The sequence below is a fragment of the Variovorax sp. 10N420 genome (genome assembly GCF_056394705.1).
On record NZ_JBFTIJ010000003.1, the window covers coordinates 503,653 to 559,454 of the forward strand.

Sequence of the window (55,802 nt, forward strand, 5' to 3'; positions counted from 1 at the left end):
CTGTCGTGGCGGCCCGCGGTCGATTGTTTCACCTCGATGGATTTCGCGCAGGACGATGACCGGCGTGCGGTCGAGAAGGTCAAGGAAGGCATCGAGCGCCTGATCCGCGCAACGGTTTCGCACCACCCCTGCGCCTTCTTTGCCTACAAGGAGCCGCAGGTCTATCGGCCCGAGTACCTCGCCGCACAGAAGAAGCTGGCGCATCACTTCTACGACCAGCTGTTTCCGCTGCTGGAGCAGGCACGCGCCGATGGCGACCTCGACTTCGGCGAGACCAAGATCACCGCCTTCGCTGCGCTGAGCCTCCCCGGCTTCCTCTACAGCTGGTACCGGCCCGACGGCCGCCTGTCGCCCGAGGAAGTCGCGGCGGAGCTGTCGAAGCTGGCGTGGCGAGTGCTCGGTGTGCGCCGGCGCGACAGCTGAACGCGCTGCGTTCTCCCTTGCCTCGCCGAGAAGGCACGATCGATGGGCGGGAGGCAGTCTCTCAGGCGCCCTTGAACCTGGCGGGCCGCTTTTCGAGAAATGCGGCGCAGCCCTCGTGCGCGTCGTCACTGTCGAAGACCAGGCTGATCATCGCCCGCTCGTACTGCAGCGCGTTGCCGAGCGGCATGTCGGCCCCCATGTGCATCGCGCTTTTCAGCATCTTCAGCGCCAGGGGAGCCCTCGCGGCGAGCTTGTGCGCGAGCGTCATGGCCGCGTGCATGAGGTCCTCGCGCGGTACCGATTCATTGACCAGGCCCAGCGACACTGCCTCCCGCGCCGACACCGGATCGCCGAGAAACATCAGCCGCTTGGCCTGGCACAGGGGCAACTGGCGCATCAAGCGCTGCGAACCGCCGCCGCCCGGAAAGAGACCCAGCTTGATCTCGGGCAAGCCGATCTGCGCGTCCTCGGCGATGAGGCGGATGTCCGTGCACAACAGCAACTCCATGCCACCGCCGAGCGCCCATCCGTTGACCGCGGCCACGGTGGGCTTCGGGCACGCCTCGAATCGCTGGAACACCCGCGCCACGATGTCGCCGAACTCCTGGTAGTGCTGCAGGCCGCGCCGGCTGTCGAGATCGGCAATGTTGCCGCCCGCGACGAATGCACGCTCATCCGCGCCGGTCAGCACGACGACGCGCACCGCATCGTTCGTCTCGAACTCGCCGAGTGCGGCTTCCATGGCCAGCAGCATCGGGATGTCGAGTGTGTTGAGCGTGGCGCCGCGATTGAAGCGCATGACGCCGACCGCGCCCTCGACATGGACCAGCACATGCGCATCTGAAGACGATTGGTTCATAGAGTCCCCGCAAGACAGGCTTCGATCTGCGGAAGGCGATCGACGCCGAAAAAGCGCTCGCCGTCGATCACGACCGTTGGCGAGCCGAACACCTGTTCCCGCACTGCTTCATCGACGGCCGATGCCAGCATCGCCCGCGCGTCGTCGGCCCGCATGCGCAGCACGAAATCCGCCGGAGCGCCGAGCGCCGGATGCGCTTCGCATGCCCATCGCGCGACCTGCATGGCATCGCCCAGGTCCGCGCCCTGGACGAAGTAGGACCGCAACGCCACACGCGCGAAGTTGATGGCCAGGGAAGGTTCCAGGCGCTCCAGAAGATAGAAGGCACGTGCCGCGTGCTGGGTGACCGCCGGGAACCCCGCCGGGATGCGGAACGGCACATCGAGGAAACGGGCGGAGCGCTCGAAGTCGAGCTGCATGTACGCGCGCTTGACCTCGTGGCCCATCGGCGGCGGCAGGTCCAGTGCACGCAGCACGGCGAACAGAATGACGGGCCGCCATCGCACGCGGCGGCCATGGCGGCCCGCGACCATGTCGATCTTCTCGGCCATGAAATAGCCGTAGGGCGACGCGAAGTCGAACCAGAAATCGATCGGCGGCGGCATCATCGCGCCGGTGGTGCCAACGCCGCGCTCGGCGGCAACGCGCAGGCCGCACGGTACTCGGCCGAGATGCGTTCGACGAGCTGCGCCACCGTGGGAATGTCGTGGATGGTCGCAACGCCCTGCCCTGCGCTCCACAGGTCCTTCCAGAGCCGTGCTTCCGTATTGGTCAGGGCGCTCATGTCGGGCGCCTTGGGCGGCAGATTCTCGACCTCGATCCCGAAACGCTCGATCGAGGGACGGAGGTAGTTGGCGTGCACGCCCGACAAGCGGTCGGTGTAGACGAGGTCGCTCACCTTGGAATCGACCACCATCTGCTTGTACGCGTCCTGTGCCTGCGACTCCTTTGTCGCGAGGAAGCGCGTGCCCATGTAGACCAGGTCGGCTCCGAGCGCCTCGGCGGCGCGGATCTGCCAGCCATCGTTGATCGCCCCGCCCAGCACCAGACAGCCGTCCCAGAACTCGCGGATCTCCCGCACCAGCGAGAACCCGCTCTGGCTCGACGCATGCCCGCCAGCGCCCGCGCCGACGCAGATGAGGCCGTCGACCCCTGCGTGCACCGATTTGCGCGCGTGGTCGGCGCTGGTGACATCGCAGAAGACCGTGCCGCCATAGGCATGCACCGCCTTCACCACCGGCGCCGGATTGCCCAGGCATGTGATGACGAAGGGCACGCGGTGCTGCACCACGACTTCGAGATCGGGCTCGAACCGGGCGTTCGTGCGATGCACGATCAGGTTGATGCCATGCGGTGCGACGACTGCATCGGGGTTCGACGCTCGACAGGCCGCGAGGTCGCGCTCGATTTCCCCCAGCCACGCATCCAGTTGCGGCTGCGGCCTGGCATTGACATGCGGGAATGTGCCGACCACGCCCGCCTTGCACAGCGCAGTGACGAGGGGCGGAAAGGACACGAGGAACATCGGCGAGCCGATCGCGGGAAGCGACAGCGCGCGCTGGAAGAGCAGAGGCATCGGCATGGAGAATCCTTCGGTCAGCGCCGCTTCTTCCAACTGCGCAGATCGCGCATGCCGGCCAGCCCGCGGGGGTCGACACCCTTTGGAAATATCTGGTGCTTCTGGATCTTCTGCGTGGCGGTGGTCGGGATCTGGTCGGTGATCCAGACCCAACCCGGCGCCTTGTAGTACGCCAGCCGCGCATTGCAGTGGTCGAAGAGCGTCTTCACGGCCGCGTCGACGTCCGCCATGGCGCTCTCGCGCAGGACGATGCAGGCCAGCACTTCTTCTTCGCGTATCTCGTCGGGTGCGCCCAGCACAGCGACCTGCTCCACCAGCGGATGCGTCTGCAGCAAGGCCTCGACCTCGGCGGCCGCGATGTTTTCGCCCGAGCGGCGGATGATGTTCTTGCGCCGGTCGACAAAGTGAAGCATGCCGTCGGAGGAGCGGTTGACGATATCGCCAGTGTGGAACCAGCCGCCTCGCCATGCCGCCTCGGTGGCGGCCGGATCGTCCAGGTAGCCGCTGAAGAAGTCCTTGCGCGGCGTGGCGGCCGAGTGGCGCACGATCATCTCGCCGTCGGTGCCGTCCGGCACATTGACGTCGGCGTCGTCAACCACACGAACCTCCACCCCGGGCTGTGCCCGGCCGAAGGCGCGCGTGCCGACCTGGCGCGGCGCGGTGTTGTCGATCAGCGCCCGGACCATTTCCGTCATGCCCCAGATCTCGATCAGCGGAAAGCCGAAGCGCGCCTCGAAGGCGGCGTGCCGCTGCGGCTCGACACCGGCACCGATCGCGAAACGAACCTGATGGTCGCGGTCCTGCGGAGAAGCGGGCTGCCCCAGCAGCATCGGCACGACCACGCCCAGGTAGTGCACGACGGTTGCCCGCGACTCACGCACCTCGGTCCACCACCGCGAGGTCTGGAACCGGTCGGTCTGGATCTGGCAATTGCCTTTCACCATCGCGCAGAAGAACGAGAAGATCGACGCGTTGACGTGGAACAGCGGCAGGGGGTTGTAGATCCTTTCGCAGCCTTCACCGAAGCTGGCCAGTCCGCCGCGTGTTGCATACCAGGCGCCGGCCGCCAGTTCGTAGCGGTGCGAGAGCACGCAACCCTTGGGCCGGCCGGTGGTGCCGCTCGTGTAGAGCACGCTCGCGGGCGTATCCGGCCCAGGGGTTGTGGAAGCGGCGCGAACGCCCGGCGAAGGGATCGCGGCGTTGCCACCGTCGAAGGCGCCCAGGCGGACCGCCAGGGGCTGCCGCGCCGATTCGCCCATTGCACCGCGCAGCAACGGCTCGAGCGCCGGAATGACCACCACCACGTCGACGCGCGCATGCTCGATGACGAAGGCCATTTCGCCGGCACGGTGGTCCGGGTTCAGCGGCACGCAGCAGATGCCCAGCGCATTCATCGCCAGCTTGTGCAACAGGTGTTCGGGCCGGTTCTCCAGCAGCAGGCCGACCCGATGGCCGACGCCGTAGCCCGCTTCCGTGTACACGCGCATCAGCCGCTCGACCTCCGCCGCCGCGTCGGCATAGCTGATCTCGCTGCCTTCTGCCGCATAGCTGCGCGCAAGATTCGCCGGCACCGCAAGGAAGGCATTGCCGCCGTAGCTGTGGGCGGCGCTGAAGAAGGCGCTGCCGATGGTCGTGTCTTCGTCGATCGTGATCATGGATACGGATCTCCTGCGCTGCGGGATCGTCGGTCAGAGCCGCAGCACGCCGTAGCCGATGTCTTCGCTGAACGGCGCGTTGAGCGAAGCGACGATCGCCATGCCCAGCGCGTTGCGCGTATCGACGGGGTCGAGGATGCCGTCGTCCCACAGCTCCGACGTCGAGTGGTAGGCATCGCTTTCCTCTTCGAAGCTCTTGAGCACCGGATCGCGGATGGCCGCGATTTCCCCGGCCGACAGTTCATGGCCCTTGCGCTGGAGCTGCCGGACCTTGACCTCGGCCAGCGTGTTGGCGGCCTGCTCGGCGCCCATCACCGCGATCTGCGACTGTGGCCACATCCAGAGGAATCGGCCGTCGAAGGCGCGGCCGCACATGCCGTAGTTGCCGGCACCGAACGAGCCGCCGACGATCACCGTGAACTTGGGCACCGTACAGCCGACCTGCGTCATGATCATCTTGGCCCCGTCCTTCGTGATGCCGCGCTCCTCGTATTCGCGCCCCACCATGTAGCCGGTGATGTTCTGCAGGAAGACCAGCGGCGTGCGGTCGCGGTCGCACAGCCGCATGAAGTGCGCGGCCTTGAGCGAGCTGTCGTTGAACAGCACGCCGTTGTTGGCCAGGATGCCGACCTTGCATCCCCAGATGCGCGCAAAGCCGCAGACCATCGTGGTGCCGTAGCCCGGCTGGTACTCGTGGAACTCGCTGCCGTCGACGATGCGCGCGATCACCTCGCGCATGTCGAAGCCGGTCTTCCAATCGGTCGGGATGATGCCGTACAGCTCGGCGGGGTCGTAGTGCGGCGGCTGGGCATCGACGCGGTCGATCTGCTGCTTGCGGATGGGCGTGGTCTGGGCGAGGATGTCCCGCGCAATGGCCATGGCGTGCGGCTCGTCGTCGGCGGCGTAGTCGCAAGTGCCCGAAACCGTCGTGTGCATCTGCGCACCGCCCAGGGCCTCGGCCGAGACGACCTCCCCGGTCGCGGCCTTCACCAGCGGCGGACCGCCGAGGAAGACGCCGCCGTTGCCGCGCACGATCACGCTGTAGTCGCACAGGGCAGGGATGTAGGCACCGCCGGCAGTGCAGTGACCGAGCACCACGGCGATCTGCGGCACGCCCATCTTCGACAGCGTGCACTGGTTGCGGAAGATGCGCCCGGCCGCATGCCGGTCGGGAAAAAGGTCGGACTGCAGCGGCAGGAATCCACCGGCGCTGTCGCACAGGTGCACGACAGGAAGGCGGTTCTCGATCGCGATATCGAGCGTGCGCACGATCTTCTTGACCGAAAGCGGATACCAGGCGCCGCCCTTGATGCTCGGATCGTCGGCATGAATGACGACCTCGCGCCCCGCGATGATCCCGATGCCCGACACCTGCCCTGCCCCATGAACCTCACCCTCGTAGGCGCGGTTCGCCGCCAGGGCGCCAATCTCGAGAAAGGGCGTGCCCGGATCCAGCAACAGGTCGAGCCGCTCGCGCACCGTGAGCTTGTTCTGGCGGTGCAGTCGCTCGATGTCGCGCTCCGGCCGCTCGAAGCGCGCCTTGTGCAAGCGGGTGCGCAGGCCTTCGACGTGCGCCAGCATGGCCTTGCGGTTCTGCTTGAAGCTTTCGCTTGCAGTGTCGATACGGCTTTCGATGCGGCTCATGCGGTGGCCTCCGCTGCGGCAATGCGCACCAGCGTCGCGCCGCGCTGGAAGGTCTGGCCGACGCCGAAGGGCAGCTCGGCCACGACACCGTCCGCGGCGGCGCCGATGGTCATCTGCAGCTTCATGCTTTCGATGACCAGCAGGGGATCGCCCTGCCGTACGGCCTCTCCCGCGCCGGTGTGCACGGACACGACGACGCCGGGCATCGGCGCGATCGACGCGCCCGCGGCTTCCGTTGCGCTGCCGCCGCGCGAGCGCGTGGCGTCCACGCGATCGAGTCGCCAGGCCCGTCCCTTGAGCTGCACATAGATCGCATCCCCATGCGCCACCGCGCACAGACGCTCACCGCGGCCGTCGATGCTGGCGACGAAGTCGCCCCGGCCGAGGCTCCTGACCGGGAGGCGGACATCGTCGACCTGCACACCATCGACATGCCGGTGCACCTGATGCCGCTCGCCCGGCGCATTGCTGAAAAGTAGGGTCGTCATGAAGGTCGCTTCGAGTGATTCAGTTGCGCCACGCGCCCATGGAGGCATACGGCTCGGGCGCCGGATACGCAGCGCGGTCGGGTGCGGCGCTGGCGGCCACGGCGAGCACCGCGCGGCGCTCGCCATCGGTGAGCGGCGCCGGTCGCAGCGCGTCCCGATGCCGTTCAAGGAAGCCCGTGTCGGTCTCGCCCCGCCCGAAGTCCGGATGACCGAGCACCCGCGCGAGGTAGTCGTTGTTGAGGGTGACGCCAAGCATCGTGGTCTCGGCCAGTGCGGTGCGCATGCGCGAGATCGCGAGCCGGCGGTCCGCGCCATGGACGACCAGCTTTGCCAGCATGGAGTCGAAGTCGGCCGTTACCGCCGCGCCCTCGGTCACGCCGCTGTCGAAGCGCACGCCGGGCCCCTGCGGCGTGCGCAGCAGCAGCACGCGCCCGGTGTCGGGCACGAAGCCCGCGTCCGCATCTTCCGCCAGGATGCGACATTCGATCGCATGGCCGGACGCGCGCACATCGTCCTGGGAGATGCCCAGCGGCTCGCCTTGCGCAACCCTCAACTGCAGTTCGACCAGGTCGAGCCCGGTGACCATCTCGGTGACCGGGTGCTCCACCTGCAGCCGGGTGTTCATCTCCAGGAAGAAGAACTCGCCCTCGGGCGACACGATGCATTCGACAGTGCCGGCATTCACATAGCCCGCCGCAGACGCCAGACGCACTGCCGCGCTGCAGATGCGCTCGCGCAATGCAGGTGCGAGCCCGGGTGCTGGCGATTCTTCGATGAGCTTCTGGAAACGGCGCTGGATCGAGCACTCGCGCTCGCCCAGGTGGATGACCTTGCCATACACGTCGCCGAACACCTGGACTTCGATGTGCCGCGGCCGCTCGACGAAGCGCTCGGCTAACAGGCGACCGTCGCCGAAGTAGCGCTGGCTCTCGCCGCGCGCGATGTCGATCGCGGCCGCAAGGTCCTCTTCCCGACGGACGATCTGCATGCCCTTGCCGCCGCCGCCGGCAGCGCCCTTGATGAGCAGCGGAAAACCGATGCCCCGCGCCCGCTGGGCGAAGCTCGCCGGATCGTCCGCCTCGTCGGCCGAAGGCGTCACCGGCACGTCGTGGCTGATCGCGAAGCGGCGTGCGCTGATCTTGTCGCCCATCAGCTCGATCGCGGCAGCCGTGGGGCCGACGAAGACCAGTCCGGCGTCCGCCACGGCCTGCGCGAACGCTGCGTTCTCCGACAGGAAGCCGTAGCCCGGGTGGATGGCGTCGCAGCCGGTGTCTCGCGCGGCGCGGATCATCGCCTCTGCGTCGAGCCACGCGGCCACTGGCGGTTCGCCGAAGAGTTCGACCGTCTCCGTCGCCGCGGCAAGCGCCGGACCCGCCCGGTCTTTGTCGTGCCACGGCACCACCGTCTCGATGCCCATGCGCGTGGCCGTGCGCACGATGCGCAGCGCGATCTCCGCGCGGTTGGCGATGAAGAGCTTGCGGATCGCGGTCATGTCGACTTCCTGCGCCGCTTGGCGGCGGCGGATGGGGCGGATGGGGCGGTTGCGGCAGGCGTCGGTGTCAGACCCTGCGCGACGATGCGCTCGAGCCTTGCGAGGCGGCGTTCGATGTCGTCGGCCGGACCCGCGTCATCGGGGCCAGCAGCACGCGCCTCGATTTCAGCGCCGCCTGCGCGCGCTTTCGGCGACAGGATGCCGTTGAGGAGCATCGCGGTATAGCTGTCCGCCATGGCCTCGACGTCGATCGAGCCCCGGCCGTAGAGCAGCGACCACATCCGGTGCTCGATGCCGCCGTAGACCATGCTGCGCACCGTCTCGGCATCGGTGTCAGCGGGCAGCTCGCCCTGCTGCATGGCCTCGCGCACGGTCAGCAGCAGGAAGGAGGTGTAGTGCACGTGCAGGTCGTGCAATACCGACTTGAAGTACTCGGGGCTGGTGCGCACCTCGTGCAGCACGATGCGCGACAGGCTGGGCTCTTCGACGTACACGCGCAGATGCCGCCACACGAGGTAGCGCAAGCGGCTGCGCAGGCCGTGGATGCGCGCGAAACTGTCGGCGATGTCCTGGATCAGTGGCTCGTACATGCCACGCAGCACCTCGTTGAGGAGGTCGCGCTTGGTCGGGAAGTACGAGTACACCAACCCTTCGACCACGCCGACGCGGGTCGCGATCTCGCCGACCGACGAGCGTTCGAAGCCCTTTTCGAGAAAGACCTCGCGCGCGGCGGCAAGGATCTCCGCCGCGCGCCGCATGCGTCGGGGCGTCTGCTTGCCGGCGGCGATCGGAGTCACCTTGTCGGTATCGCCGCTGTTGGATTGGGTTTTGGCGTTCTGTTTCATGTGAGTGTTCGCAGTACCGCTGTCGGCACGTCGATCTCCAGGTCGAGCAGCATCTGTGCAAAGGCCTTGCCTTGCGGGTCGTAGCGAAGCGACGCGATGCCGCCGCCTCCGAGTGCGTTTTCGAGCGTGAAGTTGATGGCATGGAAGCCCGGCAGCGTATAGCGCGTGACCTTCCCCTTGCAGACAGGCGCAAAGTACGCCGCCACCTTGTCGGCATCGAGTTCCTGCAGCAGCACGCGCCAGGCCGCGGGCGACCTCGCGATGAGGCCGATGTTGGCCATGTCGCCCTTGTCGCCGCTGCGCCCATGGGCGATGCGCAGGAGTGGCACACGCTCGGTGGGTCCGAGTTCCTGTTGTGCAAGCACGGTGTCGAGCTGCCGCGGCGCCGGGCCACTCGGCGCCGGCATGATCTCATCGAAGGGCAACGCCTCTCCATCGAGGCTGACGCGCGCATGAACCGCCTCGCGGTCCACCAGCAGCGAAAAGAGCCGCACCACTGGCGACGGCGAAGGCCGGCCGGCGGCGAAACCGGTGATGCCTTGCGCCATCGCGGTGGCCGACGGGGCGATCTCGCGCGCAAGCAGTTCGAGCGCAGCGCGCTCGCCGTGCCGCGCGGCGATCTTCAGGACGACTTCGCGGCTCGCCCGCATGCGCGAATGGGCGCCGTAGGTGCCTTCGGCACCGAGCACTTCGAGGCTCGTCTCGCTGAAATCCGCAAGGCCTCGCCCGGCCAGGAAACGACGACACCGGGCGAAGATGGCCTCGCCAACCCGTTGCGCCTTGTCCGCCGCGCGCTGGCCGCCGATCATGAGCGTCCCGAGCAGGCGCCATCCGTCGGCATGGGTCGCACTCACCTTCAGGGTCCGCGGTGCCGGGGTGCCTTTCGCGCCGCTCACGCGCACGCGATGCTCGCCCTCCTGAGCCAAGTTCACGTCGGCGAAGTCGCAGCAGACATCCGGCAGCAGATAGGCCCGCGGATCGCCGATTTCATAGACGATCTGCTCGGCGGCCGTACCGGGCGAGACCAGCCCGCCGGTGCCCGGCGGCTTGGTCAGCACGAAGCTCTTCCCATCAGGTTCGCACTCGACAATGGGGAAGCCCATGTCGTCCCATCCGGGCACCTGTTCCCAATCGGTGAAGATGCCGCCGGTGGCCTGCGCACCGCATTCGATCAGGTGGCCCGCGAGGCTGCCCGTCGCAAGCTTGTCCCAGTCGTCCCAGCGCCATCCGAAGGCATGCACCAGCGGCGCGAGCGTCACGGCGCTGTCGACCACGCGGCCGGTGATGACGATGTCCGCCCCGGCGTCGAGCGCCGCCGCGATCGGCTGCGCGCCAAGATAAGCGTTGACGCTGAGAAAGTTGTCCGGAATCGGCGCGCCGCTGAACATCTCCCGCGTCCCTGCGGCGCGCAGGGCATCGACCTGCGAGGCGATGTCGTCGCCCTCGACGACCGCGGTCCGCATGTCGATGCCCTGGGCATCGAGCGCTTTCTTCAATGCATCGCGGCACGCCGCCGGATGGACCCCGCCCGCATTCGACACTACCCGGATGCCGCGCGACTTCAGCTCCGGCGCCAGCGCGGCGACGATACGGACGAAGTCCGGCGCATAGCCCGCATCGGCCGACTTGGCCCGGGCCCGCGCCAGCAGCGACATCGTGATCTCCGCCAGGAAATCGAACACGAGGAAATCGACGTTGCCGTGACGCACGAGCTGCGCCGCGCCGGCTTCGGAATCGCCCCAGAAGCCGCTGGCGCAACCGATCCGCAGCGGGCGGCCCAGCGGAGAAGTGGCAGGTGTGCTCATGTCGATCTCACCGTCCGGGCCAGACAGGTGCCCGGCGTTCGGCGAATGCCCGCATGCCTTCGCGCGTGTCTTCGCTTTGCGAGAGCACCGGCAGGATGGCCTGCGCGAGGTTGAGGGCGTCGTGATACGAAAGGTCGGTGATCGCACCGATCGCGCGGCGCCCGATGCGCAGCGCCACGGGCGAGTTGGCGGTCAGGCGCGCGACCATCTCGTCGACCGCCGCATCCAGGCCGTCGCGCGGCACCACGCGGTTGACGATGTCGAAGCGCTCGGCATCCGCGGCGCTGAAGCGCTGCGCGAAGAAGCACATCTCCAGCAGCCTGCGCCGCGGAATCACGCGCATCAGCAGCGGCAGGATCATCATCGGAAACACGCCCACTTTCGCTTCGGTGGTGCCGAACATGGCGTCATCGCAGGCCACCGCGAAATCGCATGCGCAGACCAGGCCGAGGCCGCCTCCGAAGGCGCTGCCGTTGACCCGCGCGATCACCGGCAGGTTGCATTTGTCGAGGGCGCGGAACAGGTCGGCCACCGGGTTGTCGAAGCGGCCCGGCTCCAGCGCGAAGGGCGAACCGTCGGCTGTCGGCTTGAGCTGCCCGCCCGCGCAGAAGGTCTTGTCGCCCGCACCGGTGAGGACGATGGCGCGCACGCCCTCCATCGACTCCGCTGTACGCAGGGCCTGGACGAGTTCCAGCATCACGGCGTCGGACATCGTGTTGTGCGATGGCGCCCGGTCGATGGTGATGCGGCAGGCCGCACCGTCGCGCTCGACCTTGACCTGCGGGCGCCCGGCGGCCTCGTTCTCGGCGCTCATTTCCCATCTCCTTCCGGCTGCCGGTCCGCCAAGGTCTCGGGCGGCTGGTACTGCGGGAACCCGTCGAACGGGAAGCTGCGCTCGGCCGGCTCCAGCTTCCAGGTGGGCCGAGCGGTGGGCACGCCGCCATCGACCCGGATGACGGTGCCGTTGATGAAGCCGGCGGCCTCCGACAGCAGGTACACCACGGCCGACGACAGCTCGGCCTCGGTACCGAAGCGCTGCAGCGGCACCTTGTCACGCAGCCCGCGCAGCACGTTGCGGTAGTCCTCGTCGTAGGTGTCGATGCCGGCGGATGCGATCCAGCCCGGCGCGACACCATTGACGCGAACGCCCGCATGTCCCCACTCGCAGGCTGCCGTTTCGGTGAAGGTCAGCACGCCGCCACGTGCCGCGCCGGAATGCCCCATGCCCGGCAGGCCGCCCCAGATGTCGGCCAGCATGTTGACGATGCTCCCGCCATGGGCTTCCATCGATTGCACATAGCACTCGCGTGAAAAGAGGAAGGTGCCGTGCAGGTTGTTGCGCACCACGGCGTCCCAGCCTTTGAGCGAGATGTCGCGCAGCCTCGCCGGATACTGCCCGCCGGCGCAGTTGAAGAGCCCGTCGATGCGCCCGTGCTGCGCCACGATGTCCGCCACCGTGGCCTTGACGCCATCTTCGTCGCGGATGTCGCAGGCGTGGCGCGTGACGCCGCTTGTGCGCTCCGGGTAGATCTCGGCAATCTCCTCGGCCACCGTATCGAGCTTGGCCATCTGCCGCCCGACGAGCGCAACACGCGCGCCGAGGCTGACCAGTTCGTGCACCGTGCAACGACCGAGCCCGCTGCCGCCGCCGGTCACCACGACCGTGCGGCCCTCGAAAAGGCCAGGGCGAAAGGCCGAGCGGTAGCGCTCGGTGCTCTTGAGAGATGAAGCTTGCGTCATGGTCTTGGACGAATTCGGTGCGGTGCGCGGGCGGTTCAGTTCAATACGCGACGAAGTCGGTCAGCGACTTCACGGTGCCGCTTTGCGGATCGGTCTGGAAGAGCTTGATCGGCATCACGGCCTGTCCCTTCGGGTTGTCGAAGGAGACGGGCCCGCTCAGGCCGCCAACCTTGAAGTCCTTGAGCTTGTCGAGCTGGGCAACGACGCAGGTGCGCGTCACGTTGGCGCCGCAGCGGCGCACGCCTTCGGCAAACACCATCGTGCCGACGTAGCCGCTGACCGTGTAGCGGTTGAAGTTGGCGTAGTCGTCGGCACTCAGGAACTTCTTGGCCGACGTCATGAGCGCCACGCCCGCCGGGTCGTAGTTCGACGCGTAGTAGTCGGGGATGAGGTACTGGTAGCCTGCCGGCGCCGCCAACTTCACCGCGGCCGGCAATTGCCCCGCCCACAAGGTCCCGATCGCCACGTCCATGTCGAGGCGGCGCATCTCCGACATGATCGATGCCGACTCGGTGGTGAGCGTGCCGAGATAAACGGCGTTGGCGCCTTTCTCCTTCAGCGTGAGCACTTCGGCCGAGAAATCCTTGGCGCCGCGCTTGAAGGAGATCTCGGCGACGCTGTTGAGCCCGTATTCCTTCACCGCCTTCTGGTAGCCCGCGAGCAGTGCCTTTCCGAAGTCGTCGTCCTGGTAGAGGATGCCGAACTTGCCGCCCTTCTTGGCCATCTTCTCGACCATGTAGCGGATCGGCACGTAGCCCGCATAGTCGTAGTCCGGCCCGATCATGAAGACGTTCGGCCGGCGCGGCGTGACCACTGCCGGGTTGGGCGCCATGTGCACGATGGTCGGGATCTTCGCCTCTTCGATGGCCGGCAGCATCGCCACCATGTGCGAACTGCCGGTGGTACCGGTCAGGCCGAAGACCTTGTCGGAGTCGATCAACTTCTTGACGGCCGACACCGAGCGCGCGGGGACGTAGCCGTCGTCCTCGTAGATGGCGCGCAGCTTGCGGCCGTTGATGCCACCGGCCGCGTTGATCTCCGCAATGGCCAGCTTGGAACCTGCCGCGCCGGCCTTGCCGATCAGCGACGCAGGACCCGACATCGGTTGCACCTCGCCGATCAGGATCTCGGTGGCGGTGACGCCCACGTCCTGCGCCATCGCAGCCGATGCCGCAACCCAAGCTGCCAGCGCAATGAAGGCGCCTCGCGGCGCAGGGCGTTTCAGCGCGCTTGTCCTGACCGCTTCTTCTCTCTCGTCCATGCTTGTCTCCTTGTAGTGTTCGAAACCTCGTTCATTGCGACAGCGGCCACTGCACCCAGAAGCGCTTCGACTTGCGCCAGATGCCGGCCAGCCCTTCGGGCTCCAGCCGCAGGAACAGCAGGATGACCACGCCGTACATCAGGCCCTTGACCTCGTAGATGCGATCGGCCATCAGCGTGCGCACGCCGTCGCCCGCGGCATCGAATCCCAGGTTCAGCAGTTCGGGCAGCAGCAGGATCAGCGCCACGCCGAGGATCGCGCCATGGATGCGGCCCATGCCGCCCACGATGATCATCGCCAGCGCCTCGATGCTGATCAGCACGCTGAAGGTATCGACGTTGACGAAGCGGGTCTGCAACGCGACCATCGCGCCGGCCACGCCCGTGTAGAAGGCGCTGACCATGAAAGCCAGCAGCTTGTAGCGCATGAGGTCGATGCCCATTGCACGGGCCGCGATGTCGTGGTCGCGCAGGGCAAGCCAGGCCCGGCCGATGCGTGTCCGCATGAGGTTCAGCGTGATGAGCACGAACAGCACCAGAATGGCCAGCGCTGCGTAGTAGAAGCGTTGGTCGCCCTTGAAGGACACACCGAGCACGCTCAGTGGTTCGACCGGCATCCCCGCCGACCCGCGCGTGATGTCTTCGGCGAAGAGCACCACATGCCGCACGATGAAGGTGAAGGCCAGCGTCGTGATCGCCAGGTACAGGCCCTTGAGGCGCAGCGAAGGCACGCCGACGATGAGGCTCGCCAGCGCGGCCACGCCACCCGAAAGCGGGATCGCCAGCAGCGTCGGCACGCGATAGTCGGTCGTCAGGATGGCCTGCGCATAGGCGCCGATCAGCAGAAAGCCCGCGTGGCCCAGTGATATCTGCCCGGCCACGCCCGAGAGCAGATTCAGCCCGAGCACACCGATCGAGACCACGAAGATGCTGGTCAGCATGTTGAGGCCGTGCGAGCCGAACCACGCCGGTGCCAACGCCAGCAGTGCCAGCCCAGCGAACGTCCACCACCAGGTTGCGGGCTGCGTCGAGAGCGACACCAGACCCGCGTAGGAGACTTGATAGGTTCTGCTGCGCATCAGACTCTTTCGATCTCACGTTGGCCGAAGAGGCCGTAGGGCTTGACCATCAGCACGACGATGATCAGCACGAAACCGGCGATTTCCTTGAGCCCGCGGCCGAGGTAGCCGCCGGCAAGGTTCTCGAACACGCCGATCACCAGTCCGCCGAGCGCGCCGCCAACGACCGAGTCAAGCCCGCCGAGGATGGTGGCCGGAAAGCCGCGCAGCCCCATCTGCGAGATCTCGGGCTCCAGGCTGAACATGAGGCAGAAGGCCAGCCCCGCGAAGGCCGCGAACACCGCCGACAGCGCCCATGCGATGCCGCTGATGCGCTTGACGTTGATGCCCATCAGCAATGCGGTCGTCTCGTTGTTCGAAGTCGCGCGCATCGCGATACCGATGCGTGAGCGCGAGAAGAAGAGCCACATCAGCACGCACAGCACGGCCAGCGACACCAGCGCGAAAATCTGCCCCGGATAGAGCGCCAGCCCCGCGAAGCGGATCACCGCACTGCCGAAGGGGCGCGGGAACGCGGTCGGCTCCACGCCCCAGACCAGGATCACCACCGAGCGGATCACCACCGCCAGACCGATGGTGACCATCACGCGCGAGAACATCGGCTCGCCGAGCATCGGCCGGATGAATACCCGTTCGATCGCGAGCCCCAGCAGCACCGACACCGCCAGCACGGCCACCAGCAGCGGACCAAAGCCGATGCCCGGGATGGTCGCGATGCTGAAGCTGATATAGGCGATGAGCATCATCACCTCGCCTTGGGCGAAGTTGACCATGCCGGTGGCGCGGTAGACGATGGCGAAGCCCATCGCGACCAGCCCGTACAGGGCGCCGATCACGAGACCCGAGGTGACCAGGTTCAGGAAGTAGTTCATCAGGCGGCCTCCTCCACCGGTCCGTAGATGTACGCGACCTCGGCCGCGAACTTCTGCTCGATGACTCTCCGGCGCACCTTCATGGTCGCCGTGAGTTCGCCGTCGTCGTGGTCGAGCTGCTTGCGGATGAGGACGAACTTGCGAATGCTCTCGACGCGCGAGAAACGCTCGTTTACCCGTTTGACCTCGATGCCGATCAGTTCACGCACGGCGTCGAGCTGCGCGAGGGTCTCGTAGGTGGTGTAGGCAATGCCGTGCTCCTGCGCCCACTTGCCCACGGTGTCGAGGTCGATCTGGATCAGCGCCGAGACGAAATGCCGGCCATCGCCCAGCAGCACGGCTTCGCTGATGTAGAGGCTTTCCTTCAACGCGTTCTCGATCAGCGAAGGCGTGATGTTCTTGCCGCCGCTGGTGATCAGGATGGCTTTCTTGCGATCTACGATCTGCACTTGGCCGGTGGCCTCGTCCAGCTCGACGATGTCGCCGGTGCGCAGCCAGCCGTCATCGAAGGCGGCGCGCGTCGCTTCATCGTCATGCAGATAGCCCTTGAACACCACCGGGCCGCGCACCTGAAGCTCGCCATCAGGCGCGACGCGCTGCTCCACGATGCCCGGCAGCAGCGGGCCACACCATCCCAGCCGCGACATGGCGGCGGACTGCGCGTGGGTCGCGCCGCTCGTCTCGGTCATGCCGTAGATCTGGTAGATCGGCACGCCGAGCGCGCGGAAGAACAGGATCACCGACGGCGAGATCGACGCGCCGCCCGTCATCGCGACCCACGTGCGGTCGAGCCCAATGCTCGCGAGCAGGTTGCTGAACACCGCGACGCGAAGCAGCCAGGCGACGAAGGCATCGCGCCGGCTCGCCGGGCGGCCGCCGTTGGCGATGGTGCGCTCGGCGATCGGCGTTGCGATGGCCATCGCACGCTCGAAGGCGCGGCGCGCGATGGGCCGCGAATCGCGCGACTTGATGAGGATCTCGTACTGCAGCTTTTCCCAGATGCGCGGCACGCCGAAGAAGAAGCTCGGCCCGATCTCGTGCAGGTTGTGCGCAACCGCATCGATCGATTCGGCGAAGTTGACCACCGAGCCGTACACGAGCTGCATCACAGGCGACATCAGCCGCTCCGCCACATGGCACAGGGGCAAGTAGCACACCACCGTGAGCGGCTTGCCGGCAAAGCCCTGGACCTGCCCCAGCACGGCGGCATCGAACAGGATGCCCGCATGCGAGATGCGCGCGCCCTTGGGCATGCCGGTCGTACCCGAGGTGTAGACGATGAGCGCATCCTGGTCGGCGCTCAGGCCGTCGACGATCGATTCCCACGCGTCGCTGCGGCCGGTCTGCTGCGCCAGCGAGCGGCCCTGTTCGAGGGCCTTCGCGAACGGCATGAGCATCGGCTGGTCGTAGTGGCGCATGCCCTTCCAGTCGACCGTGAGCACCCGCTGGAGCGCAGGCAGGCCACCCGGCTGGCGCATGGCTTCGAGCACCTTGTCGGTCTGTTCCTGGTCGCCGCACACCGCAACCTTGGCGCCGCAGTGCCTGACGATGTATTGAAGCTCCGGCCAGGGATTGGTCGGATAGATGCCGACCGTCACGCCGCCGAGCGACTGCGCTGCGAGATCCGCAATGAACCACTCGGGCGTGCCGTCCGACGCGATCACCAGCTTGTCGCCCCGCCCGAAGCCCGCGTCCTGCAGGAACAGCGCGAAGGCGCGCACCTGCTCGAAGTAGTCGGCCCAGGTGGTGCCTTTCCAGATACCGCGGACCTTCTCGCGCAGGGCGACGCGATCCGGCGTGTGGCGCGCGCGGTGGCGCAGAAGGCCCGGCATGGTCGCGCGGCCCTCGGCCACGCCCGGCGGCAGCGTGGAGTCCGCGAGCAGACGATGGTCGCGCGTCATGCCAGTGCCTCCATGCCCACGCCGAGATACGCCGCGACGACCGCGGGATCGGCCGCGACCTCGGCCGGCGTCCCATCGGCGATCTTGCGGCCGAAGTTCAACACGCAGACGTGATCGGAGATGTCCATCACGATACCCATCTCGTGCTCGATCATCATCACCGTGATGTTGCGTTCCTCGCGGATGTCGAGGATGAAGCGGGCGATGTCCTCGGTCTCCTCCTGGTTCATGCCCGAAACCATCTCGTCCAGCAGCAGCAGGCGCGGCTGCATTGCGAGCGCGCGGCCCAGCTCGACCCGCTTCTGCAGGCCATAGGACAGCGTTCCGACAGGCAGGTCGCGCACGGTCTCGATCTCGAGGAACTCCACGATCTCCTCGGCTGTCTCGCGCGCGGCGATCTCCGCACGCCGCGCCGCGCCGCAGAACATGGCGGCGCCGAAGACCCCGGTCGACAGTCGCGCATGCAGCCCCGTGAGGATGTTGTCGATGACGCTCTCGTGCTTGAACACCGCCAGGTTCTGGAAGGTGCGCGCAATACCGCGCTTCGGCAGGCTGTGCGCGGCAGAACCCGCGATGTCCTGGCCGTCGAACACGATGCGCCCAGAACTCGGCGGCAGCAGGCAGGAGATCAGGTTGAACAACGTCGTCTTGCCGGCGCCATTGGGCCCGATCACGCTGAAGATGTGCCCCTGCTGCACCCGCAGGTCGATGCCTGCCAGCGCCTCCAGACCGCCGAAGCGCTTGCCAACGCCCTCGAGTTCCAGCAATACCGGTGCGAGCAGCGCTTCGGGATTCGCCTTCGGAGCGGCCGGGCGGCTCATGAAAGCCACCTCTTGCGCCGCTTGTAGTGCTTGATCTCGCGCATGCTGCGGCGCTGGCCGCCTGCCTGCACGCCGAGGTAGAACTCCTTCACGTCGTCGTTGGCCAGCAGCCGCGCCGGCGTGTCGTCGAGCACGACGCGGCCGCGCTCCATGATGTAGCCGTAGTCGGCCATCGACAGGGCAAGCCTCGCGTTCTGCTCGACCAACAGCACCGTGAGGCCGCGCTCGTCGCGCAGGCGCCGGATGATGTCGAAGATCTCTTCGATGATCTGCGGTGCCAGCCCGAGCGACGGCTCATCGAGCAGCAGAAGGCGCGGCTCGCCCATGAGCGCGCGTCCGATCGCGACCATCTGCTGCTGGCCGCCCGACAGGTAGCCGGCCACGCGATGCTTGTGCGCCTCGATCGCCGGAAACAGTGCATAGATGCTCGCCAGTGCCTCGGCAGCAGCGCCGGCAGGACGAAGATAGCCACCCATGCGCAGGTTCTCCTCGACCGTGAGCGTGTCGAAGAGGCGCCGCCCCTCGGGCACCTGCACCAGGCCCCGGCGCACGATCTCGTGGGGTGGGCAATGGTCGATGGCCGCGTCGTCATAGCGGATCGAACCGCCCGTGATCTCGCCGTCTTCCGGATAGAGCACACCGCAGATCGACTTGAGCACCGTCGACTTGCCCGCGCCGTTGCTGCCGAGCAGCGCGACGATGCGGCCCTTGCCCACTTCGAGCGAAACGTCCCTCACCGCCTCGACCGCGTGGTCGTAGAACACCTGCAGATTGGCGATGCTCAGCATGGGCGCTGGCCCTCGGAGGGCGATGCGGGTTCGAGGATCAAGGCTTTGTCTCCGCGCCGGTGCCGGCTTGATGGGATTGATCGAGGCGGATATTGCGTTGGCAAATTGGGGGTGTCAACAGTTTTTCTGACCCCTACTCAATTTCTTTGAATGGACGTTCTTCAATGAAATCCGATGCTGCCATTCGGAGATCGACCCATCTGATCTCCACTCTCGTTTATAGCGTCTAAGGGTAAAACCCGACGCATCGACACTTCCCAATCCAGGCGATCGCGTGTCTGATCTGTATCGCGTCGCAGCCAGATTATTGAGTGATGGTCAACAACGCAGGTGAACTGCACGAGCGACGTTCCGGAGACCTATGAACAACGACCAAGCCGTGCGCGTCGACGTCGACCGCGAAGTCGCCAGGATCACGCTGCAGCGTCCGCTTGCGCTCAATGCGCTCGACTACGCCGCCATCGAATCGCTGCGCCATGCCATCGACCGCGCGATTGCGGCGCCGGACGCCCGCGCCATCGTGATCCGCGGCGAAGGCCGCTCGTTCTGCGGCGGCGGCGACGTGGCGGCGATGCACGCCCATCGCGGTGACCTGCCGGCCTTCATCAACCGGATGATCGACAGCTTTCACGCCAGTGTGATGACGCTCAACCGGACCGAGCTCCCCGTCATTGCGAGCGTGCAGGGCGCGGTCGCGGGCGGTGGCATTTCGCTGGCCCTGGCCTGCGACCTGGTGCTTGCGACGCGCAACACGCGCTTCGTGACGGCGTATGCGCAGCTCGGGGGATCGGCCGATGGCGGCCTGAGCTTCAGGCTCACGCAGCGCGTCGGTGCGTCGCGTGCCTTCGAGCTGCTCACGCTGCGCAGCACCCTCACGGTCGAGGAGGCACATGCGCTCGGGTTCATCAATCACGTCGTCGATGCGGAGAGTGCCGACGAAGAAGCGCACAAGTGGGCGCGCAAGCTTGCCGCGATGCCCCGGCAATCGATCGCCGAGCTCAAGCAGCTGACTGCGGTGCAGACCCGGGATGCCCTGCAGGCTCATCTGGACCGCGAGAAGGCAGCCTTCATCCGCTGCGCGGCGACCGAGGACTTCGCAAATCGGGTCGCCGCATTCGCATCCCGCGGCGATGCGCGGCCATCCAAGGGGGTGCGCCATGAGTGATTGGCGCACGCAAGCTGAGCAGGCCGGCAGCATCACGGTCGATGCGATGTTTCGCCGCGCGTTCTCGCTCCATGCGGACCGCACCGCGGTGAGTTGGGCCGACGGCCGGCGCAGTTACGCCGAACTGGGTGATCGCGCCTGGCGGCTGGCCAACGCGCTGCATTCGCTCGGCTATCGCCGCGGCGACAGCGTCGCGGTGCTCTCCGAGACCCGGCCCGAGTACATCGAGTGCTATGCAGCCATGGCCGCGCTGGGTATCACCGTCGCGACGCTGAACGTGCGTCTGCATCCGGCCGAGCTCGCGGCTTGCCTGCGCAAATGCGGCCCTGTCGGAATGCTGGTGTCGGACACGCTCGCGCCGCTCGCCGTCAAGCTTCGCGCCGACGCACCGGAGATCAGGCACTGGATCTCATTCGGCCCGGCGGAAGGATTCGACGACTACGAGGCCCTGCTGCGCGCGAGCCATCCAGCCGAACCACCGCGCATCGCGCAAGGCGGCGACATCCACAACATTCTCTTCACCAGTGGCACCACCGGCAAACCCAAGGGCGCGCTGATCAGCCAGCAGGCGGCGGCGACGCGCGGGCTGCGGCTCGCGCAGTGGTTCGGACTCACCGAGCACGACGGCTTCATCGGATGGCTTCCGCTCTTTCATTGCGGCGGCGACGAGTCGCTCTACGCGACGGTCTGGACCGGCGGCACCTACGCGACTTTCAGGCGCGCAGACGTCGCGCAGATGTTCGAGCAGATCGAGCGCGACCGCCTGACCTGGACGCTGCTGCTGCCGGGCGTGATCACCGATTTTCTCGACCACCCTGCACGCGCCGCGCACGACTTGTCGACGCTGCGCTTCGCCATCGGCTACGCGAACATGATGCCGCAGGTGGTTGCGCGATTGACCGAGAGCTGCGGCATCGATTTCTACGATGCCTTCGGGCAGAGCGAGACCAGCTACCTGCTCGCGCACCGGCGCTCGGGGCCGGGCGAGACGCCGACCTTGCGCAAGCTGCCTTCACCGCTGATGGACGTGCGCATCGTCGACGACGACATGAACGACATGCCCATCGGGCAACCTGGCGAATGCGTGGTCCGCGGCCCGACGGTGATGTCCGGCTACCTCGACGACGATGCCGCCAATGCCGAAGTCTTCAGGGGCGGGTGGCTTCACACTGGCGATCTGCTGCGTCGCGAGGACGACGGCACGCTCAGCTTCGTCGACCGCAAGAAGTACCTCATCAAGACGGGCGGGGAGAACGTCTACCCCGCCGAGGTCGAGGCGGTGATCGGCCGGCATCCGGCCATCCAGGAAGCCTGCGTGTTCGGGGTGCCCGACGCGCATTGGGGCGAGACCATCAAGGCCGTGCTGGTGCTACAGGCGGGCAAGACCGCCACGCGCGAAGAGATCGTTGCCTGGTGCCGCGAGCGGCTTGCGGGCTACAAGCGGCCACGGTATCTGCAGTTCGTGCGTTCGGAGGAACTGCCGCGCAGCACCACCGGCAAGCTGCAGCGACACGAGCTCGCGCGCTTTCCTCTCGACGACAGCCAGCGCGTGGATTGATCCCGGCGCACATCTCTCTTCCCATCTTTCATCCCGGTATCGCATCTTCATGAACACCATCGCTTCGACCATGAGCGCGGCACAGCGCTTCTCCGGCCTTTCAGACGACGAACAGGCCATCCTCGACCAGGCCGACCGCTTCGCGCGCAACGAGCTGTATCCGCTCTCCCAACGCATGGACGACGAGGAATGGTGGCCACCTGAAGCGTTCGCACAAATCGGCGCGACCGGCTACTTCGGCATCCCGGTGCCGGAAGCCTACGGCGGCACAGGGCTCGACCTGTTCGCGAGCGGGCTCGTCGTCCAGGCGTTCTCGCGCTGGAACCACGCGCTGGCATTGAGCTGGGTCGCCCACGAGAATCTCTGCCTCTACAACATCTACCGCAACGCCGACGAGACGCAGCGCAAGTCTTGGCTGCCTGGACTTTGCAGCGGCAGGACGATCGGCGCGCTGGGGCTGACCGAGCCCGGCGCGGGTTCCGATGCACTGGGCTCGATGCGCACGACGGCCACGCGCGACGGCGACGACTACCTGCTCAACGGCAGCAAGATCTACATCACCAACGGCGCGGTGGCGGACGTGATGCTGGTGTATGCCAAGACCAACCGGGACAAGGGCGCCAAGGGCATCTCGGCCTTCGTCGTCGAGAAGGACATGCCCGGCTTCAAGGTCGCCCAGAAGCTCACCAAGATGGGATTCCGCGGCAGCCAGACGGCGGAACTCGTGTTCGAGAACTGCCGGGTGCCGGCACGCAACCGCATCGGCGAGGAAGACCGCGGGGTGCAGGTCGTGATGAGCGGCCTGGATCTCGAGCGCGCCATGATCTCGCCGATCTGCCTGGGGATCTGCGAGCGGGCCTTGCAGCTGGCGCTCGACTACGCGCGCACCCGCCAGCAGTTCGGCCAGCCGATCTCCAACTTCCAGATGATCCGCGCCAAGCTGGCGGACATGTACGTGTGGATCGAGTCGATGCGCGTCTTCACGTACCAGGCCCTGCGCGCAGCGAACGACCTGGAGATCGGAGGGGGCGGACGCGGCGACATCCACATGATCACGGCCGCATCGGTCATGTATGCGGCGGAGACCATGAACAAGGTGTTGAACGAGGCGGTGCAGATCCACGGCGGCACCGGGTACATCTGGGAGTCCGAAATCAACCGGCTCTACCGCGCCATCAAGCTGCTGGAGATCGGCGCCGGCACGACCGAGGTTCGCAAGGTCATCATCAGCGACGAGTTGCTGCGTCGTTGATTGGACGCAACGCGGCTGCAGCTGGAGTACCGTCAGGGGTCGGAACACACCGGCACTTCAAGGAACCTCCAGCATGACCGCGACCCTTCAACTGATCGGCGCGCCAACCGACATTGGCGCAAGCACCCGAGGCGCGGGCATGGGACCCGATGCGCTGCGGGTCGCGGGAATCGCAGTCATGCTCGAGCGCCTGGGCTTCAAGGTCGTGGACGGCGGAAACTTGGCCGGCCCTTCGACGCCGTGGGTTGCGCCGGCTGAAGGTTTGCATCACCTTGATGAGGTGATCGCATGGAACCGGGCGGTCTACGGGGCGGTGGATCAGGCGTTTCATGCGAATCGCCTGCCGATCCTTCTGGGGGGCGACCACAGCATCGCCATCGGCTCCATCAGCGCCGTGGCCTGGCACGCGCGCCAGCGCGGCAAGAAGCTGCGCGTGCTGTGGCTCGACGCCCATTCGGACGTCAACACCGAAACCACCAGCCCGAGCGGCAACCTGCACGGGATGCCGGTTTCATGCCTGCTCGGCCACGGGCCGGCGGCGCTGACAGGCTGGAGCGGTGATCGGGCGGCGCTCGAACACGACGCGATCCGCTTCATCGGCATTCGCAGCGTCGATGCCGACGAGAAAGCCGCCATCCGCACCCTTGGCCTGAGCGTGTTCGACATGCGCCACATCGACGAGCACGGCATGCGCACCACGATGACCGAGGCGCTGCAGGACGTCGGCGAAGACACGCATCTGCACGTGAGCTTCGACCTCGACTGCCTTGATCCCGACTACGCGCCGGGTGTGGGCACCGGCGTGCGCGGCGGCCCGACGTGGCGCGAGATGCAACTGTGCATGGAGATGATTGCCGACACCGGCCGGCTGGGCTCGCTCGATGTGGTCGAGCTCAACCCCGCGCTGGATGTGCGCAATCGCACGGCGGAAGTGGCGGTGGAGCTGATCGAAAGCCTGTTCGGCAAGTCGACGCTGGTCCGCTGAGATCAGGTCGTCACGTCAGCCCTGCGTGGGGGCTGCGGGAACGGGCTGGAGCGGGGTCTCGATCAATGGCTTGGCGGGGACGACGGGATGCGCCTCCGCAGGCGGCTCTTCGGTCGTCTCGGGCAGGAAGCGGTCGATCAGCGAGAAAAAGCGGTCATAGAACCGGTCGTCCGTCAGCGTCTGGCTCGCCACCTTGACCATGGCGTCGTCACTGGAAGAGAACGGCAGGGACAGCGAGCCGATCGCGCCGACGCCGACGCTGGCCGAATTGTTGACCTTCTTCACGCCGTAGCGGTCCTGCAATGCGCTCGCAAAGGCGATGGTGCTGCGTGAGCGACCACTGGCTTCGCGCGCGCAGACCACCCGGAATTCCACTTCGACGTGCACCTCCGCATCCGGCTGGAAGCTCTTGCGGCCGGTCACCAGCTCCTGGTTTGCGGCGGTGATCATGTAGCCCTGGCTCAGCAGCGCTCGCCGGGCGGCTTCGCAAGTCTGCCCCTCGCTGGCGGCATAGGTGCGGGTGTGGGTGGTGGTGGAATCGAATTCTTCCGGCTCATAGGAGACCCGGCGCGGTGAAGACCCGCATCCGGCAGCCAGGAGAAGTGACATCGACAGCACGGCAATCGCCGCACGGGAAAACGGGAAACGCATGACAGCAGGGCGACAGCAGTTGAAGCAGACGGTTGGCAGCAGGGAAAAGCGGAACTCCGCAATGCTAGCGGGTACCCGCTGATCCGCGGCCCTGCTTGGACATGCCGGTGGGTTCGGCGTTCCCGCGCGGCGGCGGGAATCAGCTGTCCAGGCGAACGACGTGCTGCGCTCTCCCGCGGGTGGCCGCGATGCGGCGCGCGTTGGGCTCGTCGGTCTGCGCCACCCAGGCCAGCGCCTCGGCGTTGCTGCGCCCGAATTGCTCGTGGCGACGCACGAGACGTTCATGCCGCAAGGCATCGTCGACGTCCACGTACCAGACGTCGTCGAGCAGAGGCGCCGCCGCGGCCCACGGCCCCTCGTCCAACAGCAGGTAGTTGCCTTCGGTGATGACCAACCGCGTCTCGGCCAGCACCGCGATGGCGCCGGCAATCGGCTCTTCGATTTCGCGGCGAAATTCGGGCGCGTAGACGATCTCATCCTCGCGCTGCTCCCTCAGCCGCTGCAGCAGCGCGACGTAGCCGGCGCTGTCGAAGGTGTCCGGCGCGCCCTTGCGGTCCGCGCGGCCAAGGCGGCGCAACTCGACGTTCGCCAAGTGGAATCCGTCCATCGGCACCACCTGCGCCCGACCCGGCAATGCCTGCAGCAGCGCCTCGGCCAAGGTCGACTTGCCCGAACCCGGTGCGCCGACCAACCCGAGAAGCCGGCGCCGCCCGCCGGCCATGAGCGCGTCGATGCGCGCCAGCGCGTGGGCAGGCACCCGCATCATGGATAGAGACCGCGCTCCTGGCGAGCCATCAGGATGCGTCCGCAGGCGACCGCGTAGGTGGCGGTTCGCAGGCTGATCTTGTGCTGATCGGCCTTGTCCCAGATCTGGTTGAGCGCGTTCATCATGATGCGGTCGAGCCGCACGTTGATCTCGTCCTCGTCCCAGAAGAAGGACGAGAAGTCCTGCACCCATTCGAAGTAGCTCACGGTCACGCCGCCGGCGTTGCAGATGACGTCGGGCACGACCAGCACGCCACGCTCGGCGAGGATGTCGTCGGCTTCCGGCACCGTCGGGCCGTTCGCGCCTTCGAGCACCAGCTTCGCCTTCGTCTTCTTGGCGCGCTCGGCGTTGATCTGGCCTTCGAGCGCGGCCGGAATCAGGATGTCGCAGGCCACGTCCCAGAAAGCGTCGTTCTCGATCACATCGCCGCCCTTGAAGCCGACCACGCCGTCGGTGCGCGACATCGGAACGAGCTTGGCGAGGTCCAGGCCCTTGTCATTGAAGATGGTGCCCGTGTGGTCCTGCACCGCGACGACCTTGGCGCCCGCTTCAGCGAACAATTCCGCCGCCACCGAACCCACATTGCCGAAACCCTGCACGGCGATCCGGGCGCCCCGCAGATCAAGCCCCAGGCGGCGCGCGGCTTCGCGCCCCGTCACGAACACGCCCCGACCGGTCGCCTTGACGCGGCCGAGCGATCCGCCCAGGTGCAGCGGCTTGCCGGTCACGACGCCGGTGGCCGTGCCGCCGACGTTCATCGAATAGGTGTCCATCATCCACGCCATGATCTGCGCGTTGGTATTCACGTCCGGCGCCGGAATGTCGCTGTGCGGGCCGATGATGATGCCGATTTCGCTGGTGTAGCGGCGCGTGACCTTTTCGAGCTCCTTCATCGACAGCTTCTTGGGATCGACGCGAATGCCACCCTTGGCGCCGCCATACGGCAAATTGACGGCGGCCGTCTTGACGGTCATCCAGGCCGACAGGGCCATCACTTCCTCGAGTGTGACGTCCGGATGAAAGCGCACCCCGCCCTTTCCGGGACCGCGCGACAGGTTGTGCTGAACGCGATAGCCCTCGAAATGGGCGATGGAGCCGTCGTCCATTTCGATCGGCACGTCGACGATCAGCGCGCGCTTCGGGCGCTTCAGCGTCTCGACCCAGCGGGCCAGCTCGCCCAGGTAGGGGATGACCCGATCGACTTGCGAAAGGTAGGTACCCCAGGGGCTGTTGGCGGTCGGCTGGACGTAGGACAGGACAGAACTCATGGCGTCTCCTCGTTGTTGAACGGATAGGCGCGACGATAGTCCTCCGGCACCGGCAGCGCCATGCCTATGCGCGTTACTTTGCCGGTTATGCGCTTGCGGCAAGGAGCGCCGCATTGCCGCCGGCCGCCGTCGTGTTGATGGTGAGCGTCTGCTCCGCGCAGAAGCGCGGCAGGTAATGCGGCCCGCCCGCCTTCGGGCCGGTTCCGCTCAGGCCCTCCCCACCGAAAGGCTGCACGCCGACCACCGCGCCGATGATGTTCCGGTTGATATAGACGTTGCCGACGCGCGCCCGAGCCGCAAGGGACTGAGCGCGGCTGTCGATGCGTGTCTGGATGCCGAGCGTGAGTCCGAAGCCAAGCGTGTTCACCCGGTCGATCACCGCCTGCGGATCGCCGGACCAGCGCACGACGTGCAGGACCGGTCCGAAGATCTCGGTTTGCACGCTCTCGATGGAGGGCACCTCGTAGGCGTGAGGCGGCACGAGGTTGGCAACGCGCGATCCCGGCGGGCGATCGAGGCCGACGAGCACCTTGGCTTCGGCGTTCAGCCGTTGCAGGTGGCGCTGGATGCCTTCGAATGCTTCACGGTCGATCACCGGCCCAACGTCCGTCTTCAGCAAAGCCGGGTCGCCCGCGACGAGTTCCTTCGCCGCGCCTTGAATCATTTCGATCACTTCGTCGGCAATGCTTTCGTGGATCAGCAGCAGGCGCAGGGCCGAACAACGCTGTCCCGCCGAGCGGAACGCGCTCTGCATCACGGCATCGACGACCTGCTCGGGCAGCGCGCTGGAATCCACCAGCATCGCGTTGATGCCGCCCGTTTCCGCGATCAGCGGCACGATGGGACCGTCCTTGCCGGCAAGCGTGCGATGGATGATCTTCGCCACCTGGGTCGATCCCGTGAACACGACGCCGGCCACGCCAGGCGCCGCAACGAGCGCAGCACCGACCGTTTCACCGGAACCGTGCAGCAACTGCAGCGCATCCCTCGGCACGCCCGCCGCATGCAGCAGCTTGACGGCCTCGGACGCGACGGCGGGCGTCTGCTCCGCAGGCTTTGCCAGCACCGTGTTGCCGGTCGCCAGTGCTGCGGCAACCTGGCCCAGAAAGATCGCCAGCGGGAAATTCCAAGGGCTGATGCACACCCAGGGCCCTCGCCCTGTCAGGCGCAATTCGTTGCTCTCGCCCGTGGGCCCGGGCAGCACGATCGGCGCCATGATGCGCTCCGCCTCGTCCGCGTAGTAGCGCAGAAAATCCACCGCCTCGCGCACTTCAGCGACGGCATCGCCCCACGTCTTGAAGGCTTCCTTGACCAGCAGCGCACAGAATCGCGGCAAGGCCGCTTCGAGAGCATCAGAGGCGTGCCGGAGCGCAGCCGCTCGCTGCGCCACTGGGGCGTAGGTCCATGTTCGGTAGCTTGCCGCCGAGGCCGCGACAGCGTCAGCCACTCTGCGCGGGTCGGCCTCCGGCACTGTTGGCACGATGGCCGCACTCAATGCGTCGAGCAATGGCGCGCGCATCGACTCGACTGTGAGATCGACGCCCCGGCTGTTGGGGCGAGCAGGCGGTGGTCCGTACAGTGCTTGCGGCAACGGCAGTGAACTGTCGCGGTCCAGCCAGAGAGGGGACACGAGCAGTTCATCCATCCCGACCGACTCATCCCCCAGCTGATTCACGAACGATGAGTTGGCCCCGTTCTCCAGCAGCCGGCGCACGAGATAGGCGAGCAGGTCCTTGTGCTGCCCGACCGGCGCATAGATGCGCACGGGCACGCCGCTGCGCTTCATCACTTCGCGATAAACGCCCTCGCCCATGCCGTGCAGCCGTTGCAATTCGAAGGGTGCATCGCCTGCCATCTGGAGGATGGCCGCGATCGTTCCGGCGTTGTGGGTGGCGAATTGCGGGTAGATGGCGTCCGGCGCGGCGAGCAACGCCCGTGCGCAGGCGAGGTAGCTCGCGTCGGTGTGATGCTTGTGCGTGAAGACGGGATAGTACGGCAGCCCCAGCTCCTGGGTTCGCTTGATTTCGGCGTCCCAGTAGGCGCCTTTGACCAGCCTGCACATCAGGCGCAGCTTGTATTTGCGCGCCATCGCGGCGACGTGCTCGACCAGTTCGAGCGCGCGCGTCTGATAGGCCTGCATCGCAAGCCCGAAGCCGCGCCACCCCGGCCGCTCGGCGGCGACGCGAGCCGCCAGTGCCTCGAACACGTCGAGCGATAGCTCCAGGCGGTCCACCTCTTCCGCGTCGATCGTGAGATTCAGCTGGGCGTCGGCCGCCAGCTCGCACAGCCGCCATACGCGCGGCACCAGTTCGCTCATCACGCGATCGCGCTGCGCGTCTTCATAGCGGGGATGAAGGGCGCTGAGCTTGATCGAAATCCCGTCGTTGTCTTCCGGCTTGCCGGCCCTGTCGGCACCGGCGGCGATCGACTGGATCGCGTTGGCGTAGCTGTCCAGGTAGTGCAGCGCATCGGCGTCTGTGCGTGCGCCTTCCCCGAGCATGTCGTAGCTGAAACGAAGCGCGGCATGCTTTCGGTGTGCCGAGCGGGCTTCGCCCATGGCGTCGTCGATGGTCTGGCCGAGCACGAACTGACGGCCGAGCAGTTGCACGGCCCTCAAGGCAGCGGCCACCACGGTGCGGGCGCCCAGCCGGGCCATCAGCCCGGGCCCGGGTTCGGCCTGCCCCGGCTCTGCCGAAAGGTGCGGCAGAAACTTCTTCGACAAGGCAATGGCCGACGATGACAAGCGCGACAGCGTGGAGTCGGCGGCGCCATCGAAATCCGCGCGGCCAAGCTGATCGGCCGTGAGCGCAATGGCTGTTTCAGCGTCGGGCACGCGCAGGAGCGCTTCCGCCAGGCGCATCAGCGCCAGACCCTCGGCGCTGGAGATCGGGTATTCGCGCAGCAGGCTTTCCATCGCCCAGAACGGCGGCGGACGATCGCGAACCGCCCGCACCCAGGGCGCTGCGGCGGCTGTGACCGACGTCCAGTCGAGTGCGCCCTTCAGCGATGCGAGGCGATGGGAGACGACTTCGGATTGGGGTCGATACGGGGTAGGCAGGCGCATGGTGTCACTCCAGGAGATGAAGCGAATGCTCCGCCTTTCCGCGGCGAGTTATTCACCAAAAATCAGCCCATCACCGGATAATTCGCTTTCCATGTACAACCCTCCCGACGATCTGGATCGCATCGACATGAAAATCCTGAAAGTTCTTCAGGAAGATGGTCGAATCTCCAATCTCAAGCTTGCGGAGATCGTTTCGCTCTCCCCGACCGCCGTTCTGGCGCGCGTGCAGCGCCTCACCCGCGACGGTTTCATCCTCGGCTACGAAGCCCGCCTCGATCCCCACAAGCTCGGTCGTGGATTCACCGTGTTTGTCGAGGTACTGCTCGACCGCACCACGCCCAACGTCTTCGACGAGTTCAAGGCCGCAGTGCAGGTGCACGACGAAATCATGGAGTGCCACATGGTTGCAGGCGGCTTCGACTACCTGCTGAAGACGCGCATGGCCGACATGGCGGCCTATCGGGCATTCGCCGGAACGGTGCTCTGGCAGCTACCGGGCGTGCGCGAAACGAGGACCTACGCGGTAATGGAAGAAGTGAAGAGCAGTGCGCGGTTGCCGATGGGCGGTTGAAGCGGCGAGGAGCAAGCCGATTCACAGTTCGTCGAACTGAATCACGCCTTCTTTCATGACCAAGGGAATGTGTTCACCTTGGCCAAGGAGGCAGTTGACGTCTTTCAGCGGATTGCCGTCGACCACCAGAAGATCGGCCAAGGCACCAGGCACGAGCCGGCCCAGGCGATCGCTCATCCCGAGCACTTCCGCGCCGATGGTCGTCGCACTCGCCACGGCTTCGGCGGCAGACAGTACTTCCGCCCGCAGGCGGAATTCATTGCTCTGCAGGCGCTGCGATTCACCCAGCAAGTCGGAGCCGAAGCCCATCTTCACTCCAGCCGCCTTGAAGATTTCCAGCGAGCGCAGGCCAGCCTCTCGCACATCAGCCACCTTTGCGACGCTTTCGGGCGGCAGGCCATAGGTGGCGCCCTCGCTCGCCAGCGCGTCATACGTCACCAGAGTGGGCACCGCATAGGCACCAGCCTCGGCCATCAAAGACGCGGTGGGCGCATCGACCAGGTTGCCGTGCTCGATGGTCCGCACGCCGCAACGCACCGCGCGCGCAATCGCCTCGGCCGTATAGGCATGCGCGAGCACATAGGTGCTGCGCGCCCGGGCTTCGCCGACGACGGCGCGGATTTCGTCTTCGCAGTAGCCGAAGGCGCCCACCGGATCGGTCGGCGACGCGACGCCGCCCGACGCCATGATCTTGATCTGGTCGGCGCCCATCTGGAGTTCTTCCCGCGCGGCCTTGCGCACGGCATCGACTCCATCGACCACGCGCGCGAGCGCGCCGACACGCACGCACGAGCACGGAGGATCGTTGCTCAGGTAGTCGGACCGCGTGCGCATATCGCCATGGCCGCCGGTCTGGCTCAGGGCCCGCCCCGAGACGAACAGGCGCGGCCCTTGCACGAGGCCTGCTTCCACCGCCTGCTTGAACGCGAAGCCGGCGCCGCCCGCATCACGGACGGTGGTGAAGCCACGGCGCAGCATTCCGCGCAACATGGGCACGCTGCGCAAGGTCACCAGCACGTTAGGCATGCGCACTTGCTGCGCGAGGTTGAGTTCGATCGCAATCACGTGCACGTGCAAATCGATCAGACCAGGCATCACGGTCTTGCCCTTGACATCGATGACACGCGCCGCAGCGTTCGCGCGAATCGGCCGATCCGAAATCTCCTTCAGCACGCCGGTTTCGACCAGGATGTCGCGACCTTCCTGCAACTCGCCCAGCAAAGGATCGAGCAGGTTGGCATTCTTGAAAAGTACGGCAGTCGTCATAGACACCTCAAAAGGAATCCGGAAGATGTTGCGCCATGACGGCCGGGAGCGCCAACTGCGCCAGCACCGTGGCCACTTCGATGTGGCGAACCTGATACCAGTTCTCCTCGTGCAGCAGATTCAAGGTGCCCAGCGTCTGGCCGCGCCAGCGCAGTGGGACGTTCAACACGCTGCGGCAGCCCAGCGAAAGTATCAGCTCATGATCGAAGAACACGTCGCGGATGTCGTCAGCGTTGCGGCCGATGTACGGCAGGCCGCGCACCATGACCTGCTGCATCCATGGCGAATCGGTGACGGGCTTTCGGCCCTGCACGGGATAGGCGTCCGGCATGTTGCTGTAGATGCGCTCGGACTCGCGTTCGGCGCGGTGGTGGACCAGGATCGTGAAGAGACGATGCCCGATCGCCTTGGCCGATGCCGCTTCGATGGCCTCGAAAGTGGCCTGCGGCTGGCGCATGTCGTTGTGGGCCTCGGCGACCGCCGACAGAAGTTGTTGGATTTCGAATGGCATCGCTCGCCCCTCAAGACAGTTCCGCAGCCGCGATGTCTTCCAGCGACCGGCCGCGCGTCGGTACGCCCATGATCATGACCGCCGCCGAGCCCAGCAAAAGCACAGCGGTCGTCATCCCGAAGACGCCTCCGAACCCCAGCGTCGGGTAGATGAAGCCGACCAGAATCGGCGCCGTGATCCCGCCGATGCGCCCGATCGCCGATGCCAGTCCGGCACCGGTTGCACGCACCTGCGTCGGGAACACCTCGGGCGTGTAGGCATACACCCCCGCATAGGTGCCGTTCATGAAGAAGGAGAGCAACACACCGGCCGCCATGATCTGCGCATCGCTGTGTGTAAACGCGAGTCCCAAGGCGGCGAGCCCGCCTAGCAGCATGTAGCTGACGATGGTGGCCTGCCGCCCGATCCGGTCATTGAGCCAAGCGGCGGAAAAGTAGCCCGGCACCTGCGCGATGTACATCACCAGCGAATAGCCGAAGCTTCTCGTGATCGTCATTCCGTTCTGAACCAGCAAGCTCGGAATCCAGGTGAAGAAGGAGTAGTAGCTGAAGGTGATCGACAGCCACATGAGCCAAGTCATGCTCGTGATCCGCAAGAGTTTGCGGGACAGCAAAGTCGCATAGTTTCTCCACAGGCTGCCCCGGTGCGCACTGGGCGGCGGGGCCGCGACGTCCTGCGGATCGAGCGGGGGAAGCGCATGCCCGCGCCGCCCGACGTCGGCCTCGACCGCGTCCATGATCTCGCCAGCCTCGACCACGCGGCCCTGGCTTTCGAGCCAGCGCGGCGACTCGGGGAGAACACGTCGCCACCACAGCAGCATCAGGACCGGCGTCGCGGTGATGCAGATCACGATGCGCCAACCTTCAGCGTAGGCGGGCACGATGAGGTAGCCGAGCACCGCCGCGGCCACGAATCCGAAGGAAAAGAATCCGGCCAACGCACCGGTGAAAGCTCCCCGGTAGCGCCGCGCCACGAATTCCGACAGGTAGGGGGCGATGATCACGCTTTCAGCCCCGGTGCCGAATCCCGCAATGACGCGCAGCACCAGGAAATGGCTCCAGTCATTGACCATCGCACTGAAGAGCGACGCCACGCAGTAGATCGCGAGGGCCGTCATCATCACCTTGCGTCGGCCGATCAAGTCGCCCAGCGAGCCCGCGGCGAGTGCCCCGAAGAAGAAACCGATGAAGTTCGCGCTGGCGAGAACACCGATCTGCACGCTGCTCAGCGACCAGGCCGTTCGCAACACGGGCAGCACGAAAGCGATGACGGCGGCATCCATCGCATCGAAGCTGTAGCCGAGGCCGCCCACGAGAAGCAACCGCCGATGAAAGCCGGAGAACGGCAGCCGTTCGATGCGCGCGGAAAGTACCGTCATGTGTGAACCCCTTGTCTCTTCGCCGCATCGTAGGTCGGGCGTTTTATGCCGACAAATTTATAGTTACTATGGTGTTTATTCCTCTTCTGAATGGTTTCGCCGCGCGAACCTTATGACCTCGACCTACCGAAGCGCCGACCTCAATCTCCTGAAAGTCTTCGAGGCGCTGATGACCGAGGGCAACGTCACGCGCGCGGCGCAAAAGCTTTCGCTGACGCAGCCCACCGTCAGCAACGCACTGCGGCGCTTGCGCGATACCTACGACGATCGCCTGTTCGTGCGCAGCGGCGCGGGCATCAAGCCGACGCGGCGGGCGATCGACTTGTGGGAACCGCTCGCACAGTCCCTGCAGACAATCCGCGGCACCCTGGAAGTCGGCAGCTTCGACGCGCTGCGCAGCAGCGCGAGTCTCAGCATCGCCATGTCCGACTACGTGGCAAGCATCGTGGTGCCGAGGCTGACCAGCCGATTGAGCGAGGCAGCGCCTTCGATGCAGATCCACACCATCCCCAACACGCTGGTAGACCTGGGACCGGTGCTCGCCAACAACCACGCCGACTTCGCCATCAGCGTCTACGCGGATGAAGTGCAGCGACCGGCGTTCCTGAAGTCACGGGCACTGTGGTCGCCCGGCTTCGTCTGCGTGATGCGTACCGGCCATCCGCTTGGACGCGCCGACAAGATTCCGCTGAAGAAATTTCTCGCCGCGCGACACATCGATGTCAGCCTGATCGGCAAAACGCAGCCCACTTATGACGTGTTTTTGCGCAGCCGCGGCCTGGAGCGCAATCTGGTCGCGACGGTGAACCACTATGCGACCGCATTCGACGTCGTCCGCCGATCGGACCTGATCGCCGTGCTGCCGCACTCCAAAGGCCTCGATCCGCCGCGCATGGCAGGCCTGCGGCAAGTGCCCGTACCGCTCGAAGCGCCAGCGCGCATCGTCGAATTGTTCTGGCATCAGCGCCATGAAACCTCCGCACTCCACCAATGGGTGAAGGGCGCGTTGCTCGGCTTGTTCGAATAGGCCGCAGACCAAGCGCGGACCAGCCGCCGGGCTACCGCTGGCCGAAAATCGCCGTGCCCACTCGCACCATCGTGCTGCCCGCTGCAACAGCGGCTTCGAGATCGGCGGACATGCCGAGGGACAGCGTGTCGAGCGCGATCCCTTCCTTGCGAATCTGGACGAAAACGCCGGCTGCGCGGAGAAACAGCTCGCGCTGCGCCTCGAAATCAGGCGCCGGCTCCGGGATCGCCATGATCCCGCGGAGCCGCAAATGTGGCAGCGCCGCCACAGCGCGCGCCAGCGGCAGTGCTTCTTCGAGCGGCACGCCCGACTTGTTGGCGCCCGCATCCACGTTGACCTGCAAGCACACTTGCAGCGGCGGCAGGTGCGCAGGACGTTGCTCCGACAGGCGCTCGGCGATCTTCAAGCGGTCGATGCTGTGCACCCAATCGAAATGCTCGGCAACGACGCGTGTCTTGTTGCTCTGCAGAGGCCCGATGCAATGCCATTGCAGCCTGTCGCGCAGGTCGTGCAGATCCTGGATCTTGGCAACGCCTTCCTGAACGTAGTTTTCGCCGAAGGCCGTCTGACCGAGCGCGTAAGCCTCGCGCACGGCTTCGGGCGGGAAAGTCTTGGAGACGGCAAGCAAGTGCACGCTCGCTGGATCGCGTCCGACGGCCGTGCACGCAGTCACAATCCGCGCCCGAACTTGCTGGAGGTTGCCGCTAATCATCGTCATAATCGTCAAAGCGTATCAAAACGTCACCGAGGAGCTTCGTGGACATCACCCAACTGCTGGCCTTCAGCGTCAAGAACAAGGCCTCCGACTTGCATCTGTCGGCCGGCCTGCCGCCCATGATCCGCGTGCACGGCGATGTGCGGCGCATCAACGTCGACGCGCTCGACCACAAGGCTGTGCATGCCATGGTGTACGACATCATGAGCGACACGCACCGCAAGCACTACGAAGAATTCCTCGAGGTCGACTTCTCCTTCGAGATCGATGGCCTCGCTCGCTTCCGCGTGAACGCATTCAACCAGTCGCGCGGCGCGGCGGCGGTGTTTCGGACGATTCCGTCGAAGATCCTGACGCTGGAGCAACTCAACGCACCCAAGATCTTCGGCGACCTCGCGCTCAAGCCGCGTGGCCTCGTGCTCGTGACCGGCCCCACCGGTTCGGGCAAATCGACGACGCTGGCCGCGATGATCAACTACCTCAACGAAACCGAGTACGGCCACATCCTCACCGTGGAAGACCCGATCGAGTTCGTGCATGAATCCAAGAAGTGCCTGATCAACCAGCGCGAAGTCGGGCCGATGACGCTCTCCTTCGCAAATGCACTGCGCTCCGCCCTGCGCGAAGACCCCGACGCGATTCTCGTGGGCGAAATGCGCGACCTCGAAACCATCCGCCTCGCGATGACCGCGGCCGAAACCGGCCACCTGGTCTTCGGCACGCTGCACACTTCGTCGGCTGCAAAGACCATCGACCGGATCATCGACGTCTTCCCGGGCGAAGAAAAGGAAATGATCCGCGCGATGCTGTCGGAGTCGCTGCAGGCAGTGGTGTCGCAAACACTCTGCAAGACCAAGGACGGCCAGGGCCGCGTGGCGGCGCACGAGATCATGCTCGGCACGCCTGCTATCCGAAACCTGATCCGCGAAGGCAAGGTGGCGCAGATGTATTCGTCGATTCAGACCGGCAGTGGCCAAGGCATGCAGACGCTGGACCAAAACCTTACGGACCTCGTGCGCCGCAGTGTCATTTCCTCCGCCGAAGCGCGCGGGAAAGCCAAGATCCCAGAGAATTTCCCCGGGTGAATATGGCACTCCCCCAGGTTGGCTCACTTCGTGTAGCCGCCCACCCCCTCGCCGGGGGCAATACCAGCGGCCCGGCGAAGCCGGTTCCGCGGTATTCCTGTTGCTCGCCCCCAGGCTTGCGCACTGCGTGTCGCTTCGCCTACCCCCTCGCCGGGGGCAATACCAGCGGCCCGGCGAAGCCGGTTCCGCGGTATTTCTGGAATGATGGGGCACAAAAGCGGCCCTCACGACTGCACTAGGAGCTCTCAGATGGAACGCGATCAAGCCAGCCAGTTCATCAACGACCTGCTAAAGCTCATGGTGAGCCGAAACGGCAGCGACCTGTTCATCACGGCGGAGTTTCCGCCGGCGATCAAGGTCGACGGCAAGGTCACCAAGGTTTCGCAGCAGGCGCTTGGGGCGCAACACACGCTGGCGCTCACGCGTTCCATCATGAACGACCGGCAGACGGCGGAATTCGAGCGCACCAAGGAGTGCAACTTCGCGATTTCGCCGACGGGCGTCGGACGCTTCCGCGTCAATGCGTTCGTGCAGCAGGGCAAGGTCGGCATGGTGCTGCGGACCATCCCCGCCAAGTTGCCGACCATCGATGGGCTCGGGATGCCGCAGGTGCTCAAGGATGTCTCGATGAGCAAGCGGGGCTTGTGCATCCTGGTCGGGGCGACGGGTTCGGGCAAGTCGACCACGCTCGCCGCGATGATCGACTGGCGCAACGAGAACTCGTTCGGCCACATCGTGACCGTGGAGGACCCGGTCGAGTTCGTGCATCCGCACAAGAATTGCGTCGTCACGCAACGCGAGGTCGGCATCGACACCGACAGTTGGGAAGCCGCGCTGAAGAACACTCTGCGCCAAGCGCCGGACGTGATCCTGATGGGCGAAATCCGCGACCGTGAAACCATGGAACATGCGGTCGCCTTCGCCGAGACCGGCCACCTTTGCATGGCAACGCTGCACGCCAACAGCGCCAACCAAGCGCTGGACCGCATCATCAACTTCTTCCCCGAAGAACGTCGGGCGCAGTTGCTGATGGATCTGTCGCTGAACCTGCGTTCGCTGGTCTCGCAGCGGCTGATTCCGACCGAAGACGGCCATGGCCGCATCGCCGCCGTCGAAGTGCTGCTGAACACGCCGCTGATTTCCGACATGATCTTCAAGGGCGAAGTGGGAGAGATCAAGGAAATCATGAAGAAGAGCCGCAACCTCGGCATGCAGACCTTCGACCAGGCGCTGTTCGATCTGTTCGAAGGCAATGCGATCAGCTTCGAGGACGCGATCCGGAACGCCGATTCGGCGAACGACCTGCGCTTGCAGATCAAGCTGAATAGCCAGCGTGCTCGCACGACGGACCTGTCGGCGGGGACTGAGCACTTCGCGATTGTTTAGAAATTTTGCTCGCCCCCAAGCTGCGCGCACTTCGTGTCGCTTCGCTAACCCCCTGACCGGGGGCAACACCAGCGGCCCGGCAAAGCCGGTTCCGCGGTGTTCCGATGAAAAAGCTAGTGGGCTCGCGCTAAGCTTGGGGCATGAGCAGCCTCAACCCCAAAACCTACGACACCATCCCCTCGCAAAAGGTCGCCTTTCTCGGCCTGGGAGTGATGGGCTATCCCATGGCCGGCCACCTTGCGCTGGCGGGGCACAGCGTCACGGTCTACAACCGGACCGACGCGAAATCCATTGCCTGGCAGGAAGAACTGAAGCCGCAAGCCAAAGGCACGCTGGCCCACGCGGCAACGCCGCGCGGCGCCGCGTCCGATGCGGACATTGTGTTTTGCTGCGTCGGCAACGACGACGACCTGCGGTCGGTCGTGCTTGGTGAAAACGGCGCGTTTGCCGGCATGGCCAAAGGCGCGGTTTTTGTCGACCACACCACCGCTTCGGCCGATGTCGCGCGCGAACTCTCGAAGGCGGCGACCGAACGCGGGCTGCAATTCATCGATGCGCCCGTTTCGGGCGGACAGGCCGGCGCGCAGAACGGCGTGCTGACCGTGATGTGCGGCGGCGATTCGGCCACCTTCGATCGCGTCAGGCCGGTGATGTCGGCCTTCGCGCGTTCGGTCGCCCTGCTGGGCGAAAGCGGTGCCGGACAGCTCGCGAAGATGGTCAATCAGATCGCCATCGCCGGGCTGGTGCAAGGCTTGTCCGAAGCGGTGGCCTTCGGACAACGCGCCGGTCTGGACATGAACGAGGTGCTGGCCGTTATCGGCAAGGGCGCCGCGCAGAGCTGGCAAATGGACAACCGCGGCAAGACCATGATCGAAGGCAAGTTCGACTTCGGCTTTGCGGTGGATTGGATGCGCAAGGACCTCGGGCTGGTCCTCGACGAGGCCAAGCGCAACGGCGCCCGGCTGCCGGTGACGGCGCTAGTCGACCAGTTCTACGCCGACGTGCAACAGGCCGGAGGCCGTCGCTGGGACACTTCAAGCCTGATCACCAGGCTCAAGTAGCCTTCAGCGGATGGGCGACGTTGTCACGCCGCTGGCAGGCGGCTGCGACGATGGGGCTGATGAGGGCGACGCCGGCAGAGGCTCCATCGGCGGCAGCGGGACGTTCGAACGCGAGGCCGGTGCCGAAGAACCTGGGGCTGACGAAGCCGGTGTCGATCCTGTTCCACCCGGCACCAACTGCTGCGACTGCATGTTCGCCAGTTCGGCGTCGCTGATGATCTCCACGATGCGAACCACCCTCTGCACGCCCGACACACCGCGCACGACTTCGGTGGCGCGGTCCGTCTCGCGGCGGGTGGCGATGCCCATCAGGTAGACCGTGCCGCGCTCGGTCACAACCTTGAACGAGTTTCCGAAGATGTCCTTCTGGTCGAGCAGCGAAGCCTTGATCTTGCCCGTGATGAAGGTGTCGTTGGAGCGCTCCTGGAAGGAGCTCGACGGCCCGACCGTGAGTTCATTGACGACCGAGCGCACGTTGTCGACCCGGCGCACCACATCCTCGGCCTTGCGGCGGTCGGCGTCATTGCCGACGGAGCCCGTGAGCAGCACCTGGCGATTGAAGCTGGTGATGGTCACATACATCTGGTCATTGGCGATTTCGCGGATGCGTGCGGCGCCGCGCAGCTCGATCGCCTGATCGTCCACCTGCGCGCCTGAGCTGCGGCGGTCCGTCGCCACCATCCCCGCACCGACCGCGGCCGCACCTCCGACCGCCAGCGGCACGCATGCGGACAGACCGGCCAACAAGACGGCGCTTGCGGCCAGTGCGATCGCGATGCGTTGAGGGGATGTCTTCGTCATGAGTTGGACCTTCCGATGCTGGGTATTGAAGTTGTCGGGCGCTATACGACTGCGGATGCCATTTGCAGACCCCGTTTGTCGTCTTGCCTGATGAGTTGATCGGTGCCGAAAAGTTCTGGTCGGGCATGTGCCGGCCAGGCTTTCGCCCGCTCTCTTTTTCTGATCGCGGCGAGTTTAGCCCAGCGCATTTGCGGGCCGGTTACCGCGTGTCATCGTCCGACATTTGCACGCGCAATGGGCCGACGTCCCTACAATTTGCGCTCGGCTGATGGCTTGGCGGCGCAGTTGTTGCAAGCGAGAAAGGATGCATCGTTTGAATCCGTTCACTGGATCGCAAGCATGGCTTGCCGGCAAGCTCTGCGGCGCGTTGGCGACGCTGGCTCTGGCTGGATGCAACGCGCTCGCACCCGTCAATCCGCCAATCGATCAGGTCGACGTGAACGGCGGCTACCGGATGAGCCAGCTGCTCAAGCGTACGCATGGCCTCAAGGCCGACGCAGACACCCTGTTCCTGCTCACCTTCTCCGGAGGCGGCACGCGCGCCGCAGCCTTCTCGTACGGCGTGCTCGAAGAACTCAAACGCACGAACGTCGTCGTCAAAGGCAAAACCGTCAATCTTCTTTCGGAGGTCGATGCCATTGCCGGAGTCTCGGGCGGCAGCTTCACGGCGCTTGCGTATGCGCTCTATGGCGATCGGCTCTTTACCGAATACGAGCCGCGCTTCCTCAAGCGCGACGTGCAGGGCACGCTCACCCGGCGCGCGTTGAACCCGGCCAACTGGTTTTCGCTCGGCAGCGGGCTCTACGGCCGATCGGAATTGGCGGCTGATTACTACGACGAGATTCTCTTCAACGGAGCAACCTTTGCGGACCTGATCGACAAGCCCACGCCGGCGACGGCCGTGACTGGCACCGATCTCTCGACCGGCGCGCGCTTCGGTTTCTCACAGGAGCAATTCGACCTGCTTTGCTCCGATCTCGGCAAGGTTCGCCTCGCGCGCGCCGCGGCTACCTCTTCCGCCGTGCCCGCGGTGTTGTCGCCAGTCACCTATCACAACTACGGCGGCAATTGCAACGCCGTCATGCCGGCATGGGTGAAGGATGTGACCAACCCCGCCGGACCGACTCGCCCCGCTGGCCGCGCGTTGCTGCGCTATCGCGACATTCAAAACTATGAGAACAGCACGAACCGTCCTTACCTTCATGTGGTCGACGGCGGTGTCTCGGACAACCTGGGCCTGCGCGGACTCCTCGAAGCACTCGAAGAGGTCGAAACCAGCCCCGCGTACCAGCGTGAAATCGGATTCAAGGAAATCCGCCGCATCGTCGTGGTGGTCGTCAACTCGCGCTCGGCGCCGGACACCGATTGGGATCGCTACCCGAACGCGCCCGGCATCATCTCGCAGGTGTTCCAGTCGTCGAGCGTGCCGATTGACCACTTCTCCTACGAGTCCGTCGAACTGCTGAAAGACATCGCACAGCGCTGGGCCGACAAACGCGAGCTCGAGATCGCCGAGCGCCGACTGGACGGCATGTCGAAGGCGCAGGCTGAAGCCGCCGTGCCGAAACTGAGCTTCGACTCCATCGACGTGAGCTTCGATTCGATCGAAAACCCACAAGAGCGCAGCTATTTCATGAATCTCCCGACGACCTTTGTCCTGCCCCCGGAAGCCGTCGACCGCTTGCGCGACCTTGGCGCGCGGCTGCTGCGCGAGTCGCCGACCTTTCAGCAGGTGCTGAAAAACATCGACGAAAGCAAGCCGGGTCCGAAGGGAAGCGCGGCTTCGCAGCAGTAGCGAGAAACAGCGCGGGTCAGGGAGACAGCAGGGACGAATCGCTGTCCTGATCACCGAGCAGTTGCGCGTCCACGCCGTCGCACAGGCAATGCAGGACGAGCAGATGGATTTCGTGGATGCGCGCGGCGCGCTCGTGCGGCACGCAGATTTGCACGTCCGTTTCGCGCAGCGCCCGGCCGACGGCGCCACCTGGGCCACCGCCAGAGTTGGCGGCGTTGCCGAGAAGCGCGACGACCGTCATGTCCCGCGCATGGGCGGCTTCGACCGCGGCGAGCACCGAGGCCGACTGGCCGCTCGCGCTCAGGGCGAGAAGCACGTCGCCGGCTTGCCCCAGCGCGCGGACCTGCCGCGCATAGCGGTCTGCGTCTGGTGCATCAACCGTGTCGGCGGCGGGGTCGGTGGCGTCGCAGGTGAAGGCGATCGCAGCCAACTCGGGGCGCTCGCGCTCGAAGCGGCCGACGAACTGCGCTGCGAACTGCGACGCCAGAAAGCTCGAAACGCCCGCGCCGCACGCGAGAATCTTGCCGCCGCTGGTGACGCACGCAAGCAGAGCCTGCATGGCCTGGGAAACTGGTTTACCGAGGAGAGGGCCCGCCTGGTACTTCAGGTCGGCGCTGTCGATGAAATGCTGCTGGATCCGTTGCTCAAGCATGGGGCGGCATGATAACTGCGCGTGAGTGTTCGGCTCATGAACAAAGGGTGAACACCGAGCCACCGCAAGGTGTTCAGCCCCGAATCAAGCTGCGTCAAAGGCGCCCTGGATCCACTCGACTTCCTCCTCGATCAGCACAACGTCGAATCGGCAAGGCGGCAGTGCCCGAAGGCCGCTGATGTAGTGACGAGCCGCGAAGACAATGCGCCGCTGCTTCACGCCCGTGATGCTTCCGCCAGCACCACCGTGCGTTGCAGCGGTGCGCCGGCGGACTTCAACGAAGACCAGTGTGCCGTCGCGCGGATCTCGCATGATCAAGTCGATCTCGCCACCGCCGCGCCCGGGCGTTCGATAATTGCGCACGACCAGGCGCAGGCCTGCTGCCTCGAGATGCTCGAGCGCGGCGTCCTCGGCCGCATCGCCGCGCTGTTTGGTCGTCACGCTGGACGACGTCCCTGTTGTCTTGTTCTGGAGAAAACCCATTGAACTCATTCGCTCCCGCTTCGTTTGGCACCGCTCTGCAAGCCGCAAGCGATGCCGCGGGCGCGCAGCATTATCCGCAGGCGACGCTCTACGTCGTCGCCACGCCCATCGGCAACCTCGCCGACATCACCCTTCGCGCGTTGCACGTGCTGCAGATCGTCGATGCCGTGGCATGCGAGGACACCCGGCATACGCAGAGCCTGCTGCGTGCCTATGGCATCGACCGGCCGTCCGCAGGCTTGATGGCCGTGCACCAGCACAACGAGGCCGAGGCCGCGCAGTCCGTCATCGCGCGGCTCGCGAATGGTGAGCGCATCGCCTATGTCAGCGATGCCGGTACGCCGGGCGTCAGCGATCCCGGCGCGCGGCTGGTAGCGGCCGTGCGTGACGCCGGCCACCGTGTGCTTCCGTTGCCAGGCGCGAGCAGCGTGACAACCCTCGTCGGCGCGGCGGGTCTGGTTGCAGACGGCGATCAGGCCAGCGCATTTGTCTTTGCGGGATTTCTGCCGAGCAAAGCTGGCGAGCGCGATGCTGCCGTGCTTGCGCTTGCCAATGAGCCGCGGAGCGTGGTGCTGCTCGAAGCGCCTCACCGCATCGAGGCGCTGGCGCGTTCGCTCGCGACACTGGGCGAACGGCGCGTGACGGTCGGGCGCGAATTGACGAAGCAGTTCGAGGAGATCGCCACGGTCGCCGCCGACGCGCTGCCCGGCTGGTTCGCGGAGAGCCGCGATCGAACACGCGGGGAATTTGCGTTGGTGCTGCATCCGAAACCTGCCGCGGTTGACGATGGCGCGGAGGGCGAACGCGTGCTGCGCTTGCTGCTCGCCGAACTGCCGTTGAAGAGTGCTGTGCGACTGGCCGCCGAAATCAGCGGCGCTCCGCGCAATGCGCTCTATGAGGCCGGACTGCGGATGCGCGAGGCGCAAGACGACTGAGCGCCGCTCGCCGGTTGCCAATCGCCCGAATCAGCCATCCAGTTCGGGATACGCCCGGAAGATGCCGTCCTCGTTGAACGGAATCCGGCGCGGGCTCTGAAGGTATTCATGCACCCGCTGCCGACGCGCCACGTTGGCATGCAGCTTGGCGACACCGGGCGTCTTCGTCAGCGCTCTCGCCGTCGCCTTCGGAAACGCATAGCGAAGACCGGCCACCAGCTGAAACAGCGACAGGTCGGCATAGGTCAGCGAATCACCGACCAGATGCAGATCGCCTGACGGATTGCGCTGCAGGATCTTTTCGAACCAGCCGAGGAACTTCGGAATCCGCTCGTCGCGGAATGCTTTCGAGCGCGCCAGTGCCGCATCGCGCTGGTCTTCGAAGTAGAGGCCGGTCGAGAGCGGATGATGCGTGTCGTGGGCCTCCGCAACGGCATCGGCGATGGTGAGTTGCAGTTGATGTGTCCAGAGCGCGTCGGCTTCGCTGGCGCCGGACAGTCCCAGCTTCGGGCCAAGGTAGAGCAGGATCGCGGCCGTTTGGCCGACGACAACATCGCCGTCGATCAGAAAAGGCGGCGCGAAGGATGGGTGCGGATTGCCGGGGTCGTTGAGCTTGCGCATCAACGCGGCTTCGCCGCCGCCTTTGGACGAAGGCTCGCGCGCGACGTCGATGTAGGGAGCGCCCGCCGCCTCCAGCGCCAGACGTACGAATTCGCCGCGGCCCTGAATCGAAGGCCAATAGTGGAGTTGGTAAGCCATGGAAATGGAGCCTCCGCGAAAGAAGCGGTCACCGAGCGGCCGACCGAGCCTATTGCCCGACCACCGACCAGCCCGCCTGCTGGTTCGTCTTGTCGTTCTCGTATTCCCAGCGTGTGCCGCAAGCGTCGCAGCGATAGCTGGTGAGCGTGACCGTATGGCTGCCGCCGTCGGGGTCGCTGCGCTCGGCTTTGCGGCTGGATGACTGCACGAGTTCGGCGTGCCCCGGCGCGCGGCGCCAGTTGCGCTGGATGCCTGCGCAGGATGCGCAGAGCGTCATCTTCTTCAGCTCGGCTCTTCGGTTGCTCTCGTTCTCGTTGGTCATGCGGCTTGTGCTCCCTGTGGGTTGATCGTTCAGGAGGGCATGTTAGCGAGCCTGCAGGGCCGCCAAGGCCAGCGCCAGCCTCGCGCCCACTTCGGCGTTGTGCTTCACGAGTGCAATGTTGGTGGCGAGGCTGCGACCGCCCGTCAGCGCCTTGATGCGCGCCAGCAGGAAAGGCGTCACCGCCTTGCCCGTGATGTTCTGCGCCTTCGCCTCTTCGAGTGCCTGCTCAGTCAGGGCGTCGATCTCCTCGCGGGGCATCGCAGACGCTTGCGGGACTGGCGTGCTCAGCACCACGCCGCCTGCGAGGCCGAGGTCCCACTTCGTCCGGATGAAACGGGCTTGCGCTTCGGCGTCGTCGAGCCTGTAGTCGGCACGAAAGCCGCTGTCGCGCGTGTAGAAGGCCGCGAAGTTGTCCTGCTCGCAACTGAGCACCGGGACACCGTGGGTTTCCAGGTATTCGAGCGTGAGGCCGATGTCGAGGATCGACTTTGCGCCTGCGCAGACCACGGCCACCGACGTTCGCGCCAGCTCTTGCAGGTCGGCGGAGATGTCGAAGCTTTCCGATGCACCGCGGTGCACACCGCCGATGCCGCCGGTGACGAAGACTTCGATGCCGGCCAGCGCCGCGCAGATCATCGTGCCGGCTACCGTGGTGGCGCCGAGTCCGCCGCTGGCGAGGACGGCTGGGAGGTCTCGGCGGCTGACTTTCTGGGCTTCTTTGGAGCGGCCGAGAAGTTCGAGTTCTTCGTCGGAGAGGCCAATGCGGATGCGGCCGTCGATCACTGCGATCGTTGCGGGCTCGGCGCCTAGGGCGCGGATCAGGGCTTCGACTTCGCGTGCCGTGCGGACGTTGTCCGGGTACGGCATGCCGTGGGCGATGATGGTTGATTCGAGCGCGACGATGGGGCGGCCGGCGACGCGCGCTGCGGCTACGGGGGCGCTGAAGGTTAGCCAGGAGCGGGCGAGGTCGGTAATTGCCATGCCCGCCATCATGATCAAAGTCGGCGGGGAGAGCTACTGCGAGCCGCAAGTCGGCTCTCATCTTCCTGGTCGAGGAAGGCACGGACCGCGGGCCCCGTGAGAAGCACGAGGTCGACGCCCTGCTTTGCCAATTGCGCCCGCACGTCGGCCGTATGGATCGCGCGCTTGATCGCATCGGCTAGCTCGTCGACGATCGCGCCGGACGTACCAGGGGGTGCGTAGATGCCGTCGACCTTTCCGCCGCTGTTCTTCAGCCACTCGATGTGATCCTGGAGGTCTGTCCTGGGCATGGACGAATTCACCGCCATGCCACATGGCAATAGGCTGACCAGCGCCACGGGCACGAAGTCCTCGCGCGGGTCGTGCTCGATCTTGTTGTAGAGGTGCGGCGCGATCGACATCGTCGTAGTGCCGGTCATCAGCAGCGTGTGTCCGTCCGGCGCTGAACGCCCCACTGCGGCGAGGGCGAGCGTGCCGCCCATGTCGGGTCTGCTGTCGATCATTACAGGCTGCCCTAGTTCGACTCCGAGCCTGCTGGCGAAGACCTTCGCGATGGTTTCGATGGCGCTGTTGCGCGATGAGCCGAGGACGATGCGGATGGGTCTTGTCGGGTAAGCCGAATCGGCGGGCTCACGGGCAAGAGCGGTCGGCTCGGTCGATGATGTGGCAGCAAGAGATAAGTGTCTGCGCAGTTGTTGCAAGGCGACTCCCTGGTGTCGTTGAAGGAAAGGCGAACGGCTCTCTCTGCAGCACAAACTGACTAGGCTCTGGCGAAGGTTCTGTTGCTATCGCTCACGGCTGCAGACGCCAAGTTATGCGAATTAGTGTTTATGCGAATTAGAGCATAGCGCGGAGATTCCCAAGGGTGAAAAAAAAGACCCTTGCCCAACGATTCGGAGAGTGTGTGCGCGACTTGCGCGAAGAAGCCGGCTTGAGCCAAGTCGAGTTCAGCGAGCGCTGCGGCTTCTATCAGACCTATCTGAGCCGCATCGAGAACGGACGCGCAAATCCAACCCTGAACGCGATGGAAGTCATCGCGAACGCATTCGAATTGACGGTGTTCGACCTGTTCGAGATGGTTCGTGGCTACTGATTGCTTTCAGTTCGGTTCGGTTCGGTTCGATCGGCTCAGCCTCTAGCACGAGCCCGGCGTCCCACGCTGCGATTCATCCCGCTAAGTCGGAGCAGCGCCTTCTTGATCCGCTTGGCTAAGAGTTGGCACTGTCCGACCTGTTCTGCTTGCCACTCGGCGTATGTCTTACCGGATCCCTCGACCACCCAATGGGTGCGACCGCTTGAGGTTCGCCCCGCCACGATCGCTGCAGCTGCGCTTGGGCTGGAGAAAGCGTAGCTCTTTGTGAACTCGTTGTGCCTACCGTCGGCCGTTGGAGCAAGCACGCCGGCCTTGACTAGCTCCTCGAATAGGCGCGTGTATGTGCCATCCACCCCCTCCCAATGAAGGAGTGAGCCTCAGAGGATCGTCGGGCGGGTTCACTGGCACTTTGTGGCAGCATGGAGCCGATGAATGATTTCGAGAATTTTCTTGGCGAACGCTGAGGTAAACCGCTTGGCCGTGCTCATCGATGCAGACAATGCGTCTGCATCGGTGGCCAAGGAACTTCTTGAGGAAGTTGCCAAGTACGGCACCGCGACGGTCAAGCGTGCATTTGGCGACTGGACCACCCAGAACCTTGTTGGCTGGAAAGCTCACCTTCATCGGCACGCCATCCAGCCTATCCAGCAGTTTGCCTATACGCAGGGCAAGAATTCGACGGACTCTGCGTTCATCATCGATGCGATGGACCTTCTGTACGCTGGCAACGTTGACGGCTTCTGCTTGGTCTCGAGCGACAGCGACTTCACCCGCCTCGCCACGCGACTCCGAGAGGCCGGGAAGATCGTGTATGGCCTGGGCGAGCGGAAGACCCCAGAGCCCTTCATCGCCGCATGCGACAAGTTCATTTTCTTCGAGGTCCTGAAGAGGCCCGTGGAAGCTGCGGCCCCAGTGCAGGTACCGGACGTTCCGGATCTCAGAGAATTGCTCACACATGCCATACGCGAGACGACCCGGGATAGCGGGTGGTCCCGACTATCGACAGTTGGTGGCCTCGTGAGCAAGACGCATACGTCATTCGATCCGAGAAACTACGGCTTCAAGAAGCTCAGCGAACTCGTCCGCGCGCAACCTTATCTTGACGTTCTGGAAGCGCCAGATAGCACAGGCTTTGTACACGTTGAAGTCCGTTTGCGATGAACCGACGGCTATCGGGCCTTGAGCCGGACCTTCTTATGCAGCAATTGCAAACGTTGACCGCGAGCCATCGCGCTCACTCTTACTGGCACGATGTTGTCGTTGGGTCCAGCGACCGGCGTCGGCCGGTATGGCCGCTTTACGGAACTCTGGCGCGTGCGGCCCACACTTGCATCAGTGTGCCAGCGCCACCCGGCCCTTTTCATCTGTGGTCGGCCAAAGCTTCAGTGGTTCAGCGAAGCTCTGCAGCAAGAAACAAATTCAGCTTCTGGGCGAGCGCGGGCAGATTGGAAACCTCACACTCCCAAACCATCAGAACCTCCCAACCAAGGGCATCTAGCGCTTTCAGGGCCTGGGCGTCGCGGCGCGTGTTAGCTTCCAGTTTGTCGATCCAGAACTGAGTATTTGATTTTGGTGTGTAGGCAAGTCTGCATCCGGGGTGCCGGTGCCAGAAGCAGCCATGCACAAAAATCACTCTTCGCATTCGCGGGAAAACAAGATCTGGAGAACCAGGCAGATCTTTCCGATGAAGTCGGAAACGAAATCCCATTCCATGAACCAGCTTCCGGACTACTCTTTCCGGCTTGGTGTTCTTTCCCTTGATGCCAGCCATCATCCGGGAACGCTTTTCGGGAGAGACGATATCCATCAGATCACCTTCGGATATGCGAATTCATATTAGACGCGATGCAGCTCCGGGGCATGCAGGGAATCCTGAACTCAATCGACACCGGCATCCGTTCCCTCCTCCGTAAATCCATCCGGTCCGCTTCTTGCCAGCCGCAGACCTCAGACCTGCCTGCGGCTTCATTACACTCTGTGACGAAGCAGCGCACCGCCCCGGTTGACGCATTGTCAATCTGGGCTGCGGCGCGCCGCATGAACAGGCCTGAGACGCCCCGTCCAAGTCGACCTGTGCAGGCAGCCCTGGCGCATGTTCCTTATGAGAGATACCGGATGTCCATCCAAAACGTTCTGCAGAAATCGCAGCCCAGCAAGACGTACGAAAAGCCCCGCGCACCGCGTGCCGACCGGCCCCTTTCCCCCGGTAAAGCATCGCCTGCGTGGAACTCTGACGATGAGCTGATCCGCAGCAAGCTGCAACGCATCCAGGCGGGCGGCGAGATCCGCTACATGGACATGTTTGCCGGATGCGGCGGAATTTCGCTTGGCTTCCTCACTGCAGGTTTCACGCCCGTAGCTTCCATCGAAAGCGATCCCTGGGCCGCACGCTCCCATGGCGCCAATTTCGGGCCGCGCTCCACAGGTGGCGATCGAGCTGCGCATCATGCAGCGCGTGATGCGGTCACAGAAACGGCAGATACCGTGTTTGCCGATCTTGAACTCGGGGGTGCGACAGACAACCAGATCGATGTACTGGTTGGAGGCCCGCCGTGTCAGGCCTTCGCACGTGTGGGGCGGGCCAAGCTCCGCGAGCAGGCCCGGCTACGCGAAGAGGTAACAGCAGACCATGCGTTCCTCGTCGACGGACGGGTGAGCCTGTGGGAACGGTACGTTGCATTCATCCGGGCGACGAAGCCGGTAGCGCTCCTGATGGAAAACGTGCCGGACATCCTCAATCACGGTGGCACAAACGTGGCCGAGTTGGTCTCGAAGAGCCTTGCCCAAGAGGGCTACGACGTTGCCTATACGCTGCTGAACTCCGTCTGGTACGGAGTTCCGCAAATGCGGGAGCGAATGATTCTTGTCGGCTTTCACCGATCGACCGGCATCAGGCCACGTTTTCCGGTGCCGACGCATCATCTGGTCTTGCCGTCCGGCTACACCAGTTCCAAGAACGCTGCGAGGCGCGTGCTGAAAGCCGAAGGCTCGGAGCACCACCGCTGGATTCCGGATCCAGCACCCGACGCTCCAGCCGCCACATCGGCCTCCGCGGCCCTTGCAGATCTGCCGCACCTGTACGCAGAAGAGATGCTGCGTACGGGGGCTATCCGGCGTGGAGCAAAGGACCCGTCGAAACCCGTCGACTACACGACGAAAAAGCCTGCGACAGCCTACTCGCGGCTGATGCGGGAGTGGCAGGGTTTTGCGACCCGGGCCACAACCGGTCATGTATTCCGGTACCTGCCGCGTGACTACAAAATCTTTGCCGAGATCGAGCCGGGTTGGGAGTACCCGCAGGTTCATGCCTATGTCGAGCAGAAGATTGCAACCTGGCTTTCAGGTCGGAAGCAGCGCGGCCTGCCGACCAGTCCCCGGGATCCGGATGTCAGGGACTTCATCACATCCTGGCGCATCCCCTACGATCCGTCCAAGTTCCCCAACAAGTGGTGGAAGCTCCGACCCGACGCTCCTGTGCGCACGCTGATGGCGCACCTTGGCAAGGATTCTTACTCCCACATCCACTTTGACGCCGATCAGGCACGCCCCATCACGGTTCGCGAGGCGGCCCGCCTGCAATCTTTCCCGGACGGCTTCGTTTTCAAGGGCTCGATGAATCCGGCCTTCAAGCAGATCGGCAACGCGGTACCTCCGCTCTTTGCGTATGCCATCGCGCGCGGCATCCGGGAGTCGCTGGGTGCCCCTGCAACACCGGACATGCGTGTGGCGCTGTTCGGCTTGACTCCATCGCAGATCAAGACCACCGAAGGAACAAAGTGAAGTTCACGATCCTCCGACTGCTGACTCATTCCGAACTCGGCATGTTTCACGAATACCGCCGTCAGGGGAAAGAACGCGCAAAACAGCGCGCAATCAACTTCGACTGGGATGTAGTCGACCGGGTTTTCCCTTCCGCGAAGGACTCGGACACCATCTCCATCCACTGCCGACGCCTGGAAGACGAGAACACAGTCATCGAAGTCGCATCGTGGCTCAAGCGTCAGCACAGGAACTGGAGATTCGAAGGCGATTGTCCGACCACCTCCTACTATGGCTTTGTCGATCCCGGCGTCCTGTTCGCAATGGTCGCCGACGCCTCGACTACCCCGGCAAAGGCATCATGGACCGTCATTCCCGCTGACCACCCTGCGGGCACCGCGATCCTCAGCCACGGGGAGAGTGCACGGCTCGGCAAGTCCGCAATGATCGCGTTGTACGGTGATGAAGGCGAGCACTGCCAAGCCGTGCTTGCAGAGCACTTCCCGCAGCTATTCAAGGAGGCAGAAACAGTGTCCGAGACGTCACAAACACAAGTCGTCAGCAGCAACAACTACGATGACGTCGCACCTGATCCGCTCGGCCTGTTCAAGATCCTGGCGCGCGCCGGCCACAGCCTCGCGAGCGCTGTTGCCGACTTGGTAGACAACAGCCTTTCGCATGGGGCACGGGAAATCTGCATCACCTTCCCGAGCCCGAACGAGGGCGGGCGGTGGATGTGTATCCGCGATGACGGTACCGGTATGACTTCCGCCGGTCTGCGCAATGCGATGAAGATCGGGCATCAGCGTGACTACGACGACGCCGACCTGGGCAAGTTCGGCTACGGACTTAAGGGTGCCGCATGGTCTCAGGCAGATCGCCTTACGGTGGTGTCGAAGGCAGCAGGAGACAAGGTCGGCACGCTTACGTGGGATAAAGATCACCTTGCGAAGACGCGACGCTGGGAGCTTCTGAGCGACCCGGTAGCGCCCGAGCATTCCTCTGCAGTCGAGATCGGGGAATCAGGCACCGCAGTGCTGCTCACGCTGATGCGCCCGGCGATGGAACCGACCCGAGGCCGGGGTGAGTCGCCATATGCGCAGGAGCTTGCAGCGATCAAGGGCCACCTCGAGCTAGTTTTCCACCGCTATCTCGAAGGCAAGGTGCAGGGGCGTGAAAAGGTCGTCATTCGGTTAAACAACGACACGTTGCGGCCCAACAATCCGATGGGTCATCCGCTCACGACGGAATTTGACGAGCGCCGTATCGAACTCCAGGGACTGACCCCGGACAAGGCGCCGGTTCTCTACGTTCGCGCGCATGTCACGCCGAACGAGGCCGAGTTCGAGGAATATATCAAGCCGCTGCGCCCTCTGGAGCAACGCGTTGAGCGGGAGCGCCTGAGCCTGAACGGTCGAGCCAACGATGCCCAGGGCTTCTACTTCTACCGCCTTGACCGGCTCATCAAGTGGGGCGGGTGGGAAGAGCTGTTTGCCAAGGACGAGCACACCAAGCTGCTTCGCGTCGCCGTCGACTTCGACCGGACCGCTGAAGAGCAGCTGCAGGTGGATATCAGCAAGCAGCTTGTCCGCCTGCCGTTTGCCGTCACCGAGCCGCTCAAGGAGCTTCTAAAGGCTCCTCGCGCCGCAGCTCGTGCCCGATATGACAAGAAGGAGAAACCCGCAGCCACGCCATCGAGCACTGTCGGCAAGAACCGCTCCTCCGGAACCTCGCCGACAGGTACGCCTTCAACCGGCGGCGTTATGCCTCCGGCGTCGACTCCAGGAGGGGTCCCCGTCAATGAAACGCCTGCAGTCGTTGCGCCCAAAAAGGAAAGGACATCGGTTCGCATTGTCAGCAGCGGGTCCACGCCATGGCAGCGCAAACTCGGATTCAAAGGCGAGGAAGTTGAAGTTACGCCGCTTGTGCCGACGCTGGTAGCGCTCGTGCAAATTCTCGACAAGGATGCCGACGCGAAGGCCGCGCTTTCCGAATTCCTTCGGGTGCTCGAGACGGCAGGGGTTCCCGACCTACTGGCGAAGGCCTGATGGCCGTCAAACTGCCGCAGCTCCATGCTCTGAAGCCCAGGCTTGCCCTCTGGACGGACGGGACCATCTGGAAAAACTGGTCCCGGCATGAAGCGTATCTCCGGTCCCTGCCCAAGTGGAAGCCTCACCAGATCGCGTCGGTCGCGGAAGAATCGCTTCGGATCATTTCGAAGACCACGCCGGTAGGTCGTCCGGAATTCAGGTGTCGCGGTTTGGTGGTCGGCTACGTCCAGTCCGGCAAGACGGCAAACTTCACTGCTGTTGCAGCACGTGCTGCCGATGTCGGGTACCGCCTGATCATTGTGCTTTCAGGCATCCACGACTCTCTTCGCAACCAAACCCAGCGGCGGCTGGATCAGGAGCTTGCCGGCGTTGGCGTCGACTGGATCACGTTGACCGACGAGACCAGCGACTTTCAGGTCCCGGCAGTCGCTGACGGATTTGCATCGACAGGCACTGTGCTAATCGTCGCAAAGAAGATCACGCCAATCCTTAACAGACTCAACCAGTGGTTCCGTCAACTGGAAGGTCGACTCGGAGAGGTACCGGTTCTCCTCATCGATGACGAGGCCGACCAGGCATCCATCAACACACGCGGAAATCGCCGCGATCCAAGTATCGACAAGGAGGCTGCCCCGGATGACGACACAGCTCCGTCGCTGACCAACGAACTGATCCGGGACATCCTGAGAAAGATCCCGCGGGCCACCTACATTGCCTACACGGCAACCCCGTTCGCGAATATCCTTATTGATCCCGACGCGAGCGACAGTCAGGTGGGCGAAGACCTTTTTCCCAAGGACTTTGTCGTTCAGCTCCCGCGTCCCGACGGCTATACCGGTACAGAGGAACTCTTCGGTACAAGCGCCCTGGGGCGCGATGTCCTGCGTCCGGTGGACCCGGCGGACGTAAAGGCACTGAAGCCGAAGCAGCGCAGGAAAAGTGAAGCCGTCGTTGCCAGAGGGCCGCTCGACCTGCCGCAGTCGCTTGCCGATGCCCTGCTGACGTTTGCGCTTGTCGGTGCAATCAGACTGCTGCGGGGTCAGTCAGGCAAGCCGCACACGATGCTTGTGCATGTATCCCAGCTTCAACAGGATCAGCGGCGTATCGGTGCAGCCATCAAGGAGCAGATCCGGAACTGGTTCCATCACGAGGAAGCCGAGCCCGGCGTGCTGAAACAGATGTTCCGGTCAACGTTGGCCGGACTGGGTACGGTCGAACTGCCTAGCACTGAGGAGACCGTTCTCGAGGAGGCCATCAACAACTTGGCTCGTCTGGATGTTGTGGTACTGAACAGCAAGACAGGCGAAGAACTCGAGTACGACGACAAGCCCGGACGGCAGCTCGTGGCCGTCGGCGGCAACCGCCTTTCGCGTGGTCTGACGCTCGAAGGCCTGACTGTCGCCTACTTTCTGCGCACCACTACTCTTGCTGATGCCCTGCTTCAGATGGCCCGCTGGTACGGGTTCCGCGCAGGGTATGACGACCTGATTCGCATCTGGACCACAGAAGGCATAGCACAGTGGTTCGTAGAGCTGGCTCTGGTGGAAGAGTCCTTGCGGGATTCGATCACGGCACTGAACAAGGCCGGCCGACGCCCTGACCAGATGGCCATCCGGATGCGCGCACATTCAAAGCTCCTGCTCACCAGCAAGAACAAGAGCAGGATGCAGACGGATGACGCTCGCTCCTGGTCCGGCGAAAACCCCCAGACCATTCTGTTTCCCTTGTACGACAGAGATTTGCTGGAGCGGAATCTGGATCTGGCCTCAGAGCTGCTGCGCCAGCATCCCCCGACCCAGGACGCACACGGCGGCGCAATCGCGCACGATGTGCCTGCCGAAGACATCGCGCTCTTTTTGCGTCGCTATGAAGGACATCCGAACAGCATTGCGTTTCAGGGATCCGAGATTGCCGACTGGATTCTGGAGCGTACGGAAGCCGGCGAGCTGGTGAACTGGACGGTTTTCGTAGCCAGTCCAAATCGTGAACGTCAAGTTCTCCTGGGAGGAAAGCCTTTCGGCCTTGTGCGTCGCTCGTTGCAGGCCAACGAGTCGATCGGCATTCTTATCGATCCGCGTCATGAGGGTGTCGACCTGCACGGGGGACCCGGAAACTATCGGGCGGCCGCCGGGTTCAGCGCGAAGTCCATGCGTGAGGATCGCCCTGCTCAACAGGGTCTGCTGCTGCTTTACCCCCTCGATCCGGAACCGCTACGCTCGCCGACACAGGCCGTACTCGGTGTCGCTCTGTCACTGCCTCGGACCACTGACGGCGAACAGCGTGTCGTCGTAAACCGGGGACTTCGTAGTGACTGAAATCACGCAGCAGCGATGGGCCAGACTGCGTGAAGAGCGCCCTCCTCACGAGACCATTTACGAACAGGCTGACGACGATTGCGACACCAGACTCATCGGTGTTTCTGAAGACGGTCGGCTGCACCTTCTGCTGGCCATCGACTTGGCCCCGCCAAGCCTGCCTCCGGACCTGCAGAGCATCCAGGTTCGTATCCTGGAGGGCGAACAGATCTGGATCGACATCTCAGCCCGCAGTCATCATGAAGAGTTGCTCACGCTGATCGCCAACAAGGTCCTTCATGGGATTCGCACTGAAGGGCGCGATCCGGCCGTATCGGTCGAGCGGACCATCGATGACATACGCGCAGCGCTGCGCACGCTCGTTCCTGAGCTGGGCACGAGTGAACAGATCGGTCTTTTCGGTGAACTATGGGTGCTTTCCAACGTCCTTTTCCCGACACTCGGCGCGCGGGCTTGTCACCTGTGGAGTGGTCCCGAAAGCGAACGCCACGACTTCGTGGGACAGAGTGTTCACGTGGAGGTGAAAACCACGACGAAGTCAGAGCCGAGGCATGAAATCTCTCGCCTCGATCAGCTTCGAGTCCCCGCCGGCAAGCGCCTCCTCTTCATCAGCGTCCTGCTTGAGAGAAGTCTGGGTGGTGATGAAACGCTCGCAGACCGCATAGATGAAATTCGTGAGAAGCTGGGAAGCGATGGGCATGCGCTCGACGTCTTTGATTCGCGGCTGTCCCAGCTCGGCTGGCATGAAGGACTCAGGCAGACCGGCGCCCTCCTGAGATTCACCTTCCGCTATGTCCATGTGTTCGAGGTGGCCGGATCATTTCCGCGGCTCCCCGATGACTACGTACCACCGTTGGGCGTCACTGGCATCAAGTACAGCATCAATGTGGGAAGCC

General features: G+C 64.8%; 52 protein-coding genes (2 of these 52 only partly in view). 18 read left to right on the forward strand and 34 right to left on the reverse strand.

Annotation, left to right across the window (positions count from 1 at the left end):
* Positions 1 to 423 carry the 3' portion of a TetR/AcrR family transcriptional regulator gene (locus AC1DEK_RS10455; RefSeq protein WP_478125148.1) on the forward strand. The gene continues 282 nt to the left of window position 1, outside the view, so 423 of the gene's 705 nt are visible here — the last part of the coding sequence; the start codon falls outside the window, past its left edge; the stop codon is at positions 421 to 423.
* Between the two features lie 61 nt (positions 424 to 484).
* Here AC1DEK_RS10455 and AC1DEK_RS10460 read toward each other — a convergent pair whose 3' ends face one another.
* From AC1DEK_RS10460 to AC1DEK_RS10540, 17 genes are read right to left on the reverse strand one after another with little or no spacing between them, the layout of a single operon-like run.
* Entirely contained in the window at positions 485 to 1,282 is a 798-nt protein-coding gene (locus AC1DEK_RS10460; protein WP_478125149.1) for an enoyl-CoA hydratase/isomerase family protein, read from the reverse strand.
* Positions 1,279 to 1,890: a DsbA family protein gene (locus AC1DEK_RS10465; protein ID WP_478125150.1), complete on the reverse strand. Its 612-nt coding sequence runs from the start codon at positions 1,888 to 1,890 to the stop codon at positions 1,279 to 1,281. The genes AC1DEK_RS10460 and AC1DEK_RS10465 overlap by 4 nt, the downstream gene beginning before the upstream one ends.
* Positions 1,887 to 2,864 (reverse strand): NAD(P)H-dependent flavin oxidoreductase, encoded by a 978-nt coding sequence (locus AC1DEK_RS10470; protein WP_478125151.1) that lies wholly within the window; start codon positions 2,862 to 2,864, stop codon positions 1,887 to 1,889. Before AC1DEK_RS10470 ends, AC1DEK_RS10465 begins: the two co-directional genes overlap by 4 nt.
* Before the next feature lie 14 nt (positions 2,865 to 2,878).
* Positions 2,879 to 4,516, reverse strand: coding sequence for an AMP-binding protein (locus AC1DEK_RS10475; protein WP_478125152.1), 1,638 nt, complete (start codon positions 4,514 to 4,516; stop codon positions 2,879 to 2,881).
* A 33-nt stretch (positions 4,517 to 4,549) separates the two neighbouring features.
* Positions 4,550 to 6,160 carry an acyl-CoA carboxylase subunit beta gene (locus tag AC1DEK_RS10480; RefSeq protein ID WP_478125153.1) on the reverse strand — a complete coding sequence of 537 codons (1,611 nt, stop codon included), beginning with the start codon at positions 6,158 to 6,160 and terminating at the stop codon, positions 4,550 to 4,552.
* The gene (locus tag AC1DEK_RS10485) at positions 6,157 to 6,648 is read right to left on the reverse strand and encodes an acyl-CoA carboxylase biotin carboxyl carrier protein subunit (RefSeq protein WP_478125154.1); all 492 of its coding nucleotides are present in this window, start codon (positions 6,646 to 6,648) and stop codon (positions 6,157 to 6,159) included. The genes AC1DEK_RS10480 and AC1DEK_RS10485 overlap by 4 nt, the downstream gene beginning before the upstream one ends.
* Positions 6,649 to 6,667: 19 nt before the next feature.
* Positions 6,668 to 8,140 carry an acetyl-CoA carboxylase biotin carboxylase subunit gene (locus AC1DEK_RS10490; protein ID WP_478125155.1) on the reverse strand — a complete coding sequence of 491 codons (1,473 nt, stop codon included), beginning with the start codon at positions 8,138 to 8,140 and terminating at the stop codon, positions 6,668 to 6,670.
* Positions 8,137 to 8,985: a TetR/AcrR family transcriptional regulator gene (locus tag AC1DEK_RS10495; protein WP_478125156.1), complete on the reverse strand. Its 849-nt coding sequence runs from the start codon at positions 8,983 to 8,985 to the stop codon at positions 8,137 to 8,139. Before AC1DEK_RS10495 ends, AC1DEK_RS10490 begins: the two co-directional genes overlap by 4 nt.
* The gene (locus tag AC1DEK_RS10500; RefSeq protein WP_478125157.1) at positions 8,982 to 10,790 is read right to left on the reverse strand and encodes an acyclic terpene utilization AtuA family protein; all 1,809 of its coding nucleotides are present in this window, start codon (positions 10,788 to 10,790) and stop codon (positions 8,982 to 8,984) included. The genes AC1DEK_RS10495 and AC1DEK_RS10500 overlap by 4 nt, the downstream gene beginning before the upstream one ends.
* A gap of 7 nt (positions 10,791 to 10,797) precedes the next feature.
* The gene (locus tag AC1DEK_RS10505) at positions 10,798 to 11,604 is read right to left on the reverse strand and encodes an enoyl-CoA hydratase-related protein (RefSeq protein WP_478125158.1); all 807 of its coding nucleotides are present in this window, start codon (positions 11,602 to 11,604) and stop codon (positions 10,798 to 10,800) included.
* Complete coding sequence (locus tag AC1DEK_RS10510) at positions 11,601 to 12,530, reverse strand: SDR family oxidoreductase (protein ID WP_478125159.1); 930 nt, start codon at positions 12,528 to 12,530, stop codon at positions 11,601 to 11,603. The genes AC1DEK_RS10505 and AC1DEK_RS10510 overlap by 4 nt, the downstream gene beginning before the upstream one ends.
* A gap of 40 nt (positions 12,531 to 12,570) precedes the next feature.
* Entirely contained in the window at positions 12,571 to 13,791 is a 1,221-nt protein-coding gene (locus AC1DEK_RS10515; protein ID WP_478125160.1) for an ABC transporter substrate-binding protein, read from the reverse strand.
* Between the two features lie 31 nt (positions 13,792 to 13,822).
* Entirely contained in the window at positions 13,823 to 14,869 is a 1,047-nt protein-coding gene (locus AC1DEK_RS10520; RefSeq protein WP_478125161.1) for a branched-chain amino acid ABC transporter permease, read from the reverse strand.
* Complete coding sequence (locus AC1DEK_RS10525) at positions 14,869 to 15,741, reverse strand: branched-chain amino acid ABC transporter permease (RefSeq protein ID WP_478125162.1); 873 nt, start codon at positions 15,739 to 15,741, stop codon at positions 14,869 to 14,871. The genes AC1DEK_RS10520 and AC1DEK_RS10525 overlap by 1 nt, the downstream gene beginning before the upstream one ends.
* On the reverse strand, positions 15,741 to 17,642 hold the full coding sequence (locus AC1DEK_RS10530; RefSeq protein ID WP_478125163.1) for an AMP-dependent synthetase/ligase: 1,902 nt from the start codon (positions 17,640 to 17,642) through the stop codon (positions 15,741 to 15,743). The genes AC1DEK_RS10525 and AC1DEK_RS10530 overlap by 1 nt, the downstream gene beginning before the upstream one ends.
* Positions 17,639 to 18,463 carry an ABC transporter ATP-binding protein gene (locus AC1DEK_RS10535; RefSeq protein WP_478125164.1) on the reverse strand — a complete coding sequence of 275 codons (825 nt, stop codon included), beginning with the start codon at positions 18,461 to 18,463 and terminating at the stop codon, positions 17,639 to 17,641. The genes AC1DEK_RS10530 and AC1DEK_RS10535 overlap by 4 nt, the downstream gene beginning before the upstream one ends.
* Positions 18,460 to 19,251 carry an ABC transporter ATP-binding protein gene (locus AC1DEK_RS10540; RefSeq protein WP_478125165.1) on the reverse strand — a complete coding sequence of 264 codons (792 nt, stop codon included), beginning with the start codon at positions 19,249 to 19,251 and terminating at the stop codon, positions 18,460 to 18,462. Before AC1DEK_RS10540 ends, AC1DEK_RS10535 begins: the two co-directional genes overlap by 4 nt.
* A 361-nt stretch (positions 19,252 to 19,612) precedes the next feature.
* On the opposite strand from AC1DEK_RS10540, the gene AC1DEK_RS10545 reads away from it, so the two are divergent.
* The 4 genes from AC1DEK_RS10545 to rocF all read left to right on the forward strand — a co-directional run bounded on the left by AC1DEK_RS10545 (position 19,613) and on the right by rocF (position 24,211).
* Positions 19,613 to 20,416 (forward strand): enoyl-CoA hydratase/isomerase family protein, encoded by an 804-nt coding sequence (locus AC1DEK_RS10545; protein WP_478125166.1) that lies wholly within the window; start codon positions 19,613 to 19,615, stop codon positions 20,414 to 20,416.
* Positions 20,409 to 21,974, forward strand: coding sequence for a class I adenylate-forming enzyme family protein (locus AC1DEK_RS10550; RefSeq protein ID WP_478125167.1), 1,566 nt, complete (start codon positions 20,409 to 20,411; stop codon positions 21,972 to 21,974). Before AC1DEK_RS10545 ends, AC1DEK_RS10550 begins: the two co-directional genes overlap by 8 nt.
* A 49-nt stretch (positions 21,975 to 22,023) precedes the next feature.
* The gene (locus AC1DEK_RS10555; RefSeq protein WP_478125168.1) at positions 22,024 to 23,226 is read left to right on the forward strand and encodes an acyl-CoA dehydrogenase family protein; all 1,203 of its coding nucleotides are present in this window, start codon (positions 22,024 to 22,026) and stop codon (positions 23,224 to 23,226) included.
* 73 nt (positions 23,227 to 23,299) lie between these two features.
* Complete coding sequence (rocF, locus tag AC1DEK_RS10560; protein WP_478125169.1) at positions 23,300 to 24,211, forward strand: arginase; 912 nt, start codon at positions 23,300 to 23,302, stop codon at positions 24,209 to 24,211.
* Positions 24,212 to 24,226: 15 nt separating this feature from the next.
* On the opposite strand, the gene AC1DEK_RS10565 is transcribed toward rocF, so the two are convergent.
* From AC1DEK_RS10565 to AC1DEK_RS10580, 4 genes are all read right to left on the reverse strand, one after another.
* A complete protein-coding gene (locus AC1DEK_RS10565) occupies positions 24,227 to 24,820 on the reverse strand; it encodes a DUF2242 domain-containing protein (protein WP_478125170.1) in 594 nt (197 codons plus the stop codon).
* A 181-nt stretch (positions 24,821 to 25,001) separates the two neighbouring features.
* Positions 25,002 to 25,628, reverse strand: a complete 627-nt coding sequence (locus AC1DEK_RS10570) for a nucleoside/nucleotide kinase family protein (RefSeq protein ID WP_478125171.1) — start codon at positions 25,626 to 25,628, stop codon at positions 25,002 to 25,004.
* Positions 25,625 to 26,896 (reverse strand): Glu/Leu/Phe/Val family dehydrogenase, encoded by a 1,272-nt coding sequence (locus tag AC1DEK_RS10575; RefSeq protein WP_478125172.1) that lies wholly within the window; start codon positions 26,894 to 26,896, stop codon positions 25,625 to 25,627. The genes AC1DEK_RS10570 and AC1DEK_RS10575 overlap by 4 nt, the downstream gene beginning before the upstream one ends.
* Before the next feature lie 85 nt (positions 26,897 to 26,981).
* Entirely contained in the window at positions 26,982 to 29,960 is a 2,979-nt protein-coding gene (locus AC1DEK_RS10580; protein ID WP_478125173.1) for an L-glutamate gamma-semialdehyde dehydrogenase, read from the reverse strand.
* Between the two features lie 91 nt (positions 29,961 to 30,051).
* Between AC1DEK_RS10580 and AC1DEK_RS10585 the strand changes: the two genes are divergently transcribed.
* Positions 30,052 to 30,531, forward strand: a complete 480-nt coding sequence (locus AC1DEK_RS10585; protein ID WP_478125289.1) for an Lrp/AsnC ligand binding domain-containing protein — start codon at positions 30,052 to 30,054, stop codon at positions 30,529 to 30,531.
* A 21-nt stretch (positions 30,532 to 30,552) separates the two neighbouring features.
* Here AC1DEK_RS10585 and AC1DEK_RS10590 read toward each other — a convergent pair whose 3' ends face one another.
* From AC1DEK_RS10590 to AC1DEK_RS10600, 3 genes are read right to left on the reverse strand one after another with little or no spacing between them, the layout of a single operon-like run.
* Complete coding sequence (locus AC1DEK_RS10590; RefSeq protein WP_478125174.1) at positions 30,553 to 31,797, reverse strand: metal-dependent hydrolase family protein; 1,245 nt, start codon at positions 31,795 to 31,797, stop codon at positions 30,553 to 30,555.
* A 7-nt stretch (positions 31,798 to 31,804) separates the two neighbouring features.
* Complete coding sequence (locus AC1DEK_RS10595; RefSeq protein ID WP_478125175.1) at positions 31,805 to 32,308, reverse strand: GAF domain-containing protein; 504 nt, start codon at positions 32,306 to 32,308, stop codon at positions 31,805 to 31,807.
* 10 nt (positions 32,309 to 32,318) lie between these two features.
* A complete protein-coding gene (locus AC1DEK_RS10600) occupies positions 32,319 to 33,686 on the reverse strand; it encodes an MFS transporter (RefSeq protein WP_478125176.1) in 1,368 nt (455 codons plus the stop codon).
* Positions 33,687 to 33,798: 112 nt separating this feature from the next.
* Here AC1DEK_RS10600 and AC1DEK_RS10605 point away from each other — a divergent pair, with 112 nt between their 5' ends.
* Positions 33,799 to 34,713 (forward strand): LysR family transcriptional regulator, encoded by a 915-nt coding sequence (locus tag AC1DEK_RS10605; RefSeq protein WP_478125177.1) that lies wholly within the window; start codon positions 33,799 to 33,801, stop codon positions 34,711 to 34,713.
* 31 nt (positions 34,714 to 34,744) lie between these two features.
* Here the strand turns inward: AC1DEK_RS10605 and AC1DEK_RS10610 are convergent, their stop codons facing one another.
* Positions 34,745 to 35,431, reverse strand: coding sequence for a YggS family pyridoxal phosphate-dependent enzyme (locus tag AC1DEK_RS10610; protein WP_478125178.1), 687 nt, complete (start codon positions 35,429 to 35,431; stop codon positions 34,745 to 34,747).
* A gap of 38 nt (positions 35,432 to 35,469) precedes the next feature.
* On the opposite strand from AC1DEK_RS10610, the gene AC1DEK_RS10615 reads away from it, so the two are divergent.
* From AC1DEK_RS10615 to AC1DEK_RS10625, 3 genes are all read left to right on the forward strand, one after another.
* Positions 35,470 to 36,513 carry a type IV pilus twitching motility protein PilT gene (locus AC1DEK_RS10615; RefSeq protein WP_478125179.1) on the forward strand — a complete coding sequence of 348 codons (1,044 nt, stop codon included), beginning with the start codon at positions 35,470 to 35,472 and terminating at the stop codon, positions 36,511 to 36,513.
* 249 nt (positions 36,514 to 36,762) lie between these two features.
* Positions 36,763 to 37,899: a PilT/PilU family type 4a pilus ATPase gene (locus AC1DEK_RS10620; RefSeq protein ID WP_478125180.1), complete on the forward strand. Its 1,137-nt coding sequence runs from the start codon at positions 36,763 to 36,765 to the stop codon at positions 37,897 to 37,899.
* Between the two features lie 140 nt (positions 37,900 to 38,039).
* A complete protein-coding gene (locus AC1DEK_RS10625) occupies positions 38,040 to 38,960 on the forward strand; it encodes an NAD(P)-dependent oxidoreductase (RefSeq protein ID WP_478125181.1) in 921 nt (306 codons plus the stop codon).
* A gap of 3 nt (positions 38,961 to 38,963) precedes the next feature.
* Here the strand turns inward: AC1DEK_RS10625 and AC1DEK_RS10630 are convergent, their stop codons facing one another.
* Positions 38,964 to 39,761, reverse strand: a complete 798-nt coding sequence (locus tag AC1DEK_RS10630; protein WP_478125182.1) for a BON domain-containing protein — start codon at positions 39,759 to 39,761, stop codon at positions 38,964 to 38,966.
* A 313-nt stretch (positions 39,762 to 40,074) separates the two neighbouring features.
* Between AC1DEK_RS10630 and AC1DEK_RS10635 the strand changes: the two genes are divergently transcribed.
* Positions 40,075 to 41,556: a patatin-like phospholipase family protein gene (locus AC1DEK_RS10635; RefSeq protein WP_478125183.1), complete on the forward strand. Its 1,482-nt coding sequence runs from the start codon at positions 40,075 to 40,077 to the stop codon at positions 41,554 to 41,556.
* Positions 41,557 to 41,572: 16 nt separating this feature from the next.
* Here AC1DEK_RS10635 and AC1DEK_RS10640 read toward each other — a convergent pair whose 3' ends face one another.
* A complete protein-coding gene (locus AC1DEK_RS10640; RefSeq protein ID WP_478125184.1) occupies positions 41,573 to 42,208 on the reverse strand; it encodes an SIS domain-containing protein in 636 nt (211 codons plus the stop codon).
* Positions 42,209 to 42,292: 84 nt separating this feature from the next.
* Complete coding sequence (locus AC1DEK_RS10645) at positions 42,293 to 42,691, reverse strand: YraN family protein (RefSeq protein ID WP_478125290.1); 399 nt, start codon at positions 42,689 to 42,691, stop codon at positions 42,293 to 42,295.
* Here AC1DEK_RS10645 and rsmI point away from each other — a divergent pair.
* On the forward strand, positions 42,691 to 43,626 hold the full coding sequence (gene rsmI, locus AC1DEK_RS10650; RefSeq protein WP_478125185.1) for a 16S rRNA (cytidine(1402)-2'-O)-methyltransferase: 936 nt from the start codon (positions 42,691 to 42,693) through the stop codon (positions 43,624 to 43,626). The two genes, AC1DEK_RS10645 and rsmI, sit on opposite strands and share 1 nt — an antisense overlap.
* Positions 43,627 to 43,656: 30 nt before the next feature.
* On the opposite strand, the gene AC1DEK_RS10655 is transcribed toward rsmI, so the two are convergent.
* From AC1DEK_RS10655 to AC1DEK_RS10670, 4 genes are read right to left on the reverse strand one after another with little or no spacing between them, the layout of a single operon-like run.
* Positions 43,657 to 44,385, reverse strand: coding sequence for a glutathione S-transferase (locus AC1DEK_RS10655; protein ID WP_478125186.1), 729 nt, complete (start codon positions 44,383 to 44,385; stop codon positions 43,657 to 43,659).
* Between the two features lie 49 nt (positions 44,386 to 44,434).
* Positions 44,435 to 44,707: a hypothetical protein gene (locus AC1DEK_RS10660; protein ID WP_478125187.1), complete on the reverse strand. Its 273-nt coding sequence runs from the start codon at positions 44,705 to 44,707 to the stop codon at positions 44,435 to 44,437.
* Positions 44,708 to 44,749: 42 nt separating this feature from the next.
* On the reverse strand, positions 44,750 to 45,688 hold the full coding sequence (locus AC1DEK_RS10665) for a pseudouridine-5'-phosphate glycosidase (RefSeq protein ID WP_478125188.1): 939 nt from the start codon (positions 45,686 to 45,688) through the stop codon (positions 44,750 to 44,752).
* 14 nt (positions 45,689 to 45,702) lie between these two features.
* Entirely contained in the window at positions 45,703 to 46,443 is a 741-nt protein-coding gene (locus tag AC1DEK_RS10670; protein ID WP_478125189.1) for a Bug family tripartite tricarboxylate transporter substrate binding protein, read from the reverse strand.
* A 110-nt stretch (positions 46,444 to 46,553) separates the two neighbouring features.
* Here AC1DEK_RS10670 and AC1DEK_RS10675 point away from each other — a divergent pair, with 110 nt between their 5' ends.
* Complete coding sequence (locus AC1DEK_RS10675; RefSeq protein ID WP_478125190.1) at positions 46,554 to 46,781, forward strand: helix-turn-helix domain-containing protein; 228 nt, start codon at positions 46,554 to 46,556, stop codon at positions 46,779 to 46,781.
* Positions 46,782 to 46,816: 35 nt separating this feature from the next.
* On the opposite strand, the gene AC1DEK_RS10680 is transcribed toward AC1DEK_RS10675, so the two are convergent.
* A complete protein-coding gene (locus tag AC1DEK_RS10680) occupies positions 46,817 to 47,134 on the reverse strand; it encodes a DUF4357 domain-containing protein (protein ID WP_478125191.1) in 318 nt (105 codons plus the stop codon).
* A gap of 79 nt (positions 47,135 to 47,213) precedes the next feature.
* Between AC1DEK_RS10680 and AC1DEK_RS10685 the strand changes: the two genes are divergently transcribed.
* Positions 47,214 to 47,942, forward strand: coding sequence for an NYN domain-containing protein (locus tag AC1DEK_RS10685; protein WP_478125192.1), 729 nt, complete (start codon positions 47,214 to 47,216; stop codon positions 47,940 to 47,942).
* Between the two features lie 229 nt (positions 47,943 to 48,171).
* Here the strand turns inward: AC1DEK_RS10685 and AC1DEK_RS10690 are convergent, their stop codons facing one another.
* The gene (locus AC1DEK_RS10690) at positions 48,172 to 48,588 is read right to left on the reverse strand and encodes a very short patch repair endonuclease (protein WP_478125193.1); all 417 of its coding nucleotides are present in this window, start codon (positions 48,586 to 48,588) and stop codon (positions 48,172 to 48,174) included.
* 308 nt (positions 48,589 to 48,896) lie between these two features.
* Between AC1DEK_RS10690 and AC1DEK_RS10695 the strand changes: the two genes are divergently transcribed.
* The 4 genes in view from AC1DEK_RS10695 to AC1DEK_RS10710 are tightly spaced (each overlapping or abutting the next) and all read left to right on the forward strand, a layout consistent with a single transcriptional unit that may run on beyond the window.
* Entirely contained in the window at positions 48,897 to 50,561 is a 1,665-nt protein-coding gene (locus tag AC1DEK_RS10695; protein ID WP_478125194.1) for a DNA cytosine methyltransferase, read from the forward strand.
* A complete protein-coding gene (locus AC1DEK_RS10700) occupies positions 50,558 to 52,588 on the forward strand; it encodes an ATP-binding protein (RefSeq protein ID WP_478125195.1) in 2,031 nt (676 codons plus the stop codon). Before AC1DEK_RS10695 ends, AC1DEK_RS10700 begins: the two co-directional genes overlap by 4 nt.
* Complete coding sequence (locus AC1DEK_RS10705; RefSeq protein WP_478125196.1) at positions 52,588 to 54,906, forward strand: Z1 domain-containing protein; 2,319 nt, start codon at positions 52,588 to 52,590, stop codon at positions 54,904 to 54,906. The genes AC1DEK_RS10700 and AC1DEK_RS10705 overlap by 1 nt, the downstream gene beginning before the upstream one ends.
* Positions 54,899 to 55,802: the 5' portion of a PD-(D/E)XK motif protein gene (locus AC1DEK_RS10710; protein WP_478125197.1), read on the forward strand. Its footprint extends 50 nt past the window's final position; 904 of the gene's 954 nt are visible here — the first part of the coding sequence; it begins with the start codon at positions 54,899 to 54,901; the stop codon falls past the right edge of the window. Before AC1DEK_RS10705 ends, AC1DEK_RS10710 begins: the two co-directional genes overlap by 8 nt.

Coding starts and splice junctions, on each gene's coding strand:
- AC1DEK_RS10525 (WP_478125162.1), bottom strand. CDS start 15,741: ATGAACTACTTCCTGAACCTGGTCACCTCGGGTCTCGTGATCGGCGCC.
- AC1DEK_RS10625 (WP_478125181.1), top strand. CDS start 38,040: ATGAGCAGCCTCAACCCCAAAACCTACGACACCATCCCCTCGCAAAAG.
- AC1DEK_RS10600 (WP_478125176.1), bottom strand. CDS start 33,686: ATGACGGTACTTTCCGCGCGCATCGAACGGCTGCCGTTCTCCGGCTTT.
- AC1DEK_RS10575 (WP_478125172.1), bottom strand. CDS start 26,896: ATGAGTTCTGTCCTGTCCTACGTCCAGCCGACCGCCAACAGCCCCTGG.
- AC1DEK_RS10540 (WP_478125165.1), bottom strand. CDS start 19,251: ATGCTGAGCATCGCCAATCTGCAGGTGTTCTACGACCACGCGGTCGAG.
- AC1DEK_RS10505 (WP_478125158.1), bottom strand. CDS start 11,604: ATGAGCGCCGAGAACGAGGCCGCCGGGCGCCCGCAGGTCAAGGTCGAG.
- AC1DEK_RS10580 (WP_478125173.1), bottom strand. CDS start 29,960: ATGCGCCTGCCTACCCCGTATCGACCCCAATCCGAAGTCGTCTCCCAT.
- AC1DEK_RS10470 (WP_478125151.1), bottom strand. CDS start 2,864: ATGCCGATGCCTCTGCTCTTCCAGCGCGCGCTGTCGCTTCCCGCGATC.
- AC1DEK_RS10530 (WP_478125163.1), bottom strand. CDS start 17,642: ATGACGCGCGACCATCGTCTGCTCGCGGACTCCACGCTGCCGCCGGGC.
- AC1DEK_RS10545 (WP_478125166.1), top strand. CDS start 19,613: ATGAACAACGACCAAGCCGTGCGCGTCGACGTCGACCGCGAAGTCGCC.
- AC1DEK_RS10660 (WP_478125187.1), bottom strand. CDS start 44,707: ATGACCAACGAGAACGAGAGCAACCGAAGAGCCGAGCTGAAGAAGATG.
- AC1DEK_RS10520 (WP_478125161.1), bottom strand. CDS start 14,869: ATGCGCAGCAGAACCTATCAAGTCTCCTACGCGGGTCTGGTGTCGCTC.
- AC1DEK_RS10620 (WP_478125180.1), top strand. CDS start 36,763: ATGGAACGCGATCAAGCCAGCCAGTTCATCAACGACCTGCTAAAGCTC.
- AC1DEK_RS10460 (WP_478125149.1), bottom strand. CDS start 1,282: ATGAACCAATCGTCTTCAGATGCGCATGTGCTGGTCCATGTCGAGGGC.
- AC1DEK_RS10605 (WP_478125177.1), top strand. CDS start 33,799: ATGACCTCGACCTACCGAAGCGCCGACCTCAATCTCCTGAAAGTCTTC.
- AC1DEK_RS10640 (WP_478125184.1), bottom strand. CDS start 42,208: ATGCTTGAGCAACGGATCCAGCAGCATTTCATCGACAGCGCCGACCTG.
- AC1DEK_RS10555 (WP_478125168.1), top strand. CDS start 22,024: ATGAACACCATCGCTTCGACCATGAGCGCGGCACAGCGCTTCTCCGGC.
- AC1DEK_RS10485 (WP_478125154.1), bottom strand. CDS start 6,648: ATGACGACCCTACTTTTCAGCAATGCGCCGGGCGAGCGGCATCAGGTG.
- AC1DEK_RS10570 (WP_478125171.1), bottom strand. CDS start 25,628: ATGATGCGGGTGCCTGCCCACGCGCTGGCGCGCATCGACGCGCTCATG.
- AC1DEK_RS10685 (WP_478125192.1), top strand. CDS start 47,214: ATGATTTCGAGAATTTTCTTGGCGAACGCTGAGGTAAACCGCTTGGCC.
- AC1DEK_RS10490 (WP_478125155.1), bottom strand. CDS start 8,140: ATGACCGCGATCCGCAAGCTCTTCATCGCCAACCGCGCGGAGATCGCG.
- AC1DEK_RS10665 (WP_478125188.1), bottom strand. CDS start 45,688: ATGGCAATTACCGACCTCGCCCGCTCCTGGCTAACCTTCAGCGCCCCC.
- AC1DEK_RS10510 (WP_478125159.1), bottom strand. CDS start 12,530: ATGACGCAAGCTTCATCTCTCAAGAGCACCGAGCGCTACCGCTCGGCC.
- AC1DEK_RS10645 (WP_478125290.1), bottom strand. CDS start 42,691: ATGGGTTTTCTCCAGAACAAGACAACAGGGACGTCGTCCAGCGTGACG.
- rocF (WP_478125169.1), top strand. CDS start 23,300: ATGACCGCGACCCTTCAACTGATCGGCGCGCCAACCGACATTGGCGCA.
- AC1DEK_RS10590 (WP_478125174.1), bottom strand. CDS start 31,797: ATGACGACTGCCGTACTTTTCAAGAATGCCAACCTGCTCGATCCTTTG.
- AC1DEK_RS10535 (WP_478125164.1), bottom strand. CDS start 18,463: ATGAGCCGCCCGGCCGCTCCGAAGGCGAATCCCGAAGCGCTGCTCGCA.
- AC1DEK_RS10630 (WP_478125182.1), bottom strand. CDS start 39,761: ATGACGAAGACATCCCCTCAACGCATCGCGATCGCACTGGCCGCAAGC.
- AC1DEK_RS10690 (WP_478125193.1), bottom strand. CDS start 48,588: ATGGATATCGTCTCTCCCGAAAAGCGTTCCCGGATGATGGCTGGCATC.
- AC1DEK_RS10550 (WP_478125167.1), top strand. CDS start 20,409: ATGAGTGATTGGCGCACGCAAGCTGAGCAGGCCGGCAGCATCACGGTC.
- AC1DEK_RS10655 (WP_478125186.1), bottom strand. CDS start 44,385: ATGGCTTACCAACTCCACTATTGGCCTTCGATTCAGGGCCGCGGCGAA.
- AC1DEK_RS10465 (WP_478125150.1), bottom strand. CDS start 1,890: ATGATGCCGCCGCCGATCGATTTCTGGTTCGACTTCGCGTCGCCCTAC.
- AC1DEK_RS10565 (WP_478125170.1), bottom strand. CDS start 24,820: ATGTCACTTCTCCTGGCTGCCGGATGCGGGTCTTCACCGCGCCGGGTC.
- AC1DEK_RS10500 (WP_478125157.1), bottom strand. CDS start 10,790: ATGAGCACACCTGCCACTTCTCCGCTGGGCCGCCCGCTGCGGATCGGT.
- AC1DEK_RS10585 (WP_478125289.1), top strand. CDS start 30,052: ATGTACAACCCTCCCGACGATCTGGATCGCATCGACATGAAAATCCTG.
- AC1DEK_RS10610 (WP_478125178.1), bottom strand. CDS start 35,431: ATGACGATGATTAGCGGCAACCTCCAGCAAGTTCGGGCGCGGATTGTG.
- AC1DEK_RS10695 (WP_478125194.1), top strand. CDS start 48,897: ATGTCCATCCAAAACGTTCTGCAGAAATCGCAGCCCAGCAAGACGTAC.
- AC1DEK_RS10495 (WP_478125156.1), bottom strand. CDS start 8,985: ATGAAACAGAACGCCAAAACCCAATCCAACAGCGGCGATACCGACAAG.
- AC1DEK_RS10480 (WP_478125153.1), bottom strand. CDS start 6,160: ATGAGCCGCATCGAAAGCCGTATCGACACTGCAAGCGAAAGCTTCAAG.
- AC1DEK_RS10475 (WP_478125152.1), bottom strand. CDS start 4,516: ATGATCACGATCGACGAAGACACGACCATCGGCAGCGCCTTCTTCAGC.
- AC1DEK_RS10595 (WP_478125175.1), bottom strand. CDS start 32,308: ATGCCATTCGAAATCCAACAACTTCTGTCGGCGGTCGCCGAGGCCCAC.
- AC1DEK_RS10705 (WP_478125196.1), top strand. CDS start 52,588: ATGGCCGTCAAACTGCCGCAGCTCCATGCTCTGAAGCCCAGGCTTGCC.
- AC1DEK_RS10515 (WP_478125160.1), bottom strand. CDS start 13,791: ATGGACGAGAGAGAAGAAGCGGTCAGGACAAGCGCGCTGAAACGCCCT.